Genomic DNA, 57,671 nt, shown 5'->3' on the forward strand with positions numbered 1-57,671 from the left:
CAAACGCCTGCGGCGTTAGTCCGAGTCCGGGCACCCTATTTAAAGAAACCCGCCTATGGCGGGTTTTTTGCTTTCAGAGATGCGGACTCTCCATACTGTCTTCAGTGTGTCAAAAGGCGAAACATGGGAAACCCGTACTCATTAAACGCCCCGATAGCCAGGCGTTTAATGAAGTTTACGATTGTCGCTATTTCGACATTGTCACCAAAATAGGCTTTTTCACGAACAGTCCGTAGCTTAACGCGCCCAGCATCAGTAAACCGGCACCGAGAAAGAAGACGTTGGTGAACTGCCCGGTTGCATCCAGAATAAGCCCGGTGACAATCGGCGCACAGGCCGCCCCCAGGAAACCACCGAAGTTCTGAATGGCGCCCATCGATGCCACCTGCTCTTTCGGCGCAATGTCTGAGGCCAGCGTCCAGATGACACCCTGCGGCAGTTGCGAGAAGAAGTAGCCAACTGACAGCAGCGCGATACTCAGTGTTGTGTTGTGCACAAAAGGAATCGGCGCCACAAAGCAGGCCGCCAGCGCTGCCCCGGCCACAATCGGCACCTTACGCGCGGTAATCGTCTTCACACCGCGACGGATAAGACGGTCAGAGATAGCCCCGCCGCACAGCACACCTAAAATCCCCGCCAGGAACGGAATGGCCGCCAGCCAGCCTGTTTGTTTCAGGCTAAAACCCAGCGATTTTTCCAGGTAGCCCGGCAGCCAGGTCAGGTAAACCCAGATAGTGAACATGATAGAAAAGTTGCCGATCACCATAAACCAGGTGGTTTTATGCCTGAACAACGCTCCCCAACTCGCCTTGTTATTGCCGTTAACTTCGGTCACCGACTTCTGCACCAGCTGAGAATTGGCGTGGATCACCTTTTCTTCGCGCTCGGTCGGATTGCGGTAAAATTTCAGCCATACCAGCAGCAGCGGAATCCCCGCCAGGCCAATGGCAATAAACATGCCGCGCCAGCCGAGCGTTAACAGCAGCACGGTCAGGATTGGTGGTGCAATGGCATTGGCAATCTGCGAACCGGTATTGATGATCGAGGTCGGCAGCGCGCGCTCTTTATCAGAGAACCAGCGGTGAGTAATCTTGATGCCGGAGGTAAAGAATGGTGATTCGGAAATGCCCAGCAGCATGCGCAGGGCATAGAACATGGAATAACCATTAACGAAACCTGCCATCACCGTGAAGGTGGACCACAGACCCACGCCCCACGAGAACATTTTTTTAGGACCGAAACGGTCAACCAACCAGCCCGCAGGCAGGTTTGCCAGCGCATATGGCCACAGGAAAGCAGACAGCAGCAGGCCCATTTCCGTCTGGCTGAAACCAAACTCTTTCGCAATGGTAGTGTTAGCAATACTTAAATTGGCACGGTCGAGATAATTAATGACCGCCGCCATTAACAAAATAAAAATAATGCCCCAGCGCAAGCGTGAAACAACAGGAGCAGCCGTTTTAACCAAAGATGTATCAGGAGGAGAGGTAGCGTCTTTCATCATTTTAATTATCCACTATTGGTTATTCATAAATAAGTCATCATTGAACAGACTCAGGTGAATTTTAATCACAGCTTTACGAATAAAAGACTGACTTCGGGTATTACAGCAAGGGCGATGTAAATCTTGCGGAAAGAAAACGGCAAACATGCCGGGTTCCAAACGAATCAGCGATTCATTATTCGTTTCCTGATAAAACACGATGTCATGCTTCTCCGCCCGGTCTTCTGCCACCTCGTGCTCCGCCGCACCGCGCGCCACACCGATGGTTTCTTCTCCCTGCAAGAGAAATTGAATATCTGCAAACTTGAAATGTGACTCAGCCCGCATTTCATGAGCAGGAACGGTATTCATTTCCTGCAGAAGGCAAAACATCTTGTCCGGAATAATATCGAATTTCCCTGGTGTCAGCGTGGTAAAATCAGTTTGAGTAATATACTCAATACCTTTATTAATAATCGGATGGAAAGCGAATTTCTCACGTTCCCAGTCTCTCAGGCAACATACGATCATGTTGAATAATCCTTTTATATTTATATTCAGGGTCGGATTACGGCTAAAAAGGTTATAGATTTGAAACTGACGGCCTGGCAGCATCATCATGTGCATAGAATATCCGACCAGGCCATTAATCAGCGGATAAGATGGCAACTCATCCGCATCACTCACTCATGGCTATCTCACCTTATACGGCGGCGATTTTTTTCTGCCACAGCGCCGTGCCGCTGTGAATTTGATCCAGCAATACGGTCAGCCCCCAGAACTTTTCCAGCACATTGTCTTTATTCACACGGCAGAACTCGCTGTCGAAAGTACCCAGACGCTGATGATAAATCTTGGCATTCTTCGGATACCCCAGTGTTTCAGTCACCGCGCCCAGCGACAGGAAAATGGCTAACTCGTCGGCGAGTTGCGGCTGGGTTGCCGCCTTGTGATACAGCCAGCTGTAAAGCTCGGGGTGGAAATTGGTGAACACGCCGCTGAATCCTTTAGACCCCGCCAGCATCGCCGGATAAGCAATCGCGGCATTAGCATTAATGATGTTCAACGGCGTATTTGCCACCAGCTTCACACGGCGGGTAACGGTTGCCAGGTCACAGCTCACGTCTTTCAGTACAACGAAGCGGCCGGTGTTGGCGCAGTAAGTGAGCTCTTCGTCGGTCAGCAGACGGCGATACGGTGCAGGACACTCATACAAACCCAGCGGCATGGATTCAGGCAAGGCACTCAGCAACTTATCCAGGGTGGCAAAGAAGGTCTCACTGCCCTGATTTTTCGGATCGAGATGGTTGGTGACCAGCACCAGTGCGTCGGCTCCGGTTTTCGCCATCGCACTCAGCTCACTGATTTGGTCATTGATATCATCACTGATATGGCCCGAGGCAATCACCGGCACGCGCCCCGCAACGTGCTTCACCACAAACCCGGCCAGCGCAACGCGTTCTTCGAGGGTCAGAAACTGCATTTCGCTCGACTGACACACGGCGAACAGCGCATCTACACCTTTCTCAAGATACCAGTCGATCAAACGGGTCAGGCCCGGATAGTCAATCTGGTTGTCTTCGGTGAAAGGGGTCAACATCACCGGCACGATGCCTTCAATACTTTTAGTCATGACTGCTCCTTAAGACGGAATCGATTACGTGGCCGCTAAACTCAATGCATCAAGGCAGCGACCGTCACAAGAAACTAAAGAATTACCGCAGCATTTATCGCTGCGCCAGACGTGCTGAAACCTGAGCCTTATCAGGCATGTTTGATGCACCTTCACGCTCGACGGCCAGCGAGGCAAACGCCGCGGCATAGGTCGCCGCCTGAACCAGACTTTGTCCATTGGCAATACCTGAGGCCAGCGCGCCGTTGAAAGCATCGCCTGCACCGGTGGTATCAACGCTCAGCGCCGGGAAGGCCGGAATGTGCTGGAACTGATTACCGTCAAACAGCAACGCGCCGCGCGATCCCATGGTAATAATCACCCGCCTCGCCCCCTGGCTGACGATACGCTGTGCAGCCTCTTTGGCGCTGGCTAAATCCTTCACGTCAATGCCGGAAAGCTGCGATGCCTCAGTTTCATTAGGTGTAATAACGTCAACATATTCCAGACACTCAAGCGCATGGCTCGAGAAAGGAGCCGGGTTGAGAATCACCTTCACGCCCAGCGCTTTGGCCAATTTCATCGCGCTCAGGGTAGCGGCAAAATTGTTTTCGAGCTGTACGAGCAGCACGTCCGAATCTTCCAGTTCGGGGGCGATCGCTGCCACTTCGTCTTCACTGATGGTTTTATTGGCACCGGAATAAATGGCAATCATGTTCTCGCCGTTTTCCTGCGAGACATAAATGATGGCGTTGCCGGTCGGCTCAGTGTCCGACTGATAAAGGGTAAAGGAGTGGATCTCCGAGGAGGTCAGGTGATCATAAGCAAACTGGCTGAACTGATCCTTACCCACCTTGGAAACGAAATGCACTCTGGCACCCGCACGACTGACCGCCGTGGCCTGATTCGCCCCTTTGCCGCCGGGGCCGAGCGTGCTGCCCAGCGCCAACAGGGATTCTCCGCCTTTTGGAAAACGTTCAACCTTCGCCACGATATCGACGTTAAATGAACCCAGAATGCAAACCTTACCTTTCATGTTCTTTCCTTTCCCCTGTTGTACGCTCTGCTTTCTTTTCTGACTCTGCAGCCGTTGCAGCAACACTTCAAAGTTGCCTCCGGTGTCAGCAATTAGCTTTGACTGCAAACTCCGCCGTATCACCATTGCACCGCCATGACATCGCTGAACCAATTTTTCAGCCGCCAGGGCATTCAGATCACTGCGAATGGTCTCTCTGGTCACCGCAAACAGGGACGCCAAAACCTCCACTTTTACCCGCTCGTTTTTATCCAGATATTCCAGGATTTGCTGCCGACGTTCTTCAAGAAACATATCCACCCGCCTTCTCTGTATTCAGAATAAGTGCACGAAACTGATTAAAGAGTGATGATGCTCATAGCTTAACCAGCAAAACGGAAGTAAACAAAAATGGGAATTTTTGATTTGGCGAAGTGAGAAGAAAGGAGCAGAAAAGAGCCATCGAAAGTGAGGGGCTGTCACAAGAGGGCGCGCATCACCCTGATGCTCGTTTCACCCGGACACACATGACGCCGCCTCTTTTCGTAACAGAAACTATACTTTATTTTCATCAGGATAGTGACGCTGGCAGGATAAAGAATGACCCAACAAAGACCGCAATTTTCATTGAAAGTACTGACGATTAATACTCACAAGGGCTTCACCGCGTTTAATAAACGCTTCATTTTACCCGAGCTGCGCGACGCGGTACGCACCGTCGGTGCCGATATCGTCTGCCTGCAGGAAGTGACGGGCGCACATGATGTGCATTCGTTGCATGTGGAAAGCTGGCCGGACACCCCCCATTACGAGTTTCTTGCTGACACCATGTGGAGCGACTTCGCCTACGGGCGCAACGCGGTCTACCCGGAAGGTCATCACGGCAATGCCGTCCTTTCACGCTATCCCATTGAACATTACGAGAATCGCGACGTGTCGGTCGCGGGTAGCGAGAATCGCGGCCTGTTGTACTGCCGTATCGTGCCCCCGCAGCTTGGGTCTCCTGTCCACGTGATTTGCGTACATCTGGGTCTGCGCGAAGCGCACCGCCAGGCACAGCTCAAGATGCTGGCCGACTGGGTTAACGCTTTCCCGCAGGGAGAACCGGTGCTGGTGGCAGGCGATTTCAACGACTGGCGGCAAAAAGCCAATCGCCCGCTTAAAGTACAGGCGGGACTCGATGAGATTTTCACCCGCGCAAAAGGCCGCCCGGCGCGCACTTTCCCGGTCAGGATGCCGCTTCTGCGTCTTGACAGGATCTATGTGAAAAATGCCAATGCCAGCGCGCCTGCGGTGCTGCCGCTGCGTAACTGGCGTCATCTGTCCGATCATGCCCCGTTAAGCGCGGAGATCCATCTATGAAAACCGCATGGCGGGAAGGCAACCACATCCAGCTTCTGGAAAATGGCGACGAATATTACCCGGCGGTATTTGACGCTATCGATAACGCTCAGCGTAAAGTGATTCTCGAAACCTTTATCTGGTTTGAGGATGACGTGGGTCGCCAGTTACATGCAGTGCTCCTGCGTGCCGCCCGGCGCGGTATCGGGGTTGAAGTGCTGCTCGACGGCTACGGATCGCCTGATTTGAGCGATGATTTCGTCGGCGAACTGACTTCAGCAGGCGTGGTGTTTCGCTATTACGACCCGCGCCCGCCGCTGTTCGGTATGCGAACCAATCTTTTCCGCCGTATGCACCGTAAAATTGTTGTCATCGACAATACAGTGGCGTTTGTCGGCGGGATTAATTACTCCGCCGAGCACATGTCCGATTACGGTCCCGAGGCCAAGCAGGACTACGCCGTACGGGTGGAAGGTCCGGTGGTGGATGACATTTTGCAGTTTGAGCTGGAAAATCTGCCTGATCATGCGCATACCCACCGATGGTGGCAGCAACGTCGCCGCTATCATGCGGCGGAAAATCGCAATCCCGGCGAGGCGCAGGCGCTGTTTGTCTGGCGCGATAATGACGATCACCGGGATGATATTGAGCGTCACTATCTGAAAATGCTGGCCAGCGCCAGGCGCGAAGTGATTATCGCCAACGCCTATTTCTTTCCTGGTTACCGTCTGCTTCACGCCATGCGCAATGCAGCCCGCCGCGGCGTGCAGGTAAAACTCATCGTGCAGGGCGAGCCGGATATGGCGATTGTAAAAGTCGGTGCAGAGCTGCTGTACAACTATCTGCTGAAAGGCGGTGTGCAGGTGTATGAATATCGCCGTCGTCCGCTGCACGGCAAGGTCGCGCTGATGGATGCTCACTGGGCGACGATCGGCTCCAGTAATCTCGATCCGCTGAGCCTGTCGCTCAATCTTGAAGCCAATCTGATTATCCACGACCGGACGTTTAACCAGACGCTGCGCGAGAACCTGCACGGTATTATCGCCAGAGACTGCCAGCGCGTAGATCAAACTATGGCCCCGAAACGCACCTGGTGGAACCTGGCGAAAAGCGTGGTGGCGTTTCACTTCCTGCGTAAATTTCCGGCCATGGTCGGCTGGCTACCGGCGCACACGCCAAGGCTTGCCCAGGTAAAGCCGCCCGTACAACCCGAAATTGAAACGCAGGATCGGGTGACGTCAGAGAATTCAGAGGTGAAATCATAATGTCTGCATCACATCCGAAGTGGCGTCTGGCGAAAAAAATACTCACCTGGATTTTCTTTATCGCCGTGGCTGTGCTGCTGGTGGTTTACGCCCGCACGGTCAACTGGGAAGACGTGTGGAAGGTCATTCGCAATTACAACCGCACGCCACTGCTGATATCAGTGGTGCTGGTGATCATCAGCTATCTGCTGTACGGCTGTTACGATCTGCTGGCGCGCGCTTATTGCGGGCACAAACTCGCGGCCCGTCAGGTGATGCTGGTGTCATTTATCTGCTACGCCTTTAACCTCACGCTCAGCACCTGGGTTGGCGGCATCGGCATGCGTTACCGGCTCTACTCCCGCCTGGGTCTGCCCGGCGCCACGATCACCCGCATTTTCTCACTGAGCATTACCACCAACTGGCTTGGCTATATTTTGCTCGGCGGAATTATCTTCACCTTCGGCGTCGTGGAGCTGCCTTCGCACTGGTACATCGACGAAGGCACACTGCGCATTATGGGCATTGTGCTGCTGGCGATGGTGGCCACTTACGTCTGGTTCTGCGCCTATGCTAAACGCCGCCATATGACGGTGAAAGGGCAAAAACTGGTGCTACCGTCGTTTAAATTTGCCGTGGCGCAGATGGTAATTTCCAGCGCCAACTGGATGGCCATGGGGGCGATTATCTGGCTGCTGTTAGGCGAGGATGTGAACTATTTCTTTGTGCTGGGCGTGCTGTTAGTCAGCAGTATCGCCGGGGTGATTGTGCATATTCCGGCGGGGATCGGCGTGCTGGAAGCGGTGTTTATCGCCCTGCTGGCCGGAGAACATACGTCGCAGGGCACGATTATCGCCGCCCTGCTGGCCTACCGTATGCTCTACTACTTCCTGCCGCTGCTGCTGGCGCTGGTGTGCTATTTGATGCTGGAGAGCCGGGCGAAGAAATTGCGGGCGAAGAACCAGAAGGCGATGGCGAAGTAAGCCTTCTGGCATTATTCCAGACCGGGGATATTCACGCCAAATGTTTGCAGCAGCAGGATGATATTGAGCGCCACAATCACCACGGTGCCGATGATGGAAGTCACGACAGTCAGGCGGCTGTTAACAAACTCCCCCATGATGTCGCGACGGCTGGTGAATATCACCAATGCAATCATCGGCGCAGGCAACGCCAGGCTGAGCACCACCTGGCTGTATACCAGCGCGTCGGTGGCATTAACGCCCATCGCCACCACGATAAACGCAGGGATCATGGTGACCAGACGGCGCAACCAGACGGGAATGCGAAAACCGACGAAGCCCTGCATGATCATCTGGCCTGCCATAGTGCCTACCACTGAACTGGAAATACCGGAAGCAATCAATGACAGCAGGAAGAAACCTGCCGCCCCCGCCCCCAACAGCGGAGTCAGGGTGTGGTAAGCCGTTTCGATTTCCGCCACATCGCTGTGGCCGGCATGGAAGGCACTGGCGGCCATAATCACCATCGCGATATTCACCAATCCGGCGAGGGTCAGCGCGATCACCACTTCAATATTGGAAAAACGCAGCAGTGTACGACGTTCGCCCGGATTCCTGGCATGGGTACGGTGCTGAGTCAGCCCCGAGTGCAGGAAGATCGCATGTGGCATCACGGTGGCTCCGATGATCCCCACGGCAATGGTCAGCGCCTGCGCGTCGGGCAGTTGCGGTGTCACCATGCCCAGACCGGCTGCGGCCCAGTCAACCTGCGCAATAAACATTTCGACCAGATAACACAGCGCAATCACCGCCACTAACCCGCCGATCATCAGCTCAACAGGGCGGAAACCACGCTTTTCCACCATCAAAAGACCGTAGGTAACCAGCGCCGTGATACCCATCCCGGCCAGTAACGGCATATGGAACAGTAACGACAGGGCTAAAGCCCCCCCGAGGAATTCGGCCAGATCGGTCGCCATTGCGGCGATTTCGCTGCCCACCCACATCCCCCAAACCACGGGTCTGGAGAACTGGTCGCGACACATTTCCGCCAGATTTCTGTTGGTGACGATCCCCAGCCTGGCGGAGAGCGCCTGAAACAGCATGGCGATCATATTGGCCATGACAACCACCCACAGGAGCGCGTAGCCATAGCGCGAGCCAGCCTGAATATTGGTCGCAAAATTACCCGGATCCATATAGGCGATCGAGGCGATCACCGCTGGCCCCGCAAACAACAGCGGTGTCATCAGGCCGCGTTTGCGGCCGGACATGGCGTTAGCAATCGCCGCATTGGTTCTGTCGGTTAGAGAAGAAGTCTGGCCTGTTCCACGCATACTGCCCGCCCTGTTCTTGCTTGTTATTTTTGTGTGAATTTTATCCGGCAAAGACGAATATAGCACTGGCTATACTCTATAGTGCAAGCTTAGTTTGAGGGTTATTAAGGGCTTTATGTTTCAAAATATGAAACTTGAATCATTGCCTGAGATTATAAAAATGGAATGATTTTTCTGATGATGAATCCGGCGTGACGGCCACACTGACGGCCCTGTGCCCGCGCCTTTCGTTCAGAGGTTATGCGCAACAGCGCGTGAAAACATTGCCGGCATAAAAATCTGACAGACATCACACTTTTCTGACAAACAAACCGGCTGTCCGCCCCCTGCTATCAAGTTTCCTCGCCAGTGTGCCGTTAACTTAATCACTAAAACTCATTCGGTTCACGTGACCAACTTCAGTTTCTTCCCGACAGATTTCTATCCTGTGTTTCCTGACAGGCTACTCCGGTAACGACATTTTACGCACGAGACTGATTGAAATGTTGTCATAACTTAAGGTGCCCGCACCTTTTTAATCGCAATTTCAGGGAGTTACCACTATGTCTTTTAAACACACTACTGTACGCACCCAGCTTACGCTGGGATTTGGCGTTTTAGTCGTCATTGTTCTCGCAGTAGTCCTGCTCTCTATCAACGCGTTAAGCCAGGCCAACAACAGATTCAAAACTCACGTACAGCAGGTTTCCGCCCGTGAGGCGGCTGTGAATTTAATTCTCAGCGGCGTAAAAGACAGTTCATTGAATATTTACGGGCTGGTGCTGGTCAGTGAGGCTGCTGATATCGAAGCAGGTAAAAGACAAGTTGCTGCTGCAGAAGAGAAAACCGCAGCCGCGCTGAACCGGCTTCAGGCGGCAATCAAAGAACACTCAGATGTCACAGATAAGGATCGGCAATTCGTGACCGCGATTTCTAATGCGGAAGAAGGATACCGTCCGGTGGCTAAACATATTGTTGATCTGGCCCTTGAAGAGAAGAAAGCTGAAGCGATTGACCGCATGAATCGCGAGCTACGACCTCAGTTGGCGCTGCTGCTGAATACGACCAATGACTATCTCCAGTACAGTAACGTACGGGCTAAAGAGAGCCTGAATACCGCACAAGATGCGTATCAACAAACCCGCCTCATTTTCATCGTTATCAGCCTGGTCGCACTGAGTCTGGCGGTTATTCTGGGGGGCATTATTATCCGTTCCCTGTTCCGTGCACTGGGTGAAGAACCGCTTGTTTTAGGTCAGGTGGTACAACGTATTGCTGCGGGTGATCTCAGTGAAGTGAAAGGCGCGGAAAACGCACCACAAAACAGCGTCCTGGCAGAGCTTGGCGGAATGCAGGCGAAACTGCATCAGTTAATCAACCAGGTGGCTAATTCCGCTGAAAGCATTGTCAGTGCATCCACCGAAATTACGTTGGGCAATGAGGATCTGAGTCGCCGGACCGAAGCCCAGGCTTCCTCGCTGGAACAGACATCAGCAAGCATGGAGGAACTGACCGCGACAGTGAAACACAACGCCGACAATGCCCATCAGGGGAATCTGATGGCCACAAGTGCGTCACAAGTGGCGCAACGCGGCGGCAACGTCGTTGAACGCGTCGTCAGTACCATGCATGAAATCGCCGAAAGCTCAGGCAAAGTGACACAAATCATCACGGTCATTGAAGGCATTGCTTTCCAGACCAATATTCTGGCGCTTAACGCCGCCGTTGAAGCAGCCCGTGCCGGTGAGCAAGGACGTGGTTTTGCGGTGGTTGCCGGTGAAGTGCGAACGCTGGCACAGCGCAGCGCCAATGCCGCCAAGGAAATTAAAAACCTGATTAGCGAGTCTGTTGAAAGGATTAACGTCGGTTCTAAGCTGGTGGATGAAGCGGGCACCACCATGATGGAAGTGGTGAATGCGGTCAAAGGCGTCAACAGCCTGATGGCTGAGATTACCCTTGCCTCAAGCGAACAACATACTGGCATCGATCAGGTCAATAAAGCCGTGGTCAACATGGACGAGGCGACGCAGCAGAATGCCGCGTTAGTAGAACAAAGTGCGGCAGCAGCGGACAGTTTAAAACAACAGGCTCATATCTTGCTGGAGGGGATTTCTGCATTTGATATTTCACGTGCGGGAAATCTTAATGTCACTGCAACAGCCACCCGCTAAGGTATTTACATGAAAATTTCCTGCGTTTTTGCCGTGGCGACGACCCTGCTGACATCGGCAGCTCTTGCCAGCAGCAATGAGAACATCACGATAGGCCTGATTACTAAAACAGACACCAACCCGTTCTTTTTGAAAATGAAAGAAGGTGCCATGCTGGGGGCCACCGTACACGGGGTCAAACTGCTTACCGCAGCCGGTAAAGAAGACAGCGATTATCCTTCACAGATCATCGCGATTCAGTCCATGGTGGCCTCTGGCGCGACCACGTTGCTCATTACGCCGAGCGATGCTAAGGCCATTGTGCCCGCACTCGATGAGGTCCGGGCAAAAGGCGTGCAGGTTATCGCCCTCGATTCCCCGACGGATCCGATCAGTGCCGTCGATGCCCTCTTCGCCACCGATAACTATAAAGCTGGCGAATTGATTGGCCAGTATGCTCAGGCGGCCATGCCGCTGACGTTCGCGGGGCAACCCCTTAAAATAGCGATGCTGGATTTATCGCCAGGACATCTGGTAGGGGCAAGAAGGCACAACGGGTTTATGAAAGGATTGGGTTTAACTGCGGCAGGTGCCGAATCCAGTGAACTGTCAGCCGCACCCGAAATTGTGTGTGCAGGCTATAGCGAAGGGGCAGAGAAACAAGGCTACGAGGTCATGACAAATTGCCTGAAAGCCCATCCGGACATTAATCTGGTTTACACCGTCAACGAACCGGCCGCAGCCGGAGCCTACAAAGCCTTGCAGGAGGCAGGTAAACAAAAGAATGCCATGATTCTCTCTGTTGATGGCGGGTGTGCGGGGGTAAATTACGTACGTGAAGGCAAGATTGCTGCCACGGCTCAGCAGTATCCTTTAACGATGGCGGCGATGGGTGTTGATGCTGCCGTTGCCTATGCCAGACACGGCAAAAAGGTTTCCGGGTATGTGGATACCGGCGTCACGCTTATCGCCGATAAACCTATGCCAGGTCTGGCAAGCAAAGATACTCAGGCAGGGCTGGATGCCTGTTTTGGCGCTAAATAAACAGCTTTTCTGAAGGCAAAAAAAAGCCGGAGAATGTCAGCGCATTCTCCGGCTTTTTTCGTACATCGTCAGAAACAGCGACTGGCGTTAGCCGTACAGCTTCAGACGCGCCGCCTTTTTGGCGAAGGCCAGATCCGCCTGCACCATCTCAATCACCAGATCCTGTAATGAGGTTTCAGGTGCCCAGCCTAACTGACGCCGTGCTTTTGACGGATTAACCGAAACCTTGCTGACCTCCGACGGGCGCATATAGCGCGGATCGACGGCGACAATCACATCTCCGACTTTCAGCGCTGCCGCGACCGGGCTGATAATCGCCGCAATCACGCCTTTTTCCTCCACGCCTTTGCCGACAAACCGCAGTTTGATCCCCAGTTCAAGGGCCGCAAAAGTCACGAACTGACGCACCGTAAACTGCACGCCCGTTGCAATGACGAAGTCCTCCGGTTTGTCCTGCTGCAGCATCAGCCACTGCATTTTGACGTAATCTCTGGCATGCCCCCAGTCACGTAAGGCATTCAGATTGCCCAGATAAAGGCACTTCTCCAGCCCCTGAGTAATGTTCGCCAGCCCGCGTGTGATTTTACGCGTGACAAAACTTTCGCTGCGCCGCGGCGACTCATGGTTAAACAGAATGCCGTTACAGGCATACATACCGAATGTTTCCCGGTAATTCACGGCGGTCCAGAAATCACTGACTCTGGCGACGGTCTCCGAAGGCGGAAGATTAAACGTCACCATTTCATTGATGGTCATCCCGTTAACCAGCCCGCACAACGCGGAAGATGAAGCATGATAATAACGGGTTGTGCGCTCCAGCCCCTCAGAACGGATAGCCTCCAGCATTCTCAGCGCACTGATCCCGGTGACAGGAAATGTAGAATGCGCGGTAGTTTCACTGGTGATATCCAGATTATAAATTTCATCCGGGCGAATTAACGCCAGCAAACTCCTCAGATCTAAGATTTCACCCCAGCCATAATGATGAATATGGAAATCAGGATTGTTTGCATGTAAATCATCAGTGACAAATTCAGTATCGGGTACCGGGCTGTGCAGGATAATCCCATGGACTGTATAGCCTTTTTTAAGCAAAAGCTCAGTCAGATAAGATCCGTCCTGCCCGGAGATATTGGTAATAAGAGCGACCTTAGACATAGTAAACCCTTAGATTACAATTTAAAAAACGCATCCGGACAGATGCACGATTATAATTGCAAGGTTATGTTGAGTAAGATGAATCGCAGAATAAACAGTCAACGACAGAAAAAAGAACAATATTAAAAAGGATAAAAATTAATAAACGATGCGTTTACTTTCATTGAAGTCATGCCATTTTGTTTTGATATACTCATCCAGCTCATCATGAAATCTTTGTGCAGAGAACTTTAAAGCGTTTTCGCGGCAGTCCTTCGGCAGGATAGAGTCTTTAATCGTATCAAAGTGACGCACGGCGTTAATCAGTGATTCCGCCGTTTGCTCTGAGAAAAATACCCCGGTGGCATTACGTTCGCCATAAGGTCTGATGGTCTCCAGAACACCGCCTTTGCCAAAGGCAATAACCGGCGTCCCGCTGGCCTGTGCTTCGACCGGCGTAATGCCAAAATCTTCTTCAGCAGCAAAAACAAACGCCCGGGTGCGCCGCATGTAATCTTGCATCACATCGTCAGGCTGATAACCCAGAATTTCGATATTGCTGCCAGCCCGGGATTTTATTTTCGCCATTTCAGAACCGTCACCGATCACCACCAGTTTCTTATCCGGCATCTGACTGAATGCTTCAACAATCAGGTCGATACGCTTATAAGGCACCATGCGGGAGGCGGTAAAATAGAAGTCTTCTTTATTCTCCTGCAAAGTAAAACGTTCTACATCGACAGGAGGATAAATAACATCCGCATCCCGGCCATAGACCTTCTTGATTCGCCGGGCAATAAACTGGGAATTAGCGATAAAGTGATCCACGCCATTGGCTGTCCGGTAATCCCAAATCCTGATTTTATGCAGGAACCAGCGGGCCAGTTTCCCTTTCAGGCCTTTGTTCAGCCCCGCCTCACGCAAATACTGGTGCTGAAAATCCCAGGCATAGCGGATCGGCGAATGCACATAACTGATGTGCAACTGATCAGGGCCGGTCAATACGCCTTTAGCCACCGCATGACTGCTGGAAAGCACAATGTCATGCCCCGTCACATCAAGCTGCTCGATAGCCAGCGGCATTAAAGGCAGATACTGCTGATATTTCTTCTTCGCAAAAGGTAACCACTGTATAAAAGAGGTCGTCGCTTCTTTTCCATAGAATTTCTTCCGGGATTCATCAGAAAGAAAATCGACAACAGAATAAATATCAGCATTTGGGTATAATTTAATAAACTCTGCAATAACTTTTTCTGACCCTGCAAATGTCACCAACCAGTCAGCAACAATCCCAACACTCACATCATGTGACATAATTTAAACCTTATAAAATGAAAAGTGAGTAATACAAACCCACAGCGAGTTATCATTACTCACTTAAATAAGATATTTTTAATAATTACATACTGCGGAGGATAGAAAGAATTCTTCTGGTTTGTTCCTGCATGAGTTTTGTATTTGCGCGGGATTCAACATTCAACCTTACAACAGGTTCTGTATTAGAACTGCGGAGATTGAAACGCCATTCGTCAAACTCAAGACTGATCCCGTCAGTATGATCGACATTAACCGCCTCACCTTCATACATGGCTAATACACGGGCAATGGATTCTTTAGGCTGCTGCAAATAGCTGTTAATTTCGCCGGACGCAGGATAGGCCGTGATCCGGTCATTAATCAGTTGCCGCAGAGACTTGCCTTTCAGATGCAATAATTCAGCGACCAGCAGCCAGGGGATCATCCCACTGTCGCAATAATAGAAATCGCGGAAGTAATGATGGGCGCTCATCTCACCGCCATAGACCGCATCTTCCTGACGCATACGTTCTTTAATAAAAGCATGGCCGGTTTTCGACATGACAGGCACGCCGCCCGCACCGGTGACAATATCAATGGTATTCCAGCTCAGACGCGGGTCATGGATAATTCTTGAGTTGGGATATTTTTCGAGGAAGGCATCGGCAAGCAGACCGACGATGTAATACCCTTCGATAAAATTACCGGCATCATCAAAGAGAAAACATCTGTCAAAATCACCGTCAAAAGCGATCCCCATATCTGCTTTGTGCTTAATGATGGCATCCGTCGTGTCCTGACGGCACTCCGGCAATAACGGGTTAGGAATACCGTTCGGGAATGTGCCGTCTGCCTCATGGTGAACTTTGATAAATTCAACCGGCACACCGGCTGCAATAAACCGCTGTTCGATGGCATCAACAACATGGCCCGCTGCCCCATTACCGGAGTTAAACACCAGCTTTAAAGGGCGGGTAAAGTTCTCTACATTGATAAAGCTGAGCAGCTTATCAACATACTCATCCAGCACAGAGGCTTTCTCGTAACTGCCGCGCTTAGCCTGATCGACCGGTGGAAAATTATTAGCTTCCGCCAGCGCCTGAATATCACGTAAGCCGGTATCGCCGCTGATCGGACGGGAATCTTCACGCACCAGTTTCATGCCGTTGTAGTTCATCGGATTGTGGCTGGCCGTCACTTCAATGCCGCCATCAAGGCACAAATAAGACGTCGCAAAATAGATTTCTTCTGTGCCGGTCACGCCGATATCAACAACGTCCGTTCCCGCATCCTGCAAACCTTTCGCCAGCGCAAGTTTTAATGCTTCGCTGGTTAAGCGGACATCGCCCCCCAATACCATTTTATTAGGTTTTAAATATTCCCCGTAAGCACGCCCTATGCGATAGGCAATATCTTCATTTAATTCGACGCCTAATTCACCGCGGATATCGTAAGCTTTAAAGCAAGTTAATGTACCTGACATATTTCATCCCCAAATTAACAGCGACCATAGTGATCTTTTATACGGATAATATCGTCATCTTCCAGATAGGATCCCGACTGTATTTCCAGAAGTTCCAGAGGAATTTTTCCCGGGTTCTCTAACATATGCTGAGCCCCAATAGGGATAAACGTTGATTCATTTTCACTGAGCAGATAATTTTTATCTTCGAGAATAACTCTGGCGGTGCCCGAAAGAATAACCCAGTGCTCCGCGCGGTGATGATGCATCTGTAATGAGAACTGTCCGCCCGGTTTAACGGTGATGCGGTTCACATGATAACGGGGTGCAGTCACGACATTATCGTTACGGCCCCACGGGCGATAGGATTCGCGGTGCAAACGATATTCCCGTCGTTTATTATTTTTTAAATATTCGACGACTTTTTTAACGTCCTGCACCTGGTTTTTATCAATGACTAAAACGGCATCTTTCGTATTTACGATGACCAGATTATCCACACCAATGGCGGCCACCAATTTCTCATCGGTGTTGATATAACAATTGTTCGCATTATGGGTAAATACATCGCCATTGATGGCATTCCCTTCAGCGTTTTTATCATTCACTTCCCAAAGCGCCGACCAGGAACCCACATCATTCCAGCCCGCATCTAACGGAACAACAATCGCATCCGTGGTTTTTTCCATTACGGCATAATCAACCGATTCATCCGGGCAGGAAATAAATGCCGCTTTATCTACACGAATAAAATCTTGCTGCTCATCAGTATGCGAAGTTTCAATCGCTTTCTGACAGGCTTCGAGTATGTCCGGCCTGAATTTCGCCATCTCTTCAAGAAAACGTCTGGCGCGGAACAAAAACATACCGCTGTTCCAGTAATACTCGCCGCTTTCCAGATATTGCAATGCGGTCTCAAGATTCGGTTTCTCGACAAAACGCTGCACCCGAAAAACAGGATCGGCATCACTGCTGAATTCTGTTCCCCGCTGGATATAACCGTAACCGGTTTCAGGGCCTGTTGGCACGATACCGAACGTGACCAGTTTCCCCTGCTCAGCGAACGGAATAGCATTCTGCACGGCCTGATGGAAGGCATCCGGAGACTCGATCACATGGTCGGCAGCAAGCACCAACAGTAACGGATCAGAACCGTTGTCGATGGCACTGAGCGCAGCCAGCGTAATAGCAGGCGCCGTATTGCGCCCGACAGGCTCAAGAATAATATTGTCGGAGAGCTGGTCTATTTGTCGTAATTGTTCGGCAACAAGAAAACGATGCTCTTCATTACAAATAACCAGCGGTGCAGAAACGTCCAGCCCTTTTAAACGGGTGACCGTTTCCTGCAACATGGAATTATCGCCATGCAGACGAAGAAATTGTTTTGGATAAAGCTCACGAGACATTGGCCACAAACGGCTACCGGTGCCGCCAGCCATGATTACTGGAAGGATCATGATTACCCTCTATATTAATTCAACTACAGAATAATGAGATGGCAAGCTGCAGTGGAAATAAAAAACCACTTTATGAAAAAAGTTATTAGTGATTATCTATACTATTATCTTTAAATTTCATCTCGGCAGTTGATGACCACTTAAGATTATCCGATTGATAATCTTTGGCTACAGGAAGTATTTCTTTTGAAGATTGGAAATTATTACGTTCAATAATTAATTTCTCATCACACTGAACAACTCTAATATAATATCCTTTAATCTTTCCAACATGATTTTTGTCTACAGAGAAATTATTCCCAACAATAAATAAATTGGATAATCGCTTAGACCTATCATAAGCCAGTGTTGAGACCCCAAGAAGACAATTGACTATAGTGTTATTTTCAAAGACAACATTATCTATTCTTGAAGATGTGTTTGGTTTTGGCCAAAAACGAATTCTTAAAGCACCCGATTCATTTGATTCACCTAATACACCGATGAAAGAAAATTGATTATTTTTAATAACCACATTCGCTATATATGAATCTTCAGGGGAATTTTTATCGTCAGTAAGGTAAACACCACCTTCTCTAGAACCTACTATGATATTTCTATTGATGAAAATATCATTAGCATAAGAGTAAACTTTTATTCCACCTTTACAAGAGACTATACGATTATCATTGAAAGTTATATTTTGCGCTTTATTTCCCTTGTCAAACGAGCCCGCGGACAAAGCGTCATCACCAACATCATGAACGAAATTACGTTCTGCAGTTACATTTTTAGAACGATAAAAATGGATTCCATCTGTCCCAGAAAGGCCTGCTATTAGCCCCTTATGGTCATGTACGTAGCAATTTTTGACTATTACATTATTCGAAAAGTCAACATGTATCCCATATCCGAGACCATAGCATTCTTCAACATCATCGATCAGTAATGGATCAGCGTTACTTACATACAATCCCTTAGGTCCGGCTCTGCCCGTATACAGAGAAGAATTAAGTCTTTTCAAGGTATAACCGGAAAGTAAGACTTTAGACTTTGTTGATTGAAACAATGGTTTACTGTAGACAATTCCATTTAAAAAATGATTTAAAAGAAAAACTGTCTTCCCCTTACCAAAACCTGAAAAGCTTAGAAAACCATCCCTAAGGGTCAAAGTTCTCGTTAAAAGATATTTATTAGGTCGACTCTCTTTGATTGGGATGCCAGAATTTAATGCTAATTCGATGGAATCTGAACTATCAGTTTTACCATCACCAACAGCTCCAAAATCGGTTAATTCAAGCTCTATATCGTAAGGTTTCCAAACGCTGCCATCCAATGAGGTTATCAGACCTTGTCCAACAGAGCGTAGCCCCTCATATATAAAAACAACCACCTTATCCTGATGAGAGTTAGCTGATGAAACAAAAAAATAATCGAAACTTGAAGATGGTGATTTATTTTTTAGCTCCTGCTCAGTGAGAATTTTTTTCAATTTTAGCTTCAAGATTTCTTTGTTAGATCTTATTTTTTTACTAAAATTTTCATGAGGTTCGGAGGCTATCGCAGTTGAAGTAATACCTTTTGTTAGGTAATAATAAAAAAAACCGGATACTCCATATTTTATAAGATTCCTTTTAGTAACAGCCATTCTACCTCCCCTCGATTCAACCAGGAAATGAAAGCGACTTCTAAGTATATCAAAAGGTACATCTAAATAAGCATTTTAAGCATCTTATCTGTTCTTGTTTCGTAAGTATATTCTTTAGCCAAAGCGAGGCGTTCATTCAAAGGGACGACATCACCAGATATGACGGCATCAACAGCCATAACAAACTCGAATTTATCTTTACCAATCTTAACAACATTATGAAACTCCTGAATTGAAGAAAGATCTACACTGACGATAGGCTTTCCAGCAGCCAAATATTCAAAAAACTTCATAGGAAACATGTTATCTGTATACTCGTTAAGATTATTCGGTAACAGTGCAACGTCAAAATATTTAAGATATTGAGGAAGGACATTATAAGGCTTAGGCCCAAGCAAGTGTATGTTTTTATGTGCTCTAAGAATATCAATTTTTGTAGATGGATCACCTTCCCCCACCTCACCTATAATCACAATACTATATTGTGGTCTTTGGGCTGCAAGATAACTTATAAGATCCAAGTTTATTTTATATGAACTAACTGCACCAATAAAACCCAAGACAGGAGAGCTTATATTTTTCAAATCTTCTGGAATAACATAATCCTTTGTTACAGCTGTATTGAAATGGACATAATCTGCAACATTAGAAAAATAGTGTATATTATCATTCCATTTAACTCTATTTTCTTTCAACTGTAAGGCTGTCACAAATATTATGCTTGCCTGTTGAATTAATGTTTTTTCCTCACGTTCTAGAACATCAATTGGCATTCCAGGTTGAGCTTTAATTTCATCGACACAGTGATAAATTGTTTTAGAAAAATCATTCGGATTTAAAAATTCTGTAGTTAATGGATTATATGTCCACAACCATGGATTTCTGAAACCAAGTAACTTACTCCACATTTTGACAAAAAAGCTCAAGTAGAATTTATTGAAACTCCTAACGGCACGATATTCGTTCCAAGGTAAAGTTATTGGTGACCATACCCATATATTCTCTTGGACTTTCTTCGGTGGTCTTAGTGCCTTAAACAATTTTTTTAAAATACGGCTAAAATCCTTCTTATTTAAACTTGGCTTTCGCAACCCCAAAGAATCTATGTAAAGGACCTTGTATCCTCTACGAGCAAACTCAACGGCAACATGCTGCTTATTAGTCCAAAATGGATTATCCCAGTCAGCAGTCGAAAGCAAAACAATTTCTTTATTATCATTTTTCATTAACTTTCCTCAAATATCTCACTGGATTACCTGCATAAATACTATATGAGTCTAAATTTCCTCTAACAACAGAATTTGCACCTATAACCGTATGAGTGCCAATAGACGTCCCCTTCGTCACTACAGAACCGGCGCCAATCCATACATCTTTAGAAATAGAAACTTCAGCTTTTGTATACCCTTGATCCCTTATTTTTTTATTATTATCTCTGAACTCGTGATCAGAATCATAAAAACATACGTTTTGTCCAAAAAGGCAATCATCGCCAATAGTCAGCTTCTTATGACAAATGACGTGATTATTTTCATTAAAAAAAACACCATTACCTATAGTTAACTCTCCTCCAGAACAATGTAACACAGTGTTTTTTGATAAAAAGACCCTATCACTGTTACCTTTGATATAAATTCTACCACCATTTGTTATTTTTATTTTTGCACCAGGTGAAATGTATAATCTCAATGGATTTATCATTGCTCTATTTCCGTATCTGATTTTTATCAAGATACATTTGATGAATGAGATAAGAAATCTCAACCTGACTTTTCTGAACACAATCACCCCCGTTTATGTCTTATCATTCCAGCAAAACTCCCGCGTAAAGAAGGTATCAGAGTAATTACTGCAGACCAGAAAATTAAAAACAACACTCCATTAATTAAAAAATTTAAGTACAAATTTGAAATAGGAATTTCATAAGAGCTAATAAGCATATAGATACAAGAACTCAAGATAATAATGTAAAACTTCTTACTGGTTTCACCCCATATCCCAAGTGAATAAATACATCCAGCTAGAGTTATTATTCCATATAGGGAATACCCCAACCCAAGCGTCATTTCCTTAAAAAATTGATAGAATAAAATATTAAACGAAGCATTAACAATTAAACCTAGCGTCATTATTAACATTACTTTTTTATTATTGAATTGTGCATTCAAAGCCTTTATTAAAACGTAACTTATGACATTTGCCCATAGTCCGAGAGACATCCCCTGAAGAATATGTGTTGTGACCTCTATTGAAGTCGAATCAAATTTTCCCCGTGCAAATAATATCGTGACAACCAGATTTGCATGAACACCCAAAAATAATGAGACGGGCACAGCAAACAAAATCAATAAACTAAAGGTCTCAATGAGTCTTGCCTTGATATGTTCAGGTTGCAATCCTCCCCAACTAGCAAGTCCTGCCAAGGCAACAGGTGTCGAAACTACTAATAGAAGTGTTTCAGTGATAAATTTTGCATAGTCCAGCGCTGACACAGCAGTAATACTTATCAATGTTGCTACTGCACGTTCAACAGCAATATTTCCCTGATATAGAAATGGCAAAAAAATAAGTGGCCTCAACGTTCTCCAAAAATTTAAAATAACACTTTTTAGTGTTTTACTATCAATTTTTTCCGGTAAATTCAAAATACCTTTGTTTAGCCCTCTAATTAAAACCCATATAAAGAAGACTAAATAACTGAATGTGAACCCCCATGCAAGATAGATTGGATTACCAATTATATAAGCGAACAGTGCCCCAAGCAGCATGCCAAAATTCTGTATCGAAGGTCGCATGGACATAGGAAGAAAGTCATCATGGGCCATTTCTACATAATTTATCAATGCTGAACTAAGATAAAGTGTAATACCCAGACTCATTATGATTAGCATTGACCTGGACAGATCTCTTGTCCTTTCATCTAGCCCAGGCGCAATTACATTAAGCCAAAAATCTACAAATAGAATAGCGCAGGAAGTTAAAATTACGGAGAATATAAGAAAGATTACCTGCATAGACCAAAAAAAAAGTTGTCCTTTATTTACACTTTCCGAATGAAATTTTTTATAAAGCGGAATAAAAGCCGTCAGGCTATCACTCACCAAGAAATTTACCGGAACCAGAGTCCCAGTTTGCGCTACTCGATACGCTCCGTTAATATACCCAGTGCCAAATAGTGCAGCAACAATAACTTCTCTGATAAGCCCTAAAGCTTTGGAAAGTAAATTCCCACTAATTAATGAAACTATTGCTTTCCTCACAAGTTAGGTCCTTCATCTAAAAAGATTTTTCAATGAGTTTTTTGTATTTATCAGCCGCATATTTTAAAGTGTATTCATCGGGTAGATAGCTATTTTTATTTTGCAAATCCTTAGCTAATAAACTTTCTATCTTGCTTGCAGCAACCTGATAGTTCAAGGGATCAACAAGATGAATATTCCCTGATTTAAATAGCTTAACTTGATTTGATAATACTATTGGCACCCCTACAGCAGAGGCTTCTAAAATATTTAAAGGAAGCCCTTCTATCCGGTTTGTTAAAAATAAAAAAACATCACTTATTGATTCAACTTTTGCCAGATCTTCTCTTTTTAGAGACCCCAGAAACTTAATATAATCATTAGCTCCAAGAGAATTAACCAAACTCTTCAGTTTCTGTTCTTCTGGTCCACTACCAACAATAATGTAAACAAATTCATTTTTATCGTTTAATAATTCAATTGTTTTAATGCAATTATACACCCCTTTTTGTGAATGTAATCGGCAAGCCGTTAAGATAACTTTTTTTTCGTAAGGGATGTTATAATAATCTTTTATTTTATTATCATCACAACAGTCACTTTTAAACAATTCGGAATCTATGCCATTACTAATTAGAGATATTTTATTCTTATCAATAAAACTTTCGTAAGGCCATCGATTAAAGTCTCCATAAACTTGTTCACCTATACCAACAATGTAATCAAATTTGTTGTAATTAATAAAATCGCGACATAACCAAAAAATATTTTTTGGTGATGTCAAAAATCCTTTTGGAGTTTTTGTTTTCAATTTTGAGATGAACTCCCCCCAAGCTGTGCCATGCACTTGGATCAAAAATTTTATATGTGGATTCTTATGTTTTAGATCTATCACACCATAGGCACCAGTACTGACACTAAAAACAGTATCGCAATCTTTTATATAATTTTCCTCAAAAGCTTCTCTAGAGGATTTCCACCATCCGTGGGAGTATTTGCCGCTTTTAACGTTATCGATAAATAAAACTTCAATTCCATCGATATGATGTAACCCTACATAATCTGGCGTTTTAGTGGTAATAATTCTCACATTACTCCCCAGACGATGCAACCCTTTAGCAATATCCCAGGCCACAACCTCCATACCACCAAGTCCGTGCATAGGTAATGATCTTGTAAACATTACAACATTATTCATATTTACATCTCAATTATGATTAATTAAAAAATCACCCTATAGGGATTAGGATTTTCTACTAAGCTTGTTTATAAATAGCAATAATAGTGATGAACATAGACCAAGCATAATAGGGGGGGCAATAGCGCCAAATGATCCCCTAAAAATTATAAATGAAAATGATGACAACCATAAACCGATGAAGTAATAATATGAAACTTTAGCCTTACTGAGGAATGAATCAGCACGACCTGTAATAACACCTATAATCAAAGCGCCTAATATAACAAAGATCATATCACCAGCATAATATAGCTCTCCGACCAAAGGAGCACTTAAATTTGTATAAAAATACCCTTGATGCTCCGCCGCAAGCATACCTAAGTTAGTCGGTTTGGATTCCCAAAGACTTCTTGGTATAAAAAAACTTATCCCGGCGATAAAATTAACACCCCATGAATAACCGGTGTCACTTACAAACCTGACGATATTCACTAATTGTTGAAACGAATCGAAATCTAATCCTTTGACAACATAATCTGATAGATCATAGGTATTATAATTATTCGAACTTTCCCCCAAATGTTTTACTAGAGGGAACAATATAAATAAAAATATCGGTGACGCAATAAACAACACAGCTAAAGATAACCGACTTTTCATCTTATTAAATACCACAGCTATTGCTATAGCCATACTTAAAAAGTGAAACCTTGGACTTGAAAGAGGGCTATTTATTATTAGATTGATAACAATGCATATGATAAAAATGCAATATGAAAACTTGCCAAAACTTTTATCTACATTTTGAACCCTATTCACCCAAAAACATAAGTACACTACCAGTATTCCAAATGCACAAAATTTAGAAAGTGCATATAGCATGGGTAAAAAACCATCTGAGTAGACTAAATCGCTAATAACAGATCTTCCCATGAAAAATGAAGAAATACCGACGATACTTATGAATAACATAGATGGAATCATTAATAGAAAAGCAACAACATTAGTTTTTGCATCTATCCTTAGATCGAATTTATTATTTTCATTGCAATCACTTATACTGTTTTTCTTATACGAAATAGAATACCCTAAGAATAAAAAAATGCTAAACAAACACGTAATATAATTTACGAAGGATATTTCTTTATGCAACGGGTAATTATTCCATGGGAAAATATTATTCACATATTGTAAGTAAGAAGGAAACACAAAAAACCAAACTAAAAAAATAACCCACTGCGAGATGAAAAGGCCTACTTTATTCCTTATAAGTAATAAGACAAATAGTATTAAATTCAGTGAAATTAAAATGAAATATGATATTTCAGGCATTAGTAACTCTCTCACTGCTTGTGATAATCATCTATCTCATTTCCCTATATAGTATTGGCTGCATTAATTTAATTTGTACATCGAGATATCAATTAGTCACTTAAATTTAAGCCCACTCAAGGCATATCACTTAATTCATATTCATATTCATATTCATATTCATATTCATAGCGAATTAAATGACGCCTTGTGTTTCATTTATATATAATTTTACTTACTATTATCCGATGAATATGTATAACCATAGTTATTGTATCCATATTCATGATAATTCGCGGCTTTTTTTATCACACGGTTAAGGATACAACCTTTTACTATTATTCCGCTTTGTGCTAATCGATTAATACTAACTTCAACTTCTTTAGCCGTATTGATCTCAAAACCAACAACCAGCAGCGTCGTCCCTACATAACGCCCAATAATGGCAGCCTCTGTAACAGCTAAAATAGGAGGTGTGTCAATGATAACTAGGTCGTAATTTTCAGAAGCCCATGTCAAAAGATTTTCAAATCTTGAATTTGTAAGTAACTCCGCTGGGTTTGGAGGAACTTTTCCTCTTGAAATATAATCAAAACTTATTCCAGATATTTTCTTGACTACCTGATCAATTGATGAAGAACCAGATAGTATATCGGATAGTCCAATATCATTATCTACGCCCAAAGCCCTATGTGAGTCTCCCCGCCTCATATCTGCATCGATAAGAATAACCTTCTTACCAACTTTCGATATCACTTCAGCTAAATTACTACTAATAAATGTTTTTCCCGCTTCAGGGCTAGCACCTGATATCATAAGAAGATTATTTTTGGCATCCAGCATCGCAAAATGAAGACTAGTTCGTAGACTTCTGATAGCCTCAATAGCCAGGTCAGCTGGATTCTCGCACGCTAACAATGTTGGATTGTTAGCGGTTCTATTTTTATCTTTTATATTATTCCTCTTAAATGACCATTCCGAAACTGGCACACTTGCATATACAGTGATCCCTAGCTCTTCAAGCTGCTCTGGGGAATATAAGCCTCTACGAAGCATAAATATTGTGAAAACGACACTAAATGATAGTAAACCACCTAAGACCAGCCCCATCAATATTACTAATACTTTCCTTGGTTTTACTGGTTTAGGCTCTGTAACAGCATCATCAATTATTCTAACATTGCCAATTGCACTCGATTTAGCAATATTTAATTCTTGCTGTCTATTCAGTAATTGCATATAGACTGCTCTTCCTGACTCAACATCACGACTGAGGCGAAGAACTTCCTGCTGTGTGGCTGGCATACTCGAAACATTTTCACTTAGACGATCTTTCTCTTGTTTAAGAGTTTGTCTTTTTTCAAGTAACGATTTATAAATGGGATGATCTTTAGTATATAGCTGGGATATTTCAGCTTCCCGGAATGTTAACTCATTTAACTGATTATCCACATTTACAATTTGATCGAGTACAGCTTTAGCTTCCATTGGCAAATCGATTGTGTTCTTTTGTTGCCTATAGTTATTGAGTCTATCCTCAGCTACGTCTAATTCACTTCTAACTTTTGGAAGTTGTAATTTCAGGAAGTCTAAACTTTTTTCATCCTGTGCAGCCTGCCTGTCTATGTTTTGTGACAGATAATTTTGAGTAATACTATTTAATATCTTTTTGATCAATATTGGGTCTGTACCAGTGACAGTTAGTGCAAGCATCCCACTATCCTTTCCTTGTTCGGAAACGGTATAGTTATCTTGTAAGCTATTAATTGCCTCAAGCTTTGTGACTAATTTTATCTCGAACTTATCATCCACTTTCGCATCAATGCTATCAACTTTAATCGATATTCCATGTCCATCTAACAGTTTCCCTACTTCGCCTTTTATCTCGAAATCATCTCCAGTGACAAGGTAATTATTTGCATCGATTACTGTCAGTCTCACTTTAGGATCTTTGTCTCCATCTCGCGGTAAATAGAGCCGACTTACCTCAAGATGTCCTGACTTCTGACCTGTTAATCGTGCCCACCCTCTGCCAAAAATGGGGAAATACTCTTGCTTAACAACAGTCTGTAAGTTTAAATCACTTACTGTTTTTCCCAGTATCATTCTTGACTGTAATAGCGTTATTTCAGGAGCAGACTGAGGAACTGCATCTGGTAGAACTTGATTCAAACTTTCCAGTATGGCATTACCAGCTTTCTGTTCTACTTGAACGAGCGAATCCGCTTGAAATACTGGAGTCGCAAATAATGCATAAATGACAGTTAGAAGAGTAATAAAAGCGGTAATCGCAATTATTAATTTTCGATGATCAATTACTTCACCTATAATACGGCGCATTGTAATTTCATCGGATTCAGTTAGATTTTTTTTGGTTAAAATATCTTGAGGCATATATTATTTCCCTGATCAATTATCCATTCAACTTTTGTAGCCAAGCCTGGCAGGCTTGGTCAATTAGTCGATAAACAGATTCGAAGGCTTCCTGACTCTTACGATAGGGATCTGAAATTTCCCTACGACCATTCCAATGTCCAAGCAACATGATTTTTCCGTGCGCTTCTGGTGCAACACGACTTATCTGTTCTTGATGGGATTTCTCCATGACTAAAATGAGGTCGTATTGTCGGCCTAACGCAGATGTAAACTGAGTCGCATGATGTCCATCAAGCTGTAATTGATGCTTTTGAGCCACCTCAACGGCAGAGGGGTCTGCAGGCTTGCCTACCAATGCAGCCGTTCCAGCCGAGTCTATTTTCTTGTCCGGTAATAATCGCCTCAGCAGTCTCTCCGCAATCGGAGAGCGACATATATTTCCGGTACAGACAATTAATATTGAGTCAAACATTATGGATTCCATTGCCGTACAAAACGTCCCGCTTCAATCATGTCATGCACTCCCGTAATGGTCGGGACAATCTGCGAAATGACACGATTCCAGCGAACAATCGGCGCAGTGGTGACATAAACAATATCGTAAGGCTGAAGCTGGAATTCCGTACTCATCACCATAGAAGAGGCATCTTTGGCATTCAGCTGATAAATGTTGGCGATTTTGCCTTTCTGGCTTCCCTTCAGCGGGCGAATAACAAATATCCCGGAAGCATCCGCCATACTTTGGGCAATCCCATCTGAGTTGCCTAATGCCTCGGCGAGAGTCATCCCGCTACGGTCCATTTTCAACGTGCTCTGTTTGGTGACTTCGCCCATCACAAACACTTTCAGGTCATCATTTCGTGGTACAAACAAAATATCGCCAGGGTAAAGCAAGCGGTTCTGTGTGAGGTCACCTTTCTGCATCAGGGCCTGAAGAGAAATCTGTGTATCCTGACCGTTGTGATTGAGCACCACGTTACGCCAGTCAGCATCAGGCGCTAAACCCCCTGCGGCATTAATGGCATCAATCACGGTAAGCGGAATATTGGTAATAGGCTGTTGTCCGGACTTGATGACTTCACCGGTGGTATAAATTTTCTGCGAACGGAATGCCGCAATACTGACGTCAACCTGCGGACTTTCAATGTACGTCGCCAGACGGTTACTTATCTCCTGACGTACTTCACTGACAGTTTTTCCGGTGACCTTCAGTTTCCCGATATAAGGATAGAAAATTGTCCCGTCGGCGTTAACCCAGTTACCCGTGTCACTGGCACTGCGGTACTGACCTGCCGGGGTGGTCAGTTCCGGGTGATCCCAGACGGTAACCATCAGCACATCACCAACCCCAATACGGTATTGGTAGTTTTGCAGTTGTATATCCAGCTGAGGATTTGGCCGTGCCTGAACGCTGTCAGGGCGCAGCTGATCGATCAGGCCGGGCGTCATCGGGTACACGTTAACTAATTTATCAATGTCATAATTGCTATCAGTAGGTTGAACAACGTCTTTGTCCATGGTACTTAACGACTGCCCTGGAATAACCGTACATCCGCTCAGTAACAAAGCCCCGAATAATGCAGAAATCTTAAACGTTTTATTTTTCATAAAATCCATATCATGTGGTTCAACAGAAATTGATGTTGGCCATGACGCTAATAACTAGCAGCCAATACATGAGGGTGATGCATTATTTAAATGACTGTTAATAAGCACCGTCTTTTCTAAGCACAACACTTACTGTTTTAAATAAGATGGCAATGTCATTCCACATCGACCAGTTTTTTACATACCAGGCGTCAAGATAGACGCGAGTTTCGTAATCCACATCACTGCGACCACTCACCTGCCATAATCCGGTCATTCCCGGTTTGCTCAGCAAGTAATAATCTACCTCATCACTGTAACGCTCCAGTTCAGCGTTAATAATAGGCCTCGGACCAACAAGGCTCATCTCTCCTTTTAATACATTAAATAACTGCGGCAATTCATCCATGCTGGTTTTACGCAATAAATGTCCGATACGCGTAATACGTGGATCGTTTTTCAGCTTAAATGTCTCATCCCACTCAGCGCGTGCTTCGGGGTTATTTGCCAGCAATTCCTCAAGCACTTCCTTGGAATTGATTACCATTGAGCGGAATTTAAGACATTTGAAAGGACGGCCGCCTTTACCAATACGCTCATGACCATAAATTGCCGGGCCGCCATCTTTCCTCACTTTGAAGCTGATATACAGCAGCAGCGGAGACAATATGGCAATAATCCCCAGTGAAGCCACAATATCGAAAGCACGTTTCAGGAAGCGTGATGACCATTTCGCCAGGTTCTGATGAACACGTAAGATCATCACTTCGTGACTGAAAATAAACGACATATCCGTACTGTCGAGCGGCATGCCGCGCAGGGTCGGGATCACTGAGACATAACGGTAACCGTGGATCATAAACACCCGCAGCCAGTAGTTACGGATATCGCTCTGGTGTGCTTCCACGGCGACAATAAACTGGGTTTTCTTATCGCACGGGGTTAATAACCACAGGTCATCGCAGAATATGATCGGAATGCCATCAATGCTGTCCCCCGGCTTGTCAGTCAGTTCGCTGGAAATAAATCCGGTGACGTTCAGCCCGAGATTCTTTTCGCTTTGAATCGCTTTGTAAGCCTCGTGAGCATTTTTACCGGTACCAATAATAATGGCATCGCGTTGCCAGATACCCAGAACCGTTAATACACGCTTAGTCATCATGCGGGCACAAGGTACAAATATCAGCACCAACAACCAGGTGAGGATCCACATATAGCGGGAAAAATTCCACTCCGCGAAAGCCATCACCGCGATCTCAATAACGGCAAAAATGACCAGCGTGCGTAAAATTTCTTTCAGTTCAAACCAGAAGGTTTTGCGGTAGTAATAATGCCGCAAGCGCATGGAGAACCAGCCAACACAACAAAATGCCAGCGTCCAGTGTAATAAGACCAGGGCAGTAACATGTTGAGCGGGAATATAGTCATCAAACTCTTTGAGCATAAAGCTCAGTAATATTTTAGCGACATAAATCGACAGGGTAAAACTGACGAAATCCGAAAGAGCAAGAAACAGGCTTGAGTAAAAATTTCTGGTGAGAAATGTCATATTTCCCTCACAACAAGTATCAAAAAATAATTATTACCTGAGAGCATCAGGTTAATAGGCTTATAATAATGGACTTCATTAACGGTCTCCTGACATGCTGACATATCAGAAAAATAATAAATAAGTCATTTTGTAGGTGCCTGACTGTTGCAGTCAGGCACAACCTTTCATTAAGGCAACTGCGGCGTATCTCTGTCTGAAGTAATACCGTACAAGCCGTACTGTCTGCCCAGCATCTGGCCACCATCACGCGTCAGTGGTGTCCAGCTGACGGTTGGTGTACTGCGTGTCGGTTTGACCGTCAGCAAGTCCAGCGGAACAGAGATGTAGAAGCCTTTAGTAAAGGAGCCTTCACCGTATTCCTGTTTAGAGACATTCGTCAGCGTCGCATAGGCTCCCACGGTGACACCGCTGTCAAAGCGTTTGGAGAGATCCAACGTGCCGCCTTTGTCTTTAGCCAGATATTGCCCGACACTCATTTTCACCAGCACATCATCCATAAATGCCGGCCGCCAGTAGGCTGTCAGGTTGCCGGTAGCGGCTTTGTAATCGGTAAAACGCATCATGTCGTCCCAGTCGCGCTGTTTGACATAGTTAGCATCAATACCCAGTGCCCAGTCAGAATCCAGTGGCCGGTAGAGCACTTCGCCCCCGACGCCGCCGTACATCATCTCCAGATAACCGCCATAAAGCTGTCCGTAGAAACCGTTGCCCAGATAACGGAAGTAGTTGGCTTGCAGGTTATTCACATAGACATCGTTCTGAACGTATTCACGGATATGCGTTCGTACGCGTGGCAGAGAAGAGTCATTACTGACGCCGTCATAGCGGAACTTATCGTAGTTATTGGCAACGTTGCCAAACACGCCGCCATCGACAAGCAGGTGATCTGTCAGCCAGTAGTTGGCATCCGCCAGCACCCCGATCTGATACATATAAAAGTTTTCAGGGCCGCCGACAGATTGTCTTAATACCGGCGACAGGCTGTAATTAAACCGGTCCTTGCCGATAAAGAATCCCTGACCAACATCCGTGACCGGTTCAATCCGTTGCTGGTTCAGGGACTGTTCCTGCCCCAGCGGATAACCCTGTTGCTGCTGACGCAGGCTCGCCACGCGGGTACGTGTGGTGACCATCGGCATACCAAAGCGGTTTTGGGTAACATCCAGGGTGTCGACATTCTCCGGCAGATTATTCAGCATGATGAGATTGGCACGCTCTACGCCTTTGGACGTATTGCGATATTTATCCTGCTGACCCGTAACGTTGAGGGTGTCGTCACGGATGTCGATACGCGGTTCGCTAAACCCGGCATTGCCTTTCAGCTGAGCCAGTTGCCCGGTCGCGACGCTGTAATTAACCATTCCCGCACTTTGCGGCTGCGGCTGATAGGCAGGAACCGGATCATCAATCTGATGAGGAACCCAATCGTTCATGTTACTGCGCAGGGTAAACCCGAACATAAAGGTATTGCCACGCTCGTAGCTGGCGTTGACATCCATCCAGCTTGCCAGGCGATAAACAGCACCGAAGTTAAACTTACTGTTCTGTTTTAGTGCCCCGGCGAAATCATCGCGGTAATTATTCCCATCGTATTCCATCTTCAGGCGCAACGGCTGCCAGGGGGTCTGATACTCCACGCCGCCGAATACCCCCGCAGGGCCGCGGAACATATCATTGAGTGAAATATCGCCGGTGGAATGGCTTTGCGCGCGGGTACAATATTTATCGCTGGCTTTGCAGAAAGGGTTCGTGATATTGCCGCTGTTGCCGATATAACCCCAGCCTATCCCCAGCGTGAAATCTAGCGGTCCGGCCGCTTTGCTGGCGACCAGATATTCACTGTCAAACAACCCCGTGCCGCCGATATCGCGCTTGCCCAACGCAACCTGCGGAAGATAGTAGCCCTCTTCCCACAGTCTTAATTTCACATCGAAAGACTTGTCTTTATAGGTTTGATTGCCGCTGAAGTTTGGATCACTACTGTAAAGCCGGTCACGCACGTCGGTATAACGCAACGTGGTCTCCAGCCAGGGAAACAACGCCATCGAGACCGAATAAAAACGGTAGGCATCATTATCGCGGTAGTTGGCACTGAACTCCCCTTCTTTCGGAACCCGCGCCGTCGGTGTTTGTAAAAGTCCCGCGCCACCGAAATCGGACTGTGAAGGGCCAAGGGGTTCATCATACGTTTGCGCCCGGACGGAATTAGCGTAAACCACGGACACAGCAAGCAGGCTGAGAAGATATTTTGGTTTCATCATTCAGGGATCCGGTGCGCCAAAACAGAGACGATGTGCTGATTAAGGTTTTTAAACTGGCGCGGCAGCGTCCAGTCAGAAAAACCGACCCAAATGATACTGCCCGGCTGGGCTTCAGCGTGGCGATAATTCCAGTACGCGACCGGCGCGCCCCGGATGGTTCCATTGGGATCAATCACCACGGCTTCATTCAGATTGGCACCAGAAAGAAATTGATGGTCTGCGAGATATTCACGAATCGTACGACCTGCAACCCACGGCTGTTTTCCCGCACCACTCACCGCACCCAGCAACAACACGCTGTTGGGACGCGTTGCGGTATAGACGCGATAATCCCCCTGTAACTGGCGGTTAGCGGCATTGTTGTTGAGGATCAAATCCGCATCCATCGGGGTAAACTGACGACCGGTAACCTGCAACCCCTGCAACTGCTGAATGACACGGTTAATGGTCTGCTGCGTATCGCCACTCTCCGTGGCACGCCAGGCCTTGAGCTGGTTCTGCATGGACAGATACTGTTGCTGCGCCTCAGGCGTAGCGGCAGGCACAGCAATCACGGTGCCGGGCGACCAGGATTGGCGGATCAGATCGGACTCCGCCATCATCTGGCGCATATCTTTAATATGGCTGAGTACCTGGGCAGGCTGCCCCTGAGAAGCGCTGGTGTAAACGGCCACGTTGCCCTCGGAAAATGCCATCCCCGGCAAGGCGCTAAAAATGAATAAAAGCGTTTTTATTTTCATGCTGGTGGGATCCCCGCATTGGCAGGTTTGAGCAATGTCATACTCACCGGCATATCTGCTCCCAACCTCTGATTGCTCTTGAGCACCAATCCGCTGTGCGGATCTACCCAGAAAGTGTTTTGCCAGCGGTCACCCGTGGCCTCAAGCGTCACATCCTCGCGCCACACCTGACAGGCGACGACTCTCCCGGGAAGTGTCAGGGTTTCGTCGTCCTGACGGCTGAAACGGGATGTTACAACGGATGACAATGGCTGCCGGTTCTCCGTCCAGCGCATCAGACGTGTCCAGCCCGCCCCTTCACGCAAATTTGCTGCATGCAACAGCGGGTCTTGTTGCAGATTGGTGACTTCCAGCAGATCCCCTTGCGAATAACCGGCCGACCGGACCAGGCGACCATTTTGGGTAATAAATACGACCTGGTCGCCGGTACTCCATTTTTCAAAGCCATCCTGGAGATAACCGACCACAAAGATTTGTGCAGATGTGGGCAGTTTTAGATAAATGCTGCCGTAAGGAATAGCGGCAATTCTTTGGGGTGGTACCACAACATCCTGTGTCCCTTTAACGGCAACTTTAAAAGTATCAACCAGACTGTTTTGCGAGGGGGTACATGCTTGTAACAAGAGGCAAAGGAACAATAAGGAATAGCGCACAAGTGATTCCCTATATCATTATTATCATGTGGGAAAATAACCACACGGATGTGTGGTTATAATTAAGTGAATTATTAGCGTGAGGTTGTGGTGGTAGTTGAGGTATTGGTGTTGCTGTTACCATCACTATCATCGTTACCTACAGCAATCAGACCAGCGGCTAATATTGCGCCGCTGGTACCGACCACTGCCGCCACTGTTGCCCCTGAGCTGAGTTCAGCAGCAGATGTTGTCTGCGAATATAGCGGCAGCAGCATCAGGGCAATAACAGAAAACATGAGTTTTCTCATAATTACTCCTCTTCAATTGACAAACGAATTGTTCACCCAATAACCAATGGGCCCTTTGAGTATATCAATAGAAAATAATTATTGTACAATTTAAGACCGGTATATATTTTAGCTATGCTACCGCCCCTGGTTTACGGCCACCAATTTGCCAAACGATAATTCCGGTAATAATTCGCACAGGTTCCCCTCGCCAAAAATAAGTCAGGCGATAGGTTCCAGTACATTTAAAACAACCACAGCAATTAGCTATTCGTGCTTATTACAGCGTTATTTTAAAAGTCATTTTTTCAAAAAAATGACTGTATTAATTCATCCTGACTATAAGGCAGCCATAACGCACCTTGCATAGCAAGAATATCACTGCCGCTTAAGTACTCAATATGCTGCGAATTCTCGACACCATTGATAATAATGCCACGGCAATAGGGCCTGAGATGGGCGATCACTTTTCTTAGAGATTGAGTTCCCTGGTGTTGCCAAAAAAAGGTCTTACTGATTTTTATATATTCAAACTTTTCGCTCATCACCAGCGTAAGACTGGTGTTACCTGCGCCAAAATTATCCAGCCATAAAGGGCAGCATGCAGCTAAAGACTGAAGCACAGGACGTTCCTGCCCGGCATTGAATTCGTGAAAATCCTCACTCACCTCCAGTCTTATATATTTGTGCTGCTGTAAAACCTTTTGTATCGCCTGATTGCTGGCAATATGCACCGCAATCTCATAGTCAATATTGATCGACAATAAAAAGCCGTTAGCGATAAAGATACTTTCATTCACACACGCTGTGGTGACCTGCTCAAAGAAGTCCTTCACCTTCTCTTCAGCAGAAAGAGGTAATGCGTAATCCTCTGAATACTCGTTGCTTTCCTTTGTATTCTTTTTCTTAACCAGCTCAAAACCAAGTATCACTCCCGAGACGGACACAATGGGTTCATACAGGAAGCCAGGATGACTTCTTTTGAGTGATCGCATTTCATACCCCTGAAAAAATAGCAACGTCTGGCGCGTACCTGCACTGTGCAAGGTCAGCTTAAAAAATATTTTTGTTATCTGACAATTCTGTTACCCACGGCGTGTTTGTGCAAAAAGAACAAAGCTGAACTGCTGCTGGCATCAACGCCTATTTTTCTTAATGAGTTGCATTTATGAACACTAATCGTTTTAACACTGAGCTTTAAAATATTTGAAATGCTGGTGACAGACAGACCAGACATCATCATCACCAAAACTTTTTCTTCCATTTTGGTAATATTATAATTGAATTCTTCCTTGTTAATTGCACTGCCCAGAAGTTGTATGAATTGCTCGACCGCTCTCTCGAAATCTGCCAGACCACTCTTCTTCTTAAGGAATTTAAACTCCTTTTTCAGTAAAAGTTCGAGCATTAACATATCAACCGATGAAGACACAATCAAAATTCTCTCCGGGTCCAATATATTCAGATTTTCTCTTAAAAACTCATAACACCTGTGGAAGCCACCGCCTGAAGGATCGATGATCAAGTAATCTTTCGCAAACAAGTTCATCCCTTCGTTCTGGTCAAATGGGATGACATTGTCTACGTAAGGCAGCTTCTTGGAGATTATTTCTTTCAACGCCAACTTAGTAAATTGGCACTCACTCCAGATTATTACCCGAGGCATTGGGCCGCCTAATTATGTGGTTTTAAAAACGCTCAAATTCTGCCTCGTTAATCCGGGGAAGAATAAAGCACTCTCAGAAAGAGATAAGAAAAAAGAATGTTTAGATCCGCTCTAAATCATATTTAAAACTTTTCAGTATCTGTACGTAGAGTAATACGCAGCCGAAACTCTTCAAATCGTTTTTCTCGCTCATAATAACACCTAACAATAGGTTTGACCGATCGATTTACACTTTCTTATCGTTAAATGCATGCCTGTTTTCTAGGCGCATTCTTACAGTTATTCCCAATTAATAATCAAAATGTGACGTATACGACGCTTTTAAGGTTAAGCGCCCCCAAAATCTAAGAACTATCTCAGTGGGAATCTCTCTCATTTAAACAACTCCACCAACGCACTTAATTATCTGAATTTTTGTTTTAAAACAGGATTTTTCACTTTTTTAAGTATGATTTCAGATTTAGCTTTTTACGAAAGCTAAACATTTGTATTTCATTATTGAGACATTTTCTGAAAAATCGCTCATAAAAACTAAACTATTGCTCTTTTATACACAGCTATGCATAGCGATTAACCTGCAAAGTAAACCATATTTTTACCAAGAATATTCCTAACAAAGGACATAAGCAGCATTAAGTCTTTATTTTCAGTTAAATAATAATAATTATCTGATTTTTTATGATAGCAAATACCAAGATCATTCTTAAATGAATGCCTTTTTGGCGATTAATCCTTGTATGGAAAATAGGCTTTTTAACATTTACCAATCTACGGCTATCAGATAACTCGGATAAATATCAAAAAACCAGACTTTTCAATATGATGAGTTTATAGACAATAATGTGAGACGTATGGTCAATAAAAAACCAGCCTTTCGGCTGGTTGATGTTTTTTGTGCGGGCTACTGAAGCGCGGGAAGGTGAGCGGGTGAGTATTTTCTCTGCGGTAATATACAGGCCCCTGAGAGGAAAATATCCCAGGGGCTTGCCTTAACTCGCTTTGCGCCAGCGGCGGGTCAGCACTTTTTCTATTTCAACAATCACAAACAGCGCCACACCGATCATCAGGCCGATGATCCAATAGATGAACGGCAGCGGACGCGTACCGAACAGCGTGTTCATCAGCGGCACATAGATAATGATCGCCTGCAACGTAAACAGCACCAGGGTGACAATCCAGATGCCTTTATTGTGCAGCAGACCGCGGCTGAGCGAGAAGTTATCCGAATCGCGGCAGTTGATCATGTACACCCACTGCGCGGTAACCAGCGTCTGCAACAGCACGGTGCGGATGAATTCCGGCTCATAACCGCGCGGCTGCAGCCAGGCTTCCAGCATGAAGGCGCTGATGGAAATCAGCAGCCCGACAAAGGCCACGCGCCAGATGGCGTATTTATCCATGACGTGTGCGCTGACGTTACGCGGCGGACGGCGCATCACGCGGCTTTCAGCCTTCTCAAATGCCAGCCCGAAGGACAACGTGGCGGAAGTTGCCATGTTCATCCAGAGGATTTGCACGGGTGTTAACGGCAGCAGATTGCCCATCAGAATGGCGATAATGATCAGCAGCCCCTGCGCCAGGTTGGTCGGCATAATAAACAGGATGGTTTTTTTCAGGTTGTCGTAAACCCGCCGCCCTTCCCTGACCGCGTTGGCGATGGTGGCAAAGTTGTCGTCCACCAGGATCATGTCGGCAGATTCTTTGGTTACTTCCGTACCCTTAATCCCCATCGCAATGCCGACGTTGGCCTGTTTCAGCGCCGGTGCATCATTCACGCCGTCGCCGGTCATGCCGACAATTTCTCCGGTATCCTGCAACGCTTTGACCAGACGCAGTTTATGTTCCGGACTGGTGCGGGCGAAAATATCAAACTGCTTCGCCGCCGTTCTCAGTTGCGCATCATCCATATGCTCCAGCTCATAGCCGGTGATGGAATTCTCGCTGTTACCGATACCGAGCATTTTACCGATCGCCATCGCGGTTTCCTGATGGTCACCGGTGATCATCTTGACGCGGATCCCCGCCTGCTGGCATTCGCCAATCGCCACAATCGCTTCCGGCCGCGGCGGATCCATCATGCCGGCAATGCCGATCAGCACCATGCCGTGACTGAGTTCCGGATGATCGAGTGCAGCAACCGGCTGATCAACAGGCTTCCAGGCCGCGGCCACCATGCGCAGCCCTTCGCTGGCATATTGCGTGATCGCCGATTCCCAATAGGCGTGATCCAGCGGCACCGCCCCTTCCGGCGTCTGCTGGAACTGACACAGTTTGAGCAGCACGTCCGGTGCGCCGGTCAGCATAATCTGCGACTGGCCGTTTTTCTCACCGGCCACCGCCATATATTTATAGAGAGAATCGAACGGGATTTTACTGCTGAGGTTAAACGGCAATTCTGGCAAATGTGCCTTGGCTGCCAGTACTTTCAGCGCCCCTTCCGTCGGGCCGCCGGTAATGCCCCAGTGCCCCTGCGCATCCTGCGACAGTGTACTGTCGTTACAGATATCTACCGTTCGCAGGAACTGGGTCAGCAAAGGCGAAGAATCTGCAGGCAGCGGCGACGCCGAACCGGCAATGGAAAAGCTGCCCATCGGCTCGTAACTGTTGCCTTCTACCGTCCAGACATTATCCGCCAGAATCACTGCCTTGACGGTCATTTCGTTCATGGTCAGCGTGCCGGTTTTATCAGAGCAAATCACTGACATCGCACCCAGTGTTTCCACCGTGGGCAGCTTGCGGATAATGGCTTTGGAACGCGCCATCGCCTGTACGCCGAGCGAAAGAATAATCGAAATGATCGCCGGTAACCCTTCCGGCACCGCCGCCACCGCCAGGCTGATCACTGACAGCAACAGCTCGGCAAACGGAATGTCGCGCAGCAGATAACCAAAAATCAGCAATGCCACCATCATGAACAGAATGATGACAAAAATGGATTTCCCCAGTTTATCTATCTGCACCAATAGCGGCGTTTTGTTGTCTTCAATGGAGGACAACATTTCATTGATATGGCCGAGTTCGGTCTGGCCGCCGGTGGCAAATACCACGCCGCTGGCGGTGCCGGAACTGACGGTGGTCCCTGAAAACGCGAGATTTTTACGGTCGCCGATGGATTTCTCACCTTCCAGCGCCCCGGTCTTTTTCGAAACCACGGTCGATTCACCGGTCAGAATGGCTTCTTCGACACGTAAGTTATGCACGTCAATCAGACGTAAATCGGCAGGGATTTTGTCACCGGGGCGCAGCAGAACAATATCTCCCGGCACGATTTCATCGGTACCGACGGTGACCTGTTGTCCGCCGCGTAATACCAGCGCTTCACTGGAAAGCATATTCTGAATGCTTTTCAATGATTTCTCAGCATTATTTTCCTGGATGAAACCAATTAAAGCATTAATAACCGCCACACCTAATATTACCAGTGTATCAACCCAGTGCCCCATAATGGCCGTGACGACAGCGGCCGCTAATAATATATAGATAAGAATATCTTTAAAGTGCGAGATAAACTTAATAAACAGAGATTTACCTTCTTTTTGCGGCAGGACGTTAGGACCGTAATGGTGGAGTTTATTTTTCGCGTCTTCGGGTGAGAGCCCGTCAGGCCCGGACTGTAGCCCGGTAAGGCTTTCTTCTACGCTTTGCTGATACCACAGTGTTTCTGTTGTTTTATTCACGGAATATGGCGCTGGATTATTCATGATGCCTGACTCCTTGATCCCTGAAAGGGTTCATGAATGATGCGGGTAATGCAAGAATTGTGATGTTAATTTCTGGCAAGATACGTAAAGCTGTATAAACTATAATATACCGTGTTAAATAGTGTTAATTCCCGGCTTTGAAAAAACAATTAGATTAACAAAAACAACAGATAACCTGAGTCTCAATAAGAATAGGTCAGAGATATAATATATTGGCACAGCACATTAAATGTCCTTATATATTCTGTCTTAATTTATTATTTCGTGTGTTGTTTATGAGGGGAAGTATTATGGACATTCGTTTCTCTCCCGCTCTGCTCATCCTATTTCTGATAAGCGCCTGTGACCAGAAAGCCCCGGATACACCCTCCCCGCCCCGACAGGTTAAAATTGCGACGGCAGAAGCCGCCAGCCCGCTCAGCACCCGCGTTTTTCCGGCGCGCATTTTAGCCGGTGATAACACCGACATTGCTTTCAAACGTGCAGGCCAGTTGCAAACGCTGGACGTCCGCGAAGGCGAAGCGGTAAAACAAGGACAAATTCTCGCCCGGCTGACCAACAACGATGCCCGTCAGCGCCTTAACGATCGTCAGAGCGCCGCCACGCTGGCGCAGCGCCAGTTTGAACGTTATCAGACGCTGGCACGGCGCAACGTGGTGTCGCAGGCCGAACTCGAGGTGCATAAAGCCAGCCGGGATTCCGCCGCTGCCGCACTGAAAATTGCGCAGGAAGAACTTAACGATCTGAACCTCACTGCGCCGTTCAGCGGCGTCATTGCGCGGCTGTCTGTGCGCAATCATCAGGTTGTTGCCGCCGGTCAGCCGGTGGCAACCATAAGCCGTTCCGACGTGCTGGATGTGGTGTTCAGCGTGCCGGAAAATCTGTTTACCAGCCTGGACGTACGCAATGTCGATTACCGCCCGCGGGTGCGTATCAACAACCTTCCCGACCGGGAATTCACCGCAACCTATAAAGAACACACCGCCAGCAGCGAAGCCAATACGCTGACCTGGCAGGTGACGCTGGTCATGCCGCGTCCGGAAAACTTCCCGGCGGTGGCCGGATTAAGCGGCACCGTCACGGTGAATCCGGCCAATCTCGCCACGGCAACGCCGGTCAGTACGCTGGTTATCCCGGTCGAAGCCGTTTTTAATCCGGACAGCAGCCAGCGTAATGACGCGCACGTCTGGGTGGTGGCCGGTGAAGGCGATACCCTGCATGTCGAAGACCGTAAAGTCACCGTCGGTGAGCTGACGTCTCAGGGCATTGAAATCACCGCCGGACTGCAAAAAGGCGACAGAGTGGTGGCGGCGGGCGTCGGGGAATTACACCCTCAGCAGCCGGTTCGCATCTGGACCAGAGAGCGGGGTCTGTGATGGGAATTAACGAAAGCTTCATTAATAATCCGACGCGCATCTGGCTGGTGATCCTGCTGCTCGGCGTGGGCGGGCTGATTGCGCTGTTCAATATCGGGCGGCTGGAAGACCCGGCGTTTACCATTAAAACCGCGGTGGTTGCCGTGCAATATCCCGGCGCGTCATCCCAGCAGGTTGAGGAAGAAGTCACGCTGCCGCTGGAAAATGCCCTGCAACGCCTGCCTTACGTCGATAATATTTCCTCGATTTCTGCCGTCGGCTTATCGCAAATCACCGTCAATATCGATTCCCGTTATCACTCCTCCGAACTGCCGCAAATCTGGGATGAACTGCGCCGCCGCGTCAACGACGCCACGTTGCAGTTTCCGCCCGGTGTCAGCCCGCCGTTTGTGAACGATGATTTCGGTGATGTATACGGCTATTTTTTCTCGATTTATGGCGACAACTTTAGCAACCCGGAACTGCGTAAATATGCCGAACAACTGCGCCGTGAACTGGTGCTGGTGCCCGGCGTGGGTAAAGTCGCGATTGGCGGCATCCTTCCTGAACAGGTCAACATTGAGATTTCACGGGCAAAAATGGCTGCTTATGGCGTCACGTTGCCGCGCCTTGCCGACGTGCTGAATCGCCAGAATATGGTGTCAGATGCGGGCAGCATGACGGTCGGCAGCGAGTCGATCCGTTTGCATCCGACCGGTGGCTTTGAAAATATTGACGAGCTGAATAATGTGCTGATCAGCCCCGCCGGTTCGACGCACAGCATTTATCTGCGTGATATCGCCACCATCTCGCAGGGGATCACCGATCATCCGGGCAATATTTATCACGCCAATGGCCGTAATGCGCTGACCATTGGTGTCTCTTATATTCCCGGCGTGAATGTCATGAACATTGGCCGGGCGATAGAAGCCAGAATGCATCAGCTTGAAGCCGATAAACCGGCCGGGATCCAGCTGAAAGTGTTTTACGATCAGGCCGCCGAAGTGAAGAAATCTGTCGACGGCTTTATCATTAACTTCCTGATGGCGCTGGCAATTGTGGTCGGCGTGTTGCTGATTTTCATGGGATTACGCAGCGGGATTATTATTGCCGTGTCGCTGGCGTTGAACGTGCTCGGCACGCTGCTGATCATGTATTTGTCCAGCATCGAACTGCAGCGCATTTCGCTCGGGGCGCTGATTATCGCGCTCAGTATGCTGGTGGATAACGCGATTGTGGTGGTGGAAGGCGTGCTGATTTCGCGCCAGCAGGGTAACCCGCTGATGAACGCCATCTCGCAAATCATTAAGCGTTCCGCGCTGCCACTGCTCGGCGCGACGGTGATTGCCATTCTGGCGTTTGCGCCCATCGGGCTGTCACAAGATTCGACCGGTGAATACTGTAAATCGCTGTTCCAGGTGCTGCTGATTTCGCTGATGCTCAGTTGGGTGACCGCGCTGACGCTGACGCCGGTCCTGGTGAAATGGGCCTTCGCCAATATGAAAGTGGCGGATAAAAAACCGGACGAACAGATTGACCCTTACGGTGGCAGGATATTTCGCGTCTACCGGCGGATGCTTTCCGCACTGCTTGCACACCAGGCCCTCACGCTCAGCGTGCTGGCTGCGCTGCTGGTGGCTTCGGTATGGGGTTTCGGTTCCGTGCGGCAGAACTTTTTCCCTTCCTCTAATACACCGATTTTCTTCGTCGATTTGTGGCTGCCCTACGGCACAGACATTAATTACACTGCGCGCATCGCCGGTGAAATCGAAAAAGATATTAACAAGCAGGAAGGCGTGGAAAACACTGTCACCACCGTCGGTCAGGGCGGGATGCGTTTTATCCTCACCTACAACGGCCAGCGGCAATATTCCAACTATGCGCAAATTATGGTGCGCATGGATGACCAGCGGAAAATCGCTGCGCTGGCCCACAGCACCGAACAGAACATCCGCAATCATTATCCTGAAGTCAACGCCAGCCTGAAACGCATCATGTTCGGGCCGTCCGGTGACAGTGCGATTGAAGTGCGAATCAAAGGTTCCGATCCCGACCAGTTGCGTAATATCGCCAGTCAGGTGGATAAGATTATCCTCGATGACGGCGCGGCCGACGGGGTGCGTAACGACTGGCAGGATCGCAGCAAAATGGTTCGCCCGGTATTTTCGCCGTATCTGGGACGTGAACTCGGCGTGGACAAAGGCGAAACCGACAGCGCATTACAGATGAATTTCAGCGGCAGCACCGTGGGGATTTTCCGCGATGGCTCGACGCTGATGCCGATTGTTTTACGCCCGCCATCATCGGAACGACTGGATGTCGATCATATGGCCAATATCATGGTCTGGAGCCAGACGCGTCAGCAATTTATTCCGCTGAGTAACGTGGTCAGTGATTTTAAAGTTGAATGGGAAGATCCGCTGATCATGCGGCGCGACCGCTCGCGGGTGCTCACCGTACAGACCGATCCGGATCCGGCCCGCGGTGAAACCTCCGGCGATATGCTGGCGCGTATTAAACCGCAGGTTGAGGCGCTGAAATTACCGCACGGTTACAGCATCGAATGGGGCGGCGACGCGGAAAACTCCGCCGAGGCGCAGCAGGGGCTGTTTACCACCCTGCCGGTTGGTTTACTGATGATGTTTATCATTACCGTCCTGATGTTCAGCTCGGTTAAAAACGCCATCGCCATCTGGCTGACCGTGCCGCTGGCCCTGATTGGCGTCACCTTTGGCTTCCTGCTGACCGGTATTCCGTTTGGCTTTATGGCGCTGATCGGCCTGCTCAGCCTGAGCGGGATGTTAATCCGTAACGGCATCGTGCTGGTGGAAGAAATTGGTCAGCAGAAAAAAGAGAAAAACCAGACCGACGCGATTATCTACGCGGCCACTTCGCGTCTGCGCCCGATCCTGCTGACGGCGTTTACCACCGTGCTCGGCCTCGCGCCGTTGTTGCTTGATGTCTTTTTCCAGAGCATGGCGGTTGTTATCATGTTCGGGCTGGGATTTGCCACCGTGCTGACGCTGCTGGCGCTGCCGGTGATTTACAACTGTTTCCATCGTGAAGGACAACGACGTACACAATGAACACCACGGGACTGAATATTATTAAAACGCTCGGCTGCCTGACCGCCGTGACCTTTTTCACCGTTTATAACACTTACGACAATTACAATTATAACTACGACACTATTCTGGCTTTCCTGACCTTTATTTCCACCATTGCCACACCGCTGTTTTTTGTGGTCACCGGTTATATGGATGCCGGTTCACAGCACACGGCAGAATGGCAACTGAAGAAAATACGCAGCATCTTAACCCTCTTCATTTTCTGGTTTTCGATTTATTATTTATGGGAGCCTTACCAGAAAGGTTATCTGATTCAGCCGTGGTTTATCTTTACGCTGGTGATTATTTACACCTTTCATCCGCTGGTGGAATGGCTGGCTAAAAGACGGGTTATTCTTGCGGCACTGGTCGCCAGCCTGCTGATTTTTTCCTTTGCGTATGATCTGCTGGCGATCTATTTCACTGACCATAAATCTTTTTCAACCCCCGCGCAGTTCCGCATCTGGACCTGGGTACTTTATTATCTGACCGGCCAGTTGTTATATGACCCGGTGGTTTCCGCCCTGTACGGTCGCCCGCGGGTGGCGAAAATCGCCGCCATCGCCATTCCTTTTGTCTATATTTTCACCTGGTATTATGAAAAACACTTCTTCTTTTCCATCTTCAACCTTGAGCGCAACAGCTTTATTCTGACCGGATCGCAGGTCTATATTCTGGTGGTATTGATCATTATCGCGGCCAATGGCGTGAAACAGGACGCCACGCGGTTGCCGGTCAGTGAAATGGTCAGTTCGCTGGGGAAAACCATGACCGGCGTTTATATTCTCCACTACACCTTTTTCAATTTATTAATCCAGTGGATCCCGATCAACTCCCTGACCGCCAAACTGTTCGTCATCCTGCTGACTTTCCTGCTTTCAGTGTTGTCTTCAATGCTGCTGCTGAAGAATAGCGTGACGAAGAAGCTGATTACGTTTTGAGAAGGCGGTCTGAGGCAGGGATCAAATATGAGCCCTGCAAATGGAGGGGCCTTATCAAGGAAATTAATTATCACGTTTATCTCTGCCAGTGATTTTATCAATCACTTTTGACAGAAAATAGAGGAACACCAGCCATACTCCGATACTGACAAACTTCATCGGCCAGGGTTCGACAAACATAATGCAAAGTATTGGGCCAAAAATAACTAACGGGGCAAATGCAAAGCCAAACGAATGATAGACTATAAAAGCCACCATGTTTTTTACTTTGATAATCAGAAAATTAATAAATTCCAATAAGCGGCTATTGGTTGACATTTATTTTACGCCTCATTGTTTCCCTGAATGCATGATCCCTACATATGACCTTGATAGATATAATGCCAATGGGAATAGGAACCGCCATATCATGTCCTTATCAAGTTAATTATCACGTTTATCTCTGCCAGTGATTTTATCAATCGCCTTAGACAGAAAATAGAGAAACACCAGCCATACTCCGATGCTGACAAACTTCACCGGCCAGGGTTCGATAAACATAATGCAAAGTATTGAGCCAATAACGATCAGTGGGCCAATAAGTGCTTCGAGACTATGACTTATTGTGAAGGTAATTATCTTATAAGCGATGTAGAGCAGGGACCGGATAAATTGTATAAATGGGTTATTATGCGGCATTGAGTTTCCCCCTCACCGTGTCCATTATCTTTCTGAATGCGGATTCCCCCTGTGTCACCCTGACATGTATCGCATCGACAAAGGGTTGTACTGAAGGCTTAAACAAAAAATATAGAAGGTCGTAATCCCTCGGTCTGAGGAGTTTATAGACTTCAGGATCCTCAGTTTCAAGAGCTTCTGATGTTCGTATTGAACGCTCTGTCATGCCTCCTATTAGCAAAACGCCGGTTAATGCAGATATCGGCTGATAGCGAAAACTGGCAGAGATGAAAGAGACTCGTTCTAATACTGAGGCAGTTATCAGCGCAATTATTATGTTGGTTCCCATTCGTCCAATGAATGAAGTAAAAACCGCCCTGTAAATTTTGTCTTGCTCAGTTTCTGAAACATATTTATTAAACTCGGTAAAAACCAGCTTAACGGCTTCAGAGATATGGTGATGATTCAGAATATCGTTTCTGATGGCATCCGCCATACGTATTCGCATCGTTTCATGTATGTAACGTGAACCGGTATCAAATATCCCATACACCATGTATCCAAAATCAACCGGAACGGTCAGTGCACCGTTTATCAGGCCATATACAGAATCAGGGGAAAGAATAATCCCGGCAATGCGCGTTGCAATATCACCAATGTCAGCCATGTCATCCCTTAGCCATTAATAATTCCCGCGCAAATTGTAGGGCATTAATAACTCAGCAACCAGACTCTTTATTGTATATATCTGCCGCGCAGTACCTCCGGGATCACAGATTGATCATTAACACAAAACCTTAACTCTGCTCCGATACCAGCACCGCCATGGTGTCCGGTTCCAGCGCGCGAAAGATATGTTCGACGTCGGCAGGATAGGAAATGTAATCTCCGGCATTCAGTTCCACCGGTGAGTCAACCAGGCCGACGAGGGCGCGTCCCTGGGTGATGATGATGTGCTCGACCGAGCCCTGCGGATGCGGGCTGGAGATACGGTCAGCGCCCGGTTGCGTGGTCAGCAGATAAATATCCCGGCGCGCAGCGGGCGGACAGGTCGCGAGTAATACCGCTTTATAATCCGCCAGTTCCGCCACTACCGCCGGACCTTCACCCCGGCGGATCACCTGCATTTTATTCACTTCCGGCTCCATCAGTCGCGCAAAAGGAATGTTCAGCGCCACACACAGCGCCCACAGGGTTTCCAGACTCGGATTCCCGTTGCCCGCTTCAAGCTGGGAAAGCGTCGATTTGGCGATACCGGCACGGCGGGCGACTTCCGCCAGTGACAGGCCAGCCCGCTGGCGTTCACGAACCAGTCCCTTCGAAATAACGCTAATAGGTTGTGACATAACCGCCTCATGATCAGTATAACGAACGATCGTTCGACTTGAAGAACGATACAGATTCGTTCATTATAATGGATACTTGTTCGTTATGGGATGAAATTATGTCTGCGCGTTTCTTTTCACCGTTGGGGAATGATGTGCTTAAAGCCATCTTTCTGGTGTGTCTGGCCGATGGTCTGGTCGGCATTTCTTATGGCTCGCTGGCGGTCGCAGGCGGTTTCCCGCTGTGGGTGCCGCTGATGCTTTCGCTGCTGGTGCTGGCAGGGGCGTCGGAGTTTCTATTTATCGCCATCGTCGGCGGGGGTGGCAGCCCGTTTGCGGCGGCGGCGGCCGGATTGCTGGTCAATGCGCGCCATTTACCGTTCGGGATTGCGGTGAAGGATCTGGTCGGCAGCAAAGCCATGAGCTGGCTGGGTTGTCACATCATGAACGATGAAAGCGTGGTGTTTGGCATCTCGCAATCTACCCATGAAAAACGCAAAACCGCCTACTGGTTATGCGGTGCAGGTATCGCCTTATTCTGGCCGGTCAGTGTGATGGCCGGGGCGTACATCGGCCAGTTCATTCCGGATATCAAAGCCATCGGCCTTGATGCCGTGTTCCCGGCCATTTTGCTGGGGTTGATTTTCCCGGCGCTGCGCAGCCGCAGAACGCGCATACCCGCTACCTCCGGTGCGCTGATTTCGCTGGCTGCGGTGCCTTTCGTTCCGGCCGGTATGCCGGTGCTGTTTTCCCTGCTCGGATTGCTGGCGTGGAGGAACCGAAAATGACCTCACACAGCCTGATGATCGCGGGAATTGCGGTGCTCGCCGCCGGAACATTTCTGATGCGCGTGGCCGGTTACCGGCTGGGTTCACGCCTGAATTTCTCCCCTGCAACTCAGACAATGTTATCGGATGCGGCGACCACCTTATTGCTGGCGGTGGCCGCTACGTCGGCGCTGTTCGAAGGTCAGCATTTCGCCGGATACGCGCGGGTCACCGGCGTCAGCGTGGCGTTGTTTTTAGCCTGGAGAAAAGCGCCGCTGATGGTGATTATTATTGCGGCAGCAGCAGTGACGGCGCTGCTGCGCGGGTTCGGCATTCAGTAGGCAGAAACAAGAATGGCTCCCGCAGGAGCCATTTTCACACCAGTGATGAGTTACGCTACGTCTTCGTATTGCGGTACCGGATTGCGGAAGCTTTTGGTCATGCAGGCCAGATAGATAAAGCCGATTGCGCCCCAGATCAGGCCGAGCACCATCGAGCCTTCTTCCAGATTCACCCACAACGCACCAACGGTCAGCGCACCGCACAGCGGCAACAGCAAATACTGAATATGATCCACAACGGTTTTGTTGCGCTGCTCGCGGATCCAGAATTGCGAAATCACCGACAGGTTCACAAACGTGAATGCCACCAGCGCACCAAAGTTAATCAGCGCCGTGGCGGTGACCAGATCGAAATTAATCGCCAGCAAGGCAATGGCGCCGACCAGCAGCACGTTGAAAGACGGGGTGCGCCATGTCGGATGGATATAGCCGAAGAAGCGTTTCGGGAACACGCCATCACGGCCCATCACATACATCAGGCGGGAAACGCCCGCGTGGGCTGCCATACCGGAGGCCAGCACGGTGATGCTGGAGAAAATCAGCGCGCCAAACTGGAACGCCCGGCCTGCCACCTGCAGCATGATTTCCGGCTGTGAGGCGTCCGGGTCTTTAAAGCTGGAGATATCCGGGAAATAGAGTTGCAGGAAATAGGTCGCCGCAATAAAGATCACGCCACCAATTAAAGCGGTCAGGAATATCGCCCGCGGGATCACCCGTTCTGCGTCTTTGGTTTCTTCCGACAAATTACTGATGCCGTCAAAACCGGTGAAGGAGAAACACAAAATGGTCGCGCCGGTAATCATCGGCACGGTATGCGCATTTTCACCCCAGAACGGTTGGGTGCTGGCGAGCGTGCCATAGCCGGTGCCGTGATTCACGCCATAAATCACCATGCCGGTGATCACCGTGATCAGCACAATCTGCAAGACAACAACCAGCGTATTAATGTTGGCGACCGTTTTGATACTGCGCAAATTCGACAGCGTCATAAAGCTGACCAGTACGACGACAAATATCCACGACGGCACCGACGGCACCAGCGCTTCAAAATAGATTTTTGCCAGCAGAATATTGATCATTGGCGCGAATAAGTAATCAAGCAGCGACGACCAGCCGACCATAAAACCGACCACAGGATGAATGGCTTTTTGCGCGTAGGTATACGCAGAACCGGCGGAAGGATAGCGGCGCACCAGCTTGCCGTAACTCAGCGCGGTGAACAGCACGGCGATCAGCGCAAAAGCATACGCCGTCGGCACATGGCCGTCCGTCAGGCCGGAGACAATACCGAACGTATCGAACAGTGTCATGGGTTGCATATAGGCCAGACCTATCATGACAACCGGAATCAGCGTAAGACTTTTACGTAATTCCACGCGGGAAGGGGACCCTGTGACGAGGTTATCCGACATGATGTTGATTTCCCATGACGGAGAACGCTGCATATAAAGAGTGCTGCACCATTTATGATTCCTTGCGACAAGACTGTCGGTATCTGAAAGTAAATATCTATCCGGTACTTAGCCCGGCCTCTGGTATTTGAAGGTTTGCTTAATGAAGAATGCGTAGTTCAATGAACGAAAAATGAGTCATCCCCGTTTTGCGGGGCGCATATTTTGCCTTATTAAGTATTGAATTTACAAGCCGGATAAGAATAAACACGGTCAATAAATAAAACAGGCAGTCAAAACGAGCACGTATTGTCAAAGTCGTTTGCCGGTGGTTTTGCTAATTGTTTTTATCCTGTAAAACAAAAATGAATTCCCCGTTATTGCCGTTATCAAATATCGGCAGCGCGTGGGTGAAAATAACGACTGCGGCTATTAATCAACATTCATACAACATTCCGCCGGGTCCCGCTGCCCGGATTGGCGAATGGGCAAAATCTGAAAATTTGGCCTGTTGCGATGAGAGATGAATTTTCCTCGCTTTTGTGGTTAACAATTTGTGCTATAAATTTCATATAAGAAAAACCAATGTAGCCTCTTTTCCGCACAGCAAAGATTTTCGGAGTGCAACGTGTCTCTTTCTATTTCTGAATGGACGATGGCTAATGAGATTGAATGCTCGCACCTGACAGCGAGCAATTCTTCATTTCCGCGTCATACTCACGACGAATATGTCATCAGTGCCAATCTGACCGGTACGGAAGAAATCTGGCTGCACGGCAAAACCGAACTTGTGCGCGGCGGCGATATCACGATTTACAACCCGGTCACCGTTCAGTCGTCGCTGTTCGGTAACGACAAGGTCGAATTTCTCAGCGTGCATATTCCGCAGGCTTTACTGCGTCAGGTGTCGGTCGATCACAATCTGCGTTCCGATCACTGCGCGCCGGTGTTAACCGAAGGCGTGCTGAGTAATCCCGCGCTGTTTTCGGCACTGTGCCATTACAAACGCACGCTGAACGACGACGATCAGGAACAAAATTTGTTGTGGCTGCTGGGGGCATTGCTGGAAGAACCCGCCAGAGAGCAGGAACAGTCTTTGCGGCCGATTACGCTGGCGCTCGATTTTATGCGCGACCATCTGACCCGCAAAATCCATCTCGATACGCTGGCGCAAATCAGCGGACTGAGCAAGTTTCACTTTGTCCGCCTGTTCCGCCAGCACATCGGCATGCCGCCGCTGCAATACCATATGCAACTGCGTTTGCTCGAGGCCAGAAATCAGCTGCGTAAAAATAATAATGCGCTGGATGTGGCGATAGGGCTGGGCTTTTATGATCAAAGCCATTTCATCAATACGTTCCGTAAGATGATGGGGATCACTCCCCATCTTTATTCGCAGTCACTTCACGCGTCGCAGGTACTTATACCAAGATGAACTCCCGATAACCGCTGATCACCACATACAGCGCAAAGTAAGAGAAGATCGCCGCTGAGGCTACATACGAATATTTCAGCATTTTGGCGCCCAGCATTTTTCCGCCAAGGCTGCCGACGGAACAGATCACCATCGTCCAGAACACACCTGCAATAAAGAAGCCGCCCAGGAACCACGAGGCATTCGCCGTGCTTCCCTGCCCCATGCGGGAGATCAGTGCCCCGCCGACGGCGGCAAACCACAAAATAGCGGTGGGTGAAGACATCGCCAGTACGATGCCGCGACCAAAATTCCGAATAACAGAACGTGGCTGCGCGCTGTCACCGGCGCTCAGATCCTCAGCAGGCGCGAGCGCGGCGCGGATCATTTTGTAGGTAAACCACATCAGCATCAGTGAACCGCCGACCCACAGCACCCAGCGCACACTCTGGTATTGCAGCAAAATGGTCATCCCGGCCAGCGCCAGCACCGCGTAAATTAAGTCGCCGATGCAGGTGCCGATGCCCAGCCAGAATCCATGAAAATACCCCCGCTGCATCGCCAGTGTCATCATGGCGATATTAGCAATCCCAATGTCCAGACACAGCGACAGGCTGAGTAAAAATCCATTTGAAAACGGCATCATAACGGGACTCTCTTAATTAACTGGTTGTATTCAATCATGTCATTGGTTGTACCGAGGCGTGCCATCAGGATTTCGACATCTTCCGGATTAGTGTGCGGACAATGTTGCAGCATGAACGCCTGCGCACGCTCCGCATCGCCCCCCAGCAGCGCTTCGCTCATCAGGCGGGTCAGATCGGCCATTTGCGGGTAAAACAGCGCCGGATGGAAATCAAGCGTCTCCGCCGACAGCTCAATGCAACCGTGTTCGCGCAGATAGTTGAACTGGATCCAGGCCGCACCAGCATCCGGATAACTTGACGGGCCGCGGCGCAGATAGCGCAACATTTCGAGGAAATAGATCCGCGCCAGCACGGTCCGGTCGAGCTGCAAACCGGTGGCCACCTGCGGCGTGAGGCACATCAGCAAACCAAACTGATCGGCCAGCGCTTCCTGCACTATCATCGATCCCCAGCGATCAATTTTGCTGAGTTTCGGAAAGACGTTCTCGTTACGCACCAGAGAATGCCCGAGGTCGTGCCCGCGGAACCAGGCAATCAGATAACGCTGGCACACATCACTGTCTGGCAGCATGTCTTCGGCCCAGCCCATTTTGGCGGCTTCGGTACGTGAAAACAGCTCGAACAATTGCTGATACGTATTGGCAAACACCACGGTGCGTTTGACCGGCGAATACTTCAGCCCCTCGTCTTCCGGGAAGAAATAGGCAAAATGTTTGGGATAGGTATTGGCTTCACCGGCAATGCCAAAGAGGTTGATAATTTTGTATGCGCAGCCTGGCATCGCCAGTAAATCGGCGGCGATTTCCTTTTGCAGATACAGTAAGCTTTCCGGAAACAGGCTGTCCATCACGTCGGAAACTTCCTGCAAAACCGGGGCAGGTTCACCAAACCACGACGAATAAAAACTCTGTTTGGATTTTCCCACCCAGGTGGACGTGTTACCGATGCCCAGCACCAGTTGCTGTTCCTTCAGGCCAGCAATTTGCGGTAATACCGTTTTTCCGCAACTGTCATCTGCCAGCATTTCCGCCCGTAAAAACAGTCCGCGCCGGGTATCGGGATCATCAAACAGCGGCGCTAAACGGAAACACTGAATCGACATCTCTTCACGCAGGGCATCCAGCAAACGGCTTTCACAGGCCGCTTCCAGCTGGTTGATGGCTTCGGTCAGACGCAGGCAATAATGAATCGTTTGCAAAGCTTTAGGACTTAAATTTTCCGGGGCATCCAGATCCATCATGGATACCTGATATGCCGGGGCGGCTGGCCAAAATGATGTCGTAAACATAGTTTCAAACCCTTGAGCGCAATGGAGAGAAACTACTTAAACACTCCCCTGCGGCGGGGTATTGGAAGAAATTGCGCATAAGTCTGCACGCCGGATATTGCCCCCGGCGACTACAGTTAATCTATCCCCGTTTCTTTTACCAGGTGCCTGACATCATGAGTTTCTCTCTGCGCCATTATCTGCACGTTCGTGGCCGTTTACTGATTTCTATTGTTGCTGGTCTGATTTGCTTCTTCGCGCTTCCCCCGCATCTGGGAATTTTGCAGCGGCTGATGATTGGCTGGAATGTGCTGGCATGGATGTACCTGTTTTTTCTGTGGTTTCGCATGCTTCGCACCGAAGCGAAGGATATCCCGCACATCGCTAAGACGCAGGATGAAAGCGCCAGTCTGGTGCTGACGCTGGTCACGCTCACCTGTCTGGTGAGCATTCTGGCGATCCTGATGGAACTCGGCTCGCTTAAGGCGCTGACGGGAAGCGCAAAAACCCTGCATATCTTGCTGACCGCGACTACGCTGATTGCCTCGTGGGCGCTGCTGCCGACCTCTTTCGCCATGCATTACGCGCATCATCACTATCTGCGGCAGACAAAAGACATCACGCCGATGATCTTCCCGGAAAAGCCTGAGCAGCCCGGCTACTGGGATTTTCTCTATTTCTCCTTCACCATCGCCGTCGCCTCACAAACCGCCGACGTCGCGACCGGCACCACCGATATGCGCCAGATTGCCCTGTTGCAGTCGGTCATTTCCTTTGTCTTTAATCTGGCGATTTTAGGGTTGTCGATTAACGTCGGGGCGGGATTACTGAGTTAACACCGGGTTGAAGTAATGCGCTGTCATTGGGAGGATTTCCCGCAGAGTTCACTGTAAGTCAGAAAAGGTTTAATTTAGACTTCTATACGTCTAAAAGTTAGTGTAGGTTTTCACAATAAATTCCCATTCTGGTTACGTTTAAGGAACTCCATTTATGCGCACTCCGTTTGTAGCTGTGACTCTCCTTGCCGCCACACTGTTTTCTGCTGCCTCATTTGCCGGTGCGACGCTGGATCGCGTGACCCAAACCGGTGTGCTGCGCAATGCGATCGTTAACGATTACCCGCCGTTTGGTTTTATTGATGATAATAACCAACTGGCCGGTTTTGACGTGGATGTGGCGAAAGCGGTGGCGCAGCGCATGGGCGTAAAACTTGAAATCATCGCACCGGGCTGGGAAACGATTGTCGGCGGCAAATGGCAGGGTCGCTGGGATACCTGTATCTGCTCGATGACGCCAAACACCGAGCGCGCCAAAGTACTGGATTTTCCGACGCCGTATTACAACTCTCCGGCGGTCTTAGTGGTCAATAAGAAAGACGACCGCATTAAATCGGCGGCCGATCTGAGCAATAAAAAGATTGGCGTCGGCATTGGTTCAACCTACGAAACCTATCTGCAAAAAACGCTGGTGATCCCGGGCAGCAAACCCATCACATTCCCGTTCAATAACGTACACGTGATCCCTAGCGACGAAGAAGTGGCGTTCCAGAATCTGGCGCTCGGGCCGGGTGTGCGCCTCGACGGCGTGGTGTCAGATTTAGCCACCGCGAATGCCCGCATCAAACGTGCGCCGGTGTTTAAAATTGTCACCGAGCTTTATGCTGAACCGAACTGGGTAGCCACCGACAAAGGTGACGCCGAATGGGACAAGAAAGTGGCCGATACCATCAAATCGCTGCGCGACGATGGCACGCTGGCGAAAATCTCTCAGCACTGGCTGGGTGAAGATATTACCCACGAGGTACCGTAATGCCACAAATCCCGGACAGCCAGCCGAAAGTGGAAACGCCGGAGCGCTGGCACCACGCACATGCGTTTAAATTTAAAACCGGGCTGACGTGGCTGATTTTGCTCAGCCTGCTGCTCGGCGCGTTCAGCAAAATGGGGCTGGACTGGAGCCTGATTGGGCAGAAATTGCCGTTCCTGCTTGGCCTGCGCCTGTCGCCGGACGGCTTTATTCAGGGCGCGGCGCTGACCATAATGATCACCGCCTGCTCGATGTTTTTCTGTCTGCTGATTGGCCTGATAACCGCGCTCGGCCGGATGTCTGAAAATGCGCTGGCGTTTGGTTGTGCGACGTTTTACGCCTCGCTGTTTCGCGGCACGCCGCTGCTGGTGCAGGTGCTGATTATCTATCTGGCGCTGCCGCAGGTGGGAATTGTGCTCGGGGCGCTCAGCTCGGGCATTATCGCTCTGTCGATGAACTACGGCGCGTATCTGGCGGAAACTATCCGCAGCGGCGTGCTCTCGGTGCCGCGCGGTCAGCAGGAAGCCGCGCTGGCGCTCGGCGTGTCACGCTGGACGGTGGCCGTTCACGTCACCGCGCCGCAGGCATTGCGCATCATTATCCCGCCCGCCGGGTCGATGTTTATTTCGATGCTGAAAGATTCGTCTCTGGTGTCACTGATGGGGCTGTGGGAGCTGAATTTTCTGGCGCAATCCTACGGGCGCAGCACCTACCGTTATATGGAAATGCTGGCGACCGCTGCTGCGATCTACTGGATTATGTCGATCGTGCTGGAACTGCTGCAAAGCCGCCTTGAGCGCCGCTTTGCGCAAGGCCACCGCCGCTAAACTTTTTATTTTCAAATGCTCTGACTTCTTATCGCAGGTATATCATGGCTTTTCCTGAAGATTTCCGTTTAATCAGCTATCTCTCGCGCCTCGAACACGCTGTGCGTTTTCCGCTGTCCTCTTCCTATCCTGAATCGATGAGCCTGGATACGTTATTTGAACTGGCAGGGAAAGAACACCGCGCGCCGTTCATGCAGACCATGCTGGATTATCCGCCACTGCGCGGAACGCCGGAACTGCTCGACGCCATCGCCTCGACCTATAAAAATGTCACCGCGCAGGACGTCATCAGTTTTGCCGGTGCCGACGAAGCGATTTACGCCAGTTTTCAGATGTTGCTCAAATCCGGCGATCACGCCGTAGTGATCACCCCAAATTATCAGTCGCTGGAAAGCGTGCCGTTATCGCTGTGTGACGTCACCGGCGTGGCGCTTGATGAAAATAACGACTGGGCGCTGGATACTAATCAAGTCCGTGACGCATTGCGCGCCAATACCAAAGTGCTGGTGATTAACTTTCCGCACAATCCGACCGGCGCGCTGATTAGCCGTCAGCAACTCGACGAACTGATCGGGTTATGCCGCGATCGCGGGATCTGGATTTTCTCGGACGAAGTGTACCGGCTGACAGAGTTTGATCCGGCAGACCGGCTGCCGCAACTGGCGGATATTTACGAACGTGGCATTTCGCTGAACGTGACCTCCAAAGCTTACGGATTACCGGGGCTGCGCATCGGCTGGGTGGCCTGCCAGGATAAAGCGTGGATGCGGGAACTCGAGCGCATGAAGCAGTATCTGTCGATCTGTAATTCCATGCCCGGCGAGTTTCTCACCACGGTGGCACTCAATGCCCGCGCACCGATCCTTGAACGGGTGATGGAACGCTCGCGCCGCCAGCTCGTAACACTGACTCAATTTCTGGCGCAATACCCGCACCTGTTCAGGCTCAGCGTGCCGAAAGCCGGTGTGCTGGCGTTCCCACGTTTTACCGGTGAGCAAGGCGCAGAAGCCTTTGCCACACAACTGGTGGAAGAGGCCGGTGTGATGGTGATCCCTTCTGTCGCCTACGCATCAGAACTGAACAGGGTGTCGGAAGATTTTCTGCGTATCGGTTTTGGTCGCGAAAATCTTGATGAAGCACTGGGTGAAACGGGGAGATGGCTGGACAAACGCGGCCAGCAGGGATGAAAAAAATGGGCGCGGAAATCGCACCCATTTTAGTTTTCCCCGATGAACGGAAACCGGACTTGCCATTGATTTGTTAATGACTTACATGTTACTTACAGGCTTTGATCTCTTTCCACTGTGACCATTCGCCAGTGAACGACGGGTTACCTGGCTCATTGTTCTGAGTCCAGTAATTCGCGAGATACTCCTTACCTTTCCAGTTAACACTTTCTCCGCCGTTATACACTTTACCGGCATCCCAGTTGTCAGCGCAGCCGGTGCTGGTGCCTTCATCAGGGATCGGCAATACCTTCGGTGTGACCGTCAGCACGTAGGTGGCCACACTGCTTTTCTTCCCATCGGACACGGTGAGGGTAAAGTTGAAGCTTTGCTTAGCGGTGACCACGGGTGCGACAAAACTCAGCGATTCACGATCGTGACCGGCGAGGGTGGACCCGTTCGGCAGCAACCAGCTGTAGGTCAGTTTATCGCCGTCAGCGTCGGTAGATTCTGCTGCATTGAGCGTCACATTCGCCTGGCTTTCCACATCACCAATCGGACCGGAGAGTTTTGCCACCGGCGCTGAATTGCCGTCAGCCGGGGCTGGTGTCGGTTCCGGTGTTGGTGCTGGCGTCGGTTCAGGAGCAGGTGTCACCGCTTCTTCTTTACCGGCATCATCGACCACTTTCACGTTAAAGAAGTGCTGGACGCAGCGTTTGTAATCGCCCTCTTTGAACGCGGAGAACGGCGTCTGATAACCGACCAACTGACAGGAATACGTCAGGCCAGTTGGCGTTTCTGATGACCATCCCCAGTCCTGTTCCCAGTACTGCGGCAGCGCACCGGCGCCACCTTCATCAAACTGTTTCATGTTTTTACAGCCCAGCACTTCATTAGCCGGAACCGGCACTTTCAGGTATTCCGCTTCGCTTTTGTAGTAGGAGATACGGTTCAGGCCCTGCGCGATTTCCTGCGAGCC

Annotated in this window: 48 protein-coding genes (1 of these 48 only partly in view); 15 read left to right on the top strand and 33 right to left on the bottom strand. The window is 48.3% G+C overall.

The window, feature by feature from the left end; all coding sequences use genetic code 11:
- Positions 1 to 187: 187 nt before the first annotated feature.
- The 4 genes from GW591_RS12760 to rbsK all read right to left on the bottom strand — a co-directional run bounded on the left by GW591_RS12760 (position 188) and on the right by rbsK (position 4,425).
- Positions 188 to 1,501: an MFS transporter gene (locus tag GW591_RS12760; protein WP_173362116.1), complete on the bottom strand. Its 1,314-nt coding sequence runs from the start codon at positions 1,499 to 1,501 to the stop codon at positions 188 to 190.
- Positions 1,502 to 1,516: 15 nt separating this feature from the next.
- Positions 1,517 to 2,014, bottom strand: coding sequence for a YhcH/YjgK/YiaL family protein (locus GW591_RS12765; RefSeq protein WP_183065363.1), 498 nt, complete (start codon positions 2,012 to 2,014; stop codon positions 1,517 to 1,519).
- Between the two features lie 172 nt (positions 2,015 to 2,186).
- Complete coding sequence (locus tag GW591_RS12770; RefSeq protein WP_015690356.1) at positions 2,187 to 3,116, bottom strand: dihydrodipicolinate synthase family protein; 930 nt, start codon at positions 3,114 to 3,116, stop codon at positions 2,187 to 2,189.
- A 94-nt stretch (positions 3,117 to 3,210) separates the two neighbouring features.
- Positions 3,211 to 4,425, bottom strand: a complete 1,215-nt coding sequence (rbsK, locus tag GW591_RS12775; protein ID WP_112197496.1) for a ribokinase — start codon at positions 4,423 to 4,425, stop codon at positions 3,211 to 3,213.
- Between the two features lie 285 nt (positions 4,426 to 4,710).
- Between rbsK and GW591_RS12780 the strand changes: the two genes are divergently transcribed.
- From GW591_RS12780 to GW591_RS12790, 3 genes are read left to right on the top strand one after another with little or no spacing between them, the layout of a single operon-like run.
- Positions 4,711 to 5,472 (top strand): endonuclease/exonuclease/phosphatase family protein, encoded by a 762-nt coding sequence (locus tag GW591_RS12780; protein ID WP_013576859.1) that lies wholly within the window; start codon positions 4,711 to 4,713, stop codon positions 5,470 to 5,472.
- Complete coding sequence (gene clsB / locus GW591_RS12785) at positions 5,469 to 6,716, top strand: cardiolipin synthase ClsB (RefSeq protein WP_166860736.1); 1,248 nt, start codon at positions 5,469 to 5,471, stop codon at positions 6,714 to 6,716. Before GW591_RS12780 ends, clsB begins: the two co-directional genes overlap by 4 nt.
- A complete protein-coding gene (locus tag GW591_RS12790; RefSeq protein WP_015690358.1) occupies positions 6,716 to 7,678 on the top strand; it encodes a lysylphosphatidylglycerol synthase domain-containing protein in 963 nt (320 codons plus the stop codon). The genes clsB and GW591_RS12790 overlap by 1 nt, the downstream gene beginning before the upstream one ends.
- Positions 7,679 to 7,689: 11 nt before the next feature.
- Here GW591_RS12790 and GW591_RS12795 read toward each other — a convergent pair whose 3' ends face one another.
- Complete coding sequence (locus GW591_RS12795) at positions 7,690 to 8,994, bottom strand: Nramp family divalent metal transporter (protein ID WP_013576862.1); 1,305 nt, start codon at positions 8,992 to 8,994, stop codon at positions 7,690 to 7,692.
- A gap of 542 nt (positions 8,995 to 9,536) precedes the next feature.
- Here GW591_RS12795 and GW591_RS12800 point away from each other — a divergent pair.
- Both GW591_RS12800 and GW591_RS12805 read left to right on the top strand, forming a co-directional pair.
- Complete coding sequence (locus GW591_RS12800; protein ID WP_013576863.1) at positions 9,537 to 11,144, top strand: methyl-accepting chemotaxis protein; 1,608 nt, start codon at positions 9,537 to 9,539, stop codon at positions 11,142 to 11,144.
- A gap of 9 nt (positions 11,145 to 11,153) precedes the next feature.
- A complete protein-coding gene (locus GW591_RS12805; RefSeq protein WP_037033306.1) occupies positions 11,154 to 12,167 on the top strand; it encodes a substrate-binding domain-containing protein in 1,014 nt (337 codons plus the stop codon).
- A gap of 87 nt (positions 12,168 to 12,254) precedes the next feature.
- Here the strand turns inward: GW591_RS12805 and GW591_RS12810 are convergent, their stop codons facing one another.
- The 21 genes from GW591_RS12810 to GW591_RS12910 form a co-directional block, all read right to left on the bottom strand.
- Positions 12,255 to 13,325 carry a GDP-mannose 4,6-dehydratase gene (locus GW591_RS12810; protein ID WP_015690360.1) on the bottom strand — a complete coding sequence of 357 codons (1,071 nt, stop codon included), beginning with the start codon at positions 13,323 to 13,325 and terminating at the stop codon, positions 12,255 to 12,257.
- A gap of 138 nt (positions 13,326 to 13,463) precedes the next feature.
- Positions 13,464 to 14,618, bottom strand: coding sequence for a glycosyltransferase family 4 protein (locus GW591_RS12815; protein ID WP_166860738.1), 1,155 nt, complete (start codon positions 14,616 to 14,618; stop codon positions 13,464 to 13,466).
- 85 nt (positions 14,619 to 14,703) lie between these two features.
- On the bottom strand, positions 14,704 to 16,083 hold the full coding sequence (gene cpsG, locus GW591_RS12820) for a phosphomannomutase CpsG (protein WP_121019733.1): 1,380 nt from the start codon (positions 16,081 to 16,083) through the stop codon (positions 14,704 to 14,706).
- A 14-nt stretch (positions 16,084 to 16,097) separates the two neighbouring features.
- Complete coding sequence (locus GW591_RS12825) at positions 16,098 to 17,519, bottom strand: mannose-1-phosphate guanylyltransferase/mannose-6-phosphate isomerase (RefSeq protein WP_015690363.1); 1,422 nt, start codon at positions 17,517 to 17,519, stop codon at positions 16,098 to 16,100.
- Between the two features lie 85 nt (positions 17,520 to 17,604).
- Positions 17,605 to 19,146 (bottom strand): right-handed parallel beta-helix repeat-containing protein, encoded by a 1,542-nt coding sequence (locus GW591_RS12830; protein WP_166860740.1) that lies wholly within the window; start codon positions 19,144 to 19,146, stop codon positions 17,605 to 17,607.
- A gap of 62 nt (positions 19,147 to 19,208) precedes the next feature.
- Positions 19,209 to 20,372, bottom strand: a complete 1,164-nt coding sequence (locus tag GW591_RS12835; RefSeq protein ID WP_166860742.1) for a glycosyltransferase — start codon at positions 20,370 to 20,372, stop codon at positions 19,209 to 19,211.
- Positions 20,362 to 20,847 (bottom strand): acyltransferase, encoded by a 486-nt coding sequence (locus tag GW591_RS12840; RefSeq protein WP_166860744.1) that lies wholly within the window; start codon positions 20,845 to 20,847, stop codon positions 20,362 to 20,364. Before GW591_RS12840 ends, GW591_RS12835 begins: the two co-directional genes overlap by 11 nt.
- 83 nt (positions 20,848 to 20,930) lie before the next feature.
- Positions 20,931 to 22,406: a murein biosynthesis integral membrane protein MurJ gene (gene murJ, locus GW591_RS12845; RefSeq protein ID WP_166860746.1), complete on the bottom strand. Its 1,476-nt coding sequence runs from the start codon at positions 22,404 to 22,406 to the stop codon at positions 20,931 to 20,933.
- A 16-nt stretch (positions 22,407 to 22,422) separates the two neighbouring features.
- Positions 22,423 to 23,583 (bottom strand): glycosyltransferase, encoded by a 1,161-nt coding sequence (locus tag GW591_RS12850; protein WP_225444935.1) that lies wholly within the window; start codon positions 23,581 to 23,583, stop codon positions 22,423 to 22,425.
- A gap of 45 nt (positions 23,584 to 23,628) precedes the next feature.
- Positions 23,629 to 24,897, bottom strand: coding sequence for an O-antigen polymerase (locus GW591_RS12855; RefSeq protein WP_166860748.1), 1,269 nt, complete (start codon positions 24,895 to 24,897; stop codon positions 23,629 to 23,631).
- Between the two features lie 210 nt (positions 24,898 to 25,107).
- Positions 25,108 to 27,270: a polysaccharide biosynthesis tyrosine autokinase gene (locus tag GW591_RS12860; RefSeq protein ID WP_166860750.1), complete on the bottom strand. Its 2,163-nt coding sequence runs from the start codon at positions 27,268 to 27,270 to the stop codon at positions 25,108 to 25,110.
- 19 nt (positions 27,271 to 27,289) lie between these two features.
- Positions 27,290 to 27,724 carry an arsenate reductase/protein-tyrosine-phosphatase family protein gene (locus GW591_RS12865; protein ID WP_318645249.1) on the bottom strand — a complete coding sequence of 145 codons (435 nt, stop codon included), beginning with the start codon at positions 27,722 to 27,724 and terminating at the stop codon, positions 27,290 to 27,292.
- Complete coding sequence (locus GW591_RS12870) at positions 27,724 to 28,860, bottom strand: polysaccharide export protein (protein ID WP_166860755.1); 1,137 nt, start codon at positions 28,858 to 28,860, stop codon at positions 27,724 to 27,726. Before GW591_RS12870 ends, GW591_RS12865 begins: the two co-directional genes overlap by 1 nt.
- A 97-nt stretch (positions 28,861 to 28,957) precedes the next feature.
- Complete coding sequence (gene wbaP, locus GW591_RS12875; RefSeq protein ID WP_013576880.1) at positions 28,958 to 30,388, bottom strand: undecaprenyl-phosphate galactose phosphotransferase WbaP; 1,431 nt, start codon at positions 30,386 to 30,388, stop codon at positions 28,958 to 28,960.
- A 170-nt stretch (positions 30,389 to 30,558) separates the two neighbouring features.
- Entirely contained in the window at positions 30,559 to 32,649 is a 2,091-nt protein-coding gene (locus tag GW591_RS12880) for a YjbH domain-containing protein (protein WP_041673242.1), read from the bottom strand.
- On the bottom strand, positions 32,649 to 33,392 hold the full coding sequence (locus tag GW591_RS12885; protein ID WP_166860757.1) for a capsule biosynthesis GfcC family protein: 744 nt from the start codon (positions 33,390 to 33,392) through the stop codon (positions 32,649 to 32,651). The genes GW591_RS12880 and GW591_RS12885 overlap by 1 nt, the downstream gene beginning before the upstream one ends.
- On the bottom strand, positions 33,389 to 34,045 hold the full coding sequence (locus GW591_RS12890) for a YjbF family lipoprotein (protein WP_126125123.1): 657 nt from the start codon (positions 34,043 to 34,045) through the stop codon (positions 33,389 to 33,391). The genes GW591_RS12885 and GW591_RS12890 overlap by 4 nt, the downstream gene beginning before the upstream one ends.
- A gap of 74 nt (positions 34,046 to 34,119) precedes the next feature.
- Positions 34,120 to 34,335 carry a hypothetical protein gene (locus GW591_RS12895; RefSeq protein WP_126124277.1) on the bottom strand — a complete coding sequence of 72 codons (216 nt, stop codon included), beginning with the start codon at positions 34,333 to 34,335 and terminating at the stop codon, positions 34,120 to 34,122.
- Between the two features lie 287 nt (positions 34,336 to 34,622).
- Entirely contained in the window at positions 34,623 to 35,309 is a 687-nt protein-coding gene (locus GW591_RS12900) for an EAL domain-containing protein (protein ID WP_166860759.1), read from the bottom strand.
- Between the two features lie 74 nt (positions 35,310 to 35,383).
- A complete protein-coding gene (locus GW591_RS12905; protein WP_225444936.1) occupies positions 35,384 to 35,857 on the bottom strand; it encodes a helix-turn-helix transcriptional regulator in 474 nt (157 codons plus the stop codon).
- 1,112 nt (positions 35,858 to 36,969) lie between these two features.
- The gene (locus tag GW591_RS12910) at positions 36,970 to 39,681 is read right to left on the bottom strand and encodes a cation-transporting P-type ATPase (protein ID WP_166860763.1); all 2,712 of its coding nucleotides are present in this window, start codon (positions 39,679 to 39,681) and stop codon (positions 36,970 to 36,972) included.
- Positions 39,682 to 39,971: 290 nt separating this feature from the next.
- Between GW591_RS12910 and GW591_RS12915 the strand changes: the two genes are divergently transcribed.
- From GW591_RS12915 to GW591_RS12925, 3 genes are read left to right on the top strand one after another with little or no spacing between them, the layout of a single operon-like run.
- Positions 39,972 to 41,057: an efflux RND transporter periplasmic adaptor subunit gene (locus GW591_RS12915; RefSeq protein ID WP_166860765.1), complete on the top strand. Its 1,086-nt coding sequence runs from the start codon at positions 39,972 to 39,974 to the stop codon at positions 41,055 to 41,057.
- Positions 41,057 to 44,122, top strand: coding sequence for an efflux RND transporter permease subunit (locus tag GW591_RS12920; RefSeq protein ID WP_166860767.1), 3,066 nt, complete (start codon positions 41,057 to 41,059; stop codon positions 44,120 to 44,122). The genes GW591_RS12915 and GW591_RS12920 overlap by 1 nt, the downstream gene beginning before the upstream one ends.
- Positions 44,119 to 45,084, top strand: a complete 966-nt coding sequence (locus tag GW591_RS12925; protein WP_013576891.1) for an acyltransferase — start codon at positions 44,119 to 44,121, stop codon at positions 45,082 to 45,084. The genes GW591_RS12920 and GW591_RS12925 overlap by 4 nt, the downstream gene beginning before the upstream one ends.
- A gap of 63 nt (positions 45,085 to 45,147) precedes the next feature.
- On the opposite strand, the gene GW591_RS12930 is transcribed toward GW591_RS12925, so the two are convergent.
- The 3 genes from GW591_RS12930 to GW591_RS12945 form a co-directional block, all read right to left on the bottom strand.
- Positions 45,148 to 45,402 carry a hypothetical protein gene (locus GW591_RS12930; RefSeq protein ID WP_013576892.1) on the bottom strand — a complete coding sequence of 85 codons (255 nt, stop codon included), beginning with the start codon at positions 45,400 to 45,402 and terminating at the stop codon, positions 45,148 to 45,150.
- A gap of 349 nt (positions 45,403 to 45,751) precedes the next feature.
- The gene (locus GW591_RS12940; RefSeq protein WP_166860769.1) at positions 45,752 to 46,408 is read right to left on the bottom strand and encodes a hypothetical protein; all 657 of its coding nucleotides are present in this window, start codon (positions 46,406 to 46,408) and stop codon (positions 45,752 to 45,754) included.
- Positions 46,409 to 46,538: 130 nt separating this feature from the next.
- Complete coding sequence (locus tag GW591_RS12945; RefSeq protein WP_013576895.1) at positions 46,539 to 47,087, bottom strand: helix-turn-helix domain-containing protein; 549 nt, start codon at positions 47,085 to 47,087, stop codon at positions 46,539 to 46,541.
- Between the two features lie 98 nt (positions 47,088 to 47,185).
- Here GW591_RS12945 and GW591_RS12950 point away from each other — a divergent pair, with 98 nt between their 5' ends.
- Positions 47,186 to 47,854 carry an AzlC family ABC transporter permease gene (locus GW591_RS12950; RefSeq protein WP_013576896.1) on the top strand — a complete coding sequence of 223 codons (669 nt, stop codon included), beginning with the start codon at positions 47,186 to 47,188 and terminating at the stop codon, positions 47,852 to 47,854.
- Entirely contained in the window at positions 47,851 to 48,174 is a 324-nt protein-coding gene (locus GW591_RS12955; protein ID WP_013576897.1) for an AzlD domain-containing protein, read from the top strand. Before GW591_RS12950 ends, GW591_RS12955 begins: the two co-directional genes overlap by 4 nt.
- A 50-nt stretch (positions 48,175 to 48,224) precedes the next feature.
- On the opposite strand, the gene GW591_RS12960 is transcribed toward GW591_RS12955, so the two are convergent.
- Entirely contained in the window at positions 48,225 to 49,586 is a 1,362-nt protein-coding gene (locus tag GW591_RS12960; protein WP_013576898.1) for an APC family permease, read from the bottom strand.
- Between the two features lie 607 nt (positions 49,587 to 50,193).
- Between GW591_RS12960 and GW591_RS12965 the strand changes: the two genes are divergently transcribed.
- Positions 50,194 to 51,000 (top strand): helix-turn-helix transcriptional regulator, encoded by an 807-nt coding sequence (locus GW591_RS12965; RefSeq protein WP_166860771.1) that lies wholly within the window; start codon positions 50,194 to 50,196, stop codon positions 50,998 to 51,000.
- Here the strand turns inward: GW591_RS12965 and GW591_RS12970 are convergent.
- Both GW591_RS12970 and GW591_RS12975 read right to left on the bottom strand, forming a co-directional pair.
- Complete coding sequence (locus tag GW591_RS12970) at positions 50,987 to 51,625, bottom strand: LysE family transporter (RefSeq protein WP_166860773.1); 639 nt, start codon at positions 51,623 to 51,625, stop codon at positions 50,987 to 50,989. The two genes, GW591_RS12965 and GW591_RS12970, sit on opposite strands and share 14 nt — an antisense overlap.
- Positions 51,622 to 52,914 (bottom strand): hypothetical protein, encoded by a 1,293-nt coding sequence (locus tag GW591_RS12975; RefSeq protein ID WP_013576901.1) that lies wholly within the window; start codon positions 52,912 to 52,914, stop codon positions 51,622 to 51,624. Before GW591_RS12975 ends, GW591_RS12970 begins: the two co-directional genes overlap by 4 nt.
- 155 nt (positions 52,915 to 53,069) lie before the next feature.
- Here GW591_RS12975 and GW591_RS12980 point away from each other — a divergent pair, with 155 nt between their 5' ends.
- The 4 genes from GW591_RS12980 (at position 53,070) to GW591_RS12995 (ending at position 56,713) form a co-directional block, all read left to right on the top strand.
- Positions 53,070 to 53,729, top strand: coding sequence for a DUF1345 domain-containing protein (locus tag GW591_RS12980; RefSeq protein WP_013576902.1), 660 nt, complete (start codon positions 53,070 to 53,072; stop codon positions 53,727 to 53,729).
- A 154-nt stretch (positions 53,730 to 53,883) separates the two neighbouring features.
- Positions 53,884 to 54,702 carry a transporter substrate-binding domain-containing protein gene (locus GW591_RS12985; protein ID WP_126125126.1) on the top strand — a complete coding sequence of 273 codons (819 nt, stop codon included), beginning with the start codon at positions 53,884 to 53,886 and terminating at the stop codon, positions 54,700 to 54,702.
- Positions 54,702 to 55,526 carry an amino acid ABC transporter permease gene (locus GW591_RS12990; protein WP_037033345.1) on the top strand — a complete coding sequence of 275 codons (825 nt, stop codon included), beginning with the start codon at positions 54,702 to 54,704 and terminating at the stop codon, positions 55,524 to 55,526. Before GW591_RS12985 ends, GW591_RS12990 begins: the two co-directional genes overlap by 1 nt.
- Positions 55,527 to 55,570: 44 nt before the next feature.
- Positions 55,571 to 56,713: an aminotransferase class I/II-fold pyridoxal phosphate-dependent enzyme gene (locus tag GW591_RS12995; RefSeq protein WP_013576905.1), complete on the top strand. Its 1,143-nt coding sequence runs from the start codon at positions 55,571 to 55,573 to the stop codon at positions 56,711 to 56,713.
- Between the two features lie 88 nt (positions 56,714 to 56,801).
- On the opposite strand, the gene GW591_RS13000 is transcribed toward GW591_RS12995, so the two are convergent.
- On the bottom strand, positions 56,802 to 57,671 hold the final stretch of the coding sequence (locus GW591_RS13000; RefSeq protein WP_015690387.1) for a chitinase. It continues 915 nt past the right edge of the window; only the last 870 of its 1,785 coding nucleotides appear in the window; the start codon falls outside the window, past its right edge; the stop codon is at positions 56,802 to 56,804.

Origin of the sequence: Rahnella aceris, from assembly GCF_011684115.1 — a bacterium.
Classification (GTDB): domain Bacteria; phylum Pseudomonadota; class Gammaproteobacteria; order Enterobacterales; family Enterobacteriaceae; genus Rahnella; species Rahnella aceris.

What these genes read in the sequence shown, in the direction of transcription:
- GW591_RS12760 (WP_173362116.1), bottom strand. Translation starts at nt 1,501, where the DNA reads ATGAAAGACGCTACCTCTCCTCCTGATACATCTTTGGTTAAAACGGCT.
- GW591_RS12765 (WP_183065363.1), bottom strand. Translation starts at nt 2,014, where the DNA reads ATGATCGTATGTTGCCTGAGAGACTGGGAACGTGAGAAATTCGCTTTC.
- GW591_RS12770 (WP_015690356.1), bottom strand. Translation starts at nt 3,116, where the DNA reads ATGACTAAAAGTATTGAAGGCATCGTGCCGGTGATGTTGACCCCTTTC.
- rbsK (WP_112197496.1), bottom strand. Translation starts at nt 4,425, where the DNA reads ATGTTTCTTGAAGAACGTCGGCAGCAAATCCTGGAATATCTGGATAAA.
- GW591_RS12780 (WP_013576859.1), top strand. Translation starts at nt 4,711, where the DNA reads ATGACCCAACAAAGACCGCAATTTTCATTGAAAGTACTGACGATTAAT.
- clsB (WP_166860736.1), top strand. Translation starts at nt 5,469, where the DNA reads ATGAAAACCGCATGGCGGGAAGGCAACCACATCCAGCTTCTGGAAAAT.
- GW591_RS12790 (WP_015690358.1), top strand. Translation starts at nt 6,716, where the DNA reads ATGTCTGCATCACATCCGAAGTGGCGTCTGGCGAAAAAAATACTCACC.
- GW591_RS12795 (WP_013576862.1), bottom strand. Translation starts at nt 8,994, where the DNA reads ATGCGTGGAACAGGCCAGACTTCTTCTCTAACCGACAGAACCAATGCG.
- GW591_RS12800 (WP_013576863.1), top strand. Translation starts at nt 9,537, where the DNA reads ATGTCTTTTAAACACACTACTGTACGCACCCAGCTTACGCTGGGATTT.
- GW591_RS12805 (WP_037033306.1), top strand. Translation starts at nt 11,154, where the DNA reads ATGAAAATTTCCTGCGTTTTTGCCGTGGCGACGACCCTGCTGACATCG.
- GW591_RS12810 (WP_015690360.1), bottom strand. Translation starts at nt 13,325, where the DNA reads ATGTCTAAGGTCGCTCTTATTACCAATATCTCCGGGCAGGACGGATCT.
- GW591_RS12815 (WP_166860738.1), bottom strand. Translation starts at nt 14,618, where the DNA reads ATGTCACATGATGTGAGTGTTGGGATTGTTGCTGACTGGTTGGTGACA.
- cpsG (WP_121019733.1), bottom strand. Translation starts at nt 16,083, where the DNA reads ATGTCAGGTACATTAACTTGCTTTAAAGCTTACGATATCCGCGGTGAA.
- GW591_RS12825 (WP_015690363.1), bottom strand. Translation starts at nt 17,519, where the DNA reads ATGATCCTTCCAGTAATCATGGCTGGCGGCACCGGTAGCCGTTTGTGG.
- GW591_RS12830 (WP_166860740.1), bottom strand. Translation starts at nt 19,146, where the DNA reads ATGGCTGTTACTAAAAGGAATCTTATAAAATATGGAGTATCCGGTTTT.
- GW591_RS12835 (WP_166860742.1), bottom strand. Translation starts at nt 20,372, where the DNA reads ATGAAAAATGATAATAAAGAAATTGTTTTGCTTTCGACTGCTGACTGG.
- GW591_RS12840 (WP_166860744.1), bottom strand. Translation starts at nt 20,847, where the DNA reads ATGATAAATCCATTGAGATTATACATTTCACCTGGTGCAAAAATAAAA.
- GW591_RS12850 (WP_225444935.1), bottom strand. Translation starts at nt 23,583, where the DNA reads ATGAATAATGTTGTAATGTTTACAAGATCATTACCTATGCACGGACTT.
- GW591_RS12855 (WP_166860748.1), bottom strand. Translation starts at nt 24,897, where the DNA reads ATGCCTGAAATATCATATTTCATTTTAATTTCACTGAATTTAATACTA.
- GW591_RS12860 (WP_166860750.1), bottom strand. Translation starts at nt 27,270, where the DNA reads ATGCCTCAAGATATTTTAACCAAAAAAAATCTAACTGAATCCGATGAA.
- GW591_RS12865 (WP_318645249.1), bottom strand. Translation starts at nt 27,724, where the DNA reads ATGTTTGACTCAATATTAATTGTCTGTACCGGAAATATATGTCGCTCT.
- GW591_RS12870 (WP_166860755.1), bottom strand. Translation starts at nt 28,860, where the DNA reads ATGAAAAATAAAACGTTTAAGATTTCTGCATTATTCGGGGCTTTGTTA.
- wbaP (WP_013576880.1), bottom strand. Translation starts at nt 30,388, where the DNA reads ATGACATTTCTCACCAGAAATTTTTACTCAAGCCTGTTTCTTGCTCTT.
- GW591_RS12880 (WP_041673242.1), bottom strand. Translation starts at nt 32,649, where the DNA reads ATGAAACCAAAATATCTTCTCAGCCTGCTTGCTGTGTCCGTGGTTTAC.
- GW591_RS12885 (WP_166860757.1), bottom strand. Translation starts at nt 33,392, where the DNA reads ATGAAAATAAAAACGCTTTTATTCATTTTTAGCGCCTTGCCGGGGATG.
- GW591_RS12895 (WP_126124277.1), bottom strand. Translation starts at nt 34,335, where the DNA reads ATGAGAAAACTCATGTTTTCTGTTATTGCCCTGATGCTGCTGCCGCTA.
- GW591_RS12900 (WP_166860759.1), bottom strand. Translation starts at nt 35,309, where the DNA reads ATGCGATCACTCAAAAGAAGTCATCCTGGCTTCCTGTATGAACCCATT.
- GW591_RS12910 (WP_166860763.1), bottom strand. Translation starts at nt 39,681, where the DNA reads ATGAATAATCCAGCGCCATATTCCGTGAATAAAACAACAGAAACACTG.
- GW591_RS12915 (WP_166860765.1), top strand. Translation starts at nt 39,972, where the DNA reads ATGGACATTCGTTTCTCTCCCGCTCTGCTCATCCTATTTCTGATAAGC.
- GW591_RS12920 (WP_166860767.1), top strand. Translation starts at nt 41,057, where the DNA reads ATGGGAATTAACGAAAGCTTCATTAATAATCCGACGCGCATCTGGCTG.
- GW591_RS12925 (WP_013576891.1), top strand. Translation starts at nt 44,119, where the DNA reads ATGAACACCACGGGACTGAATATTATTAAAACGCTCGGCTGCCTGACC.
- GW591_RS12930 (WP_013576892.1), bottom strand. Translation starts at nt 45,402, where the DNA reads ATGTCAACCAATAGCCGCTTATTGGAATTTATTAATTTTCTGATTATC.
- GW591_RS12940 (WP_166860769.1), bottom strand. Translation starts at nt 46,408, where the DNA reads ATGGCTGACATTGGTGATATTGCAACGCGCATTGCCGGGATTATTCTT.
- GW591_RS12945 (WP_013576895.1), bottom strand. Translation starts at nt 47,087, where the DNA reads ATGTCACAACCTATTAGCGTTATTTCGAAGGGACTGGTTCGTGAACGC.
- GW591_RS12950 (WP_013576896.1), top strand. Translation starts at nt 47,186, where the DNA reads ATGTCTGCGCGTTTCTTTTCACCGTTGGGGAATGATGTGCTTAAAGCC.
- GW591_RS12955 (WP_013576897.1), top strand. Translation starts at nt 47,851, where the DNA reads ATGACCTCACACAGCCTGATGATCGCGGGAATTGCGGTGCTCGCCGCC.
- GW591_RS12960 (WP_013576898.1), bottom strand. Translation starts at nt 49,586, where the DNA reads ATGTCGGATAACCTCGTCACAGGGTCCCCTTCCCGCGTGGAATTACGT.
- GW591_RS12970 (WP_166860773.1), bottom strand. Translation starts at nt 51,625, where the DNA reads ATGATGCCGTTTTCAAATGGATTTTTACTCAGCCTGTCGCTGTGTCTG.
- GW591_RS12975 (WP_013576901.1), bottom strand. Translation starts at nt 52,914, where the DNA reads ATGTTTACGACATCATTTTGGCCAGCCGCCCCGGCATATCAGGTATCC.
- GW591_RS12980 (WP_013576902.1), top strand. Translation starts at nt 53,070, where the DNA reads ATGAGTTTCTCTCTGCGCCATTATCTGCACGTTCGTGGCCGTTTACTG.
- GW591_RS12985 (WP_126125126.1), top strand. Translation starts at nt 53,884, where the DNA reads ATGCGCACTCCGTTTGTAGCTGTGACTCTCCTTGCCGCCACACTGTTT.
- GW591_RS12990 (WP_037033345.1), top strand. Translation starts at nt 54,702, where the DNA reads ATGCCACAAATCCCGGACAGCCAGCCGAAAGTGGAAACGCCGGAGCGC.
- GW591_RS12995 (WP_013576905.1), top strand. Translation starts at nt 55,571, where the DNA reads ATGGCTTTTCCTGAAGATTTCCGTTTAATCAGCTATCTCTCGCGCCTC.